The 57,671-nt window shown below is 63.4% G+C and carries 43 protein-coding genes and 9 pseudogenes; 10 read left to right on the forward strand and 42 right to left on the reverse strand.

Going from position 1 to position 57,671, the window contains the following annotated elements; all coding sequences use genetic code 11:
* Positions 1-141 precede the first annotated feature (141 nt).
* The 10 genes and pseudogenes from QNJ43_RS08455 to QNJ43_RS08500 all read right to left on the reverse strand — a co-directional run bounded on the left by QNJ43_RS08455 (position 142) and on the right by QNJ43_RS08500 (position 11,575).
* A pseudogene (locus QNJ43_RS08455) lies at positions 142-1,618 on the reverse strand (mannitol dehydrogenase family protein).
* Positions 1,619-1,651: 33 nt separating this feature from the next.
* Positions 1,652-2,653 carry an ABC transporter ATP-binding protein gene (locus QNJ43_RS08460; protein WP_300469063.1) on the reverse strand — a complete coding sequence of 334 codons (1,002 nt, stop codon included), beginning with the start codon at positions 2,651-2,653 and terminating at the stop codon, positions 1,652-1,654.
* A gap of 36 nt (positions 2,654-2,689) precedes the next feature.
* A pseudogene (locus QNJ43_RS08465) lies at positions 2,690-3,520 on the reverse strand (carbohydrate ABC transporter permease).
* 2 nt (positions 3,521-3,522) lie between these two features.
* Positions 3,523-4,392 (reverse strand): annotated as a pseudogene (locus QNJ43_RS08470) (sugar ABC transporter permease).
* 203 nt (positions 4,393-4,595) lie between these two features.
* Positions 4,596-5,823, reverse strand: a pseudogene (locus QNJ43_RS08475) (sugar ABC transporter substrate-binding protein).
* 755 nt (positions 5,824-6,578) lie between these two features.
* Positions 6,579-8,385: pseudogene (edd, locus tag QNJ43_RS08480) on the reverse strand (phosphogluconate dehydratase).
* A 143-nt stretch (positions 8,386-8,528) separates the two neighbouring features.
* On the reverse strand, positions 8,529-8,819 hold the full coding sequence (locus QNJ43_RS08485; protein WP_300469064.1) for a 6-phosphogluconolactonase: 291 nt from the start codon (positions 8,817-8,819) through the stop codon (positions 8,529-8,531).
* A 252-nt stretch (positions 8,820-9,071) separates the two neighbouring features.
* A pseudogene (gene zwf / locus QNJ43_RS08490) lies at positions 9,072-10,522 on the reverse strand (glucose-6-phosphate dehydrogenase).
* A gap of 58 nt (positions 10,523-10,580) precedes the next feature.
* Positions 10,581-10,838: a PfkB family carbohydrate kinase gene (locus QNJ43_RS08495; protein WP_300469067.1), complete on the reverse strand. Its 258-nt coding sequence runs from the start codon at positions 10,836-10,838 to the stop codon at positions 10,581-10,583.
* Positions 10,739-11,575, reverse strand: coding sequence for a PfkB family carbohydrate kinase (locus QNJ43_RS08500; RefSeq protein ID WP_300469068.1), 837 nt, complete (start codon positions 11,573-11,575; stop codon positions 10,739-10,741). Before QNJ43_RS08500 ends, QNJ43_RS08495 begins: the two co-directional genes overlap by 100 nt.
* Positions 11,576-11,882: 307 nt before the next feature.
* On the opposite strand from QNJ43_RS08500, the gene QNJ43_RS08505 reads away from it, so the two are divergent.
* The gene (locus tag QNJ43_RS08505; RefSeq protein WP_300469070.1) at positions 11,883-13,124 is read left to right on the forward strand and encodes an ROK family transcriptional regulator; all 1,242 of its coding nucleotides are present in this window, start codon (positions 11,883-11,885) and stop codon (positions 13,122-13,124) included.
* A gap of 258 nt (positions 13,125-13,382) precedes the next feature.
* Here QNJ43_RS08505 and truB read toward each other — a convergent pair whose 3' ends face one another.
* The 10 genes and pseudogenes from truB to lnt form a co-directional block, all read right to left on the reverse strand.
* Positions 13,383-14,327 (reverse strand): tRNA pseudouridine(55) synthase TruB, encoded by a 945-nt coding sequence (truB, locus tag QNJ43_RS08510; protein WP_300469071.1) that lies wholly within the window; start codon positions 14,325-14,327, stop codon positions 13,383-13,385.
* A gap of 317 nt (positions 14,328-14,644) precedes the next feature.
* Positions 14,645-15,058 (reverse strand): 30S ribosome-binding factor RbfA, encoded by a 414-nt coding sequence (gene rbfA / locus QNJ43_RS08515; protein WP_300469072.1) that lies wholly within the window; start codon positions 15,056-15,058, stop codon positions 14,645-14,647.
* 151 nt (positions 15,059-15,209) lie between these two features.
* On the reverse strand, positions 15,210-17,810 hold the full coding sequence (gene infB, locus QNJ43_RS08520) for a translation initiation factor IF-2 (RefSeq protein ID WP_300469074.1): 2,601 nt from the start codon (positions 17,808-17,810) through the stop codon (positions 15,210-15,212).
* A gap of 36 nt (positions 17,811-17,846) precedes the next feature.
* Positions 17,847-18,479 (reverse strand): RNA-binding protein, encoded by a 633-nt coding sequence (locus tag QNJ43_RS08525; protein WP_300469077.1) that lies wholly within the window; start codon positions 18,477-18,479, stop codon positions 17,847-17,849.
* Positions 18,458-20,293 (reverse strand): transcription termination factor NusA, encoded by a 1,836-nt coding sequence (gene nusA / locus QNJ43_RS08530; protein WP_300469078.1) that lies wholly within the window; start codon positions 20,291-20,293, stop codon positions 18,458-18,460. The genes QNJ43_RS08525 and nusA overlap by 22 nt, the downstream gene beginning before the upstream one ends.
* Before the next feature lie 172 nt (positions 20,294-20,465).
* Entirely contained in the window at positions 20,466-20,990 is a 525-nt protein-coding gene (gene rimP / locus QNJ43_RS08535) for a ribosome maturation factor RimP (RefSeq protein ID WP_300469080.1), read from the reverse strand.
* A gap of 262 nt (positions 20,991-21,252) precedes the next feature.
* Positions 21,253-21,939: a tRNA (guanine(46)-N(7))-methyltransferase TrmB gene (locus QNJ43_RS08540; protein WP_300469081.1), complete on the reverse strand. Its 687-nt coding sequence runs from the start codon at positions 21,937-21,939 to the stop codon at positions 21,253-21,255.
* A 98-nt stretch (positions 21,940-22,037) separates the two neighbouring features.
* Entirely contained in the window at positions 22,038-23,210 is a 1,173-nt protein-coding gene (gene metK, locus QNJ43_RS08545) for a methionine adenosyltransferase (protein ID WP_300469083.1), read from the reverse strand.
* Positions 23,211-23,493: 283 nt separating this feature from the next.
* Positions 23,494-23,902 (reverse strand): annotated as a pseudogene (locus tag QNJ43_RS08550) (helix-turn-helix transcriptional regulator).
* A gap of 637 nt (positions 23,903-24,539) precedes the next feature.
* Positions 24,540-26,174: an apolipoprotein N-acyltransferase gene (gene lnt / locus QNJ43_RS08555; RefSeq protein WP_300469085.1), complete on the reverse strand. Its 1,635-nt coding sequence runs from the start codon at positions 26,172-26,174 to the stop codon at positions 24,540-24,542.
* A 356-nt stretch (positions 26,175-26,530) separates the two neighbouring features.
* On the opposite strand from lnt, the gene QNJ43_RS08560 reads away from it, so the two are divergent.
* Positions 26,531-27,883 (forward strand): FIST N-terminal domain-containing protein, encoded by a 1,353-nt coding sequence (locus QNJ43_RS08560; protein WP_300469087.1) that lies wholly within the window; start codon positions 26,531-26,533, stop codon positions 27,881-27,883.
* A gap of 239 nt (positions 27,884-28,122) precedes the next feature.
* On the forward strand, positions 28,123-28,431 hold the full coding sequence (locus tag QNJ43_RS08565; RefSeq protein WP_300469089.1) for a hypothetical protein: 309 nt from the start codon (positions 28,123-28,125) through the stop codon (positions 28,429-28,431).
* Positions 28,432-28,490: 59 nt separating this feature from the next.
* Here QNJ43_RS08565 and QNJ43_RS08570 read toward each other — a convergent pair whose 3' ends face one another.
* The gene (locus tag QNJ43_RS08570) at positions 28,491-28,748 is read right to left on the reverse strand and encodes a hypothetical protein (RefSeq protein ID WP_300469091.1); all 258 of its coding nucleotides are present in this window, start codon (positions 28,746-28,748) and stop codon (positions 28,491-28,493) included.
* Positions 28,749-28,918: 170 nt separating this feature from the next.
* Between QNJ43_RS08570 and QNJ43_RS08575 the strand changes: the two genes are divergently transcribed.
* Positions 28,919-29,617 (forward strand): EAL domain-containing protein, encoded by a 699-nt coding sequence (locus QNJ43_RS08575; RefSeq protein WP_300469157.1) that lies wholly within the window; start codon positions 28,919-28,921, stop codon positions 29,615-29,617.
* A gap of 58 nt (positions 29,618-29,675) precedes the next feature.
* Here QNJ43_RS08575 and QNJ43_RS08580 read toward each other — a convergent pair whose 3' ends face one another.
* Both QNJ43_RS08580 and QNJ43_RS08585 read right to left on the reverse strand, forming a co-directional pair.
* The gene (locus QNJ43_RS08580) at positions 29,676-29,999 is read right to left on the reverse strand and encodes a helix-turn-helix domain-containing protein (protein ID WP_300469093.1); all 324 of its coding nucleotides are present in this window, start codon (positions 29,997-29,999) and stop codon (positions 29,676-29,678) included.
* A 263-nt stretch (positions 30,000-30,262) separates the two neighbouring features.
* Positions 30,263-30,880 (reverse strand): hypothetical protein, encoded by a 618-nt coding sequence (locus QNJ43_RS08585; RefSeq protein ID WP_300469095.1) that lies wholly within the window; start codon positions 30,878-30,880, stop codon positions 30,263-30,265.
* A gap of 32 nt (positions 30,881-30,912) precedes the next feature.
* Here QNJ43_RS08585 and QNJ43_RS08590 point away from each other — a divergent pair, with 32 nt between their 5' ends.
* Positions 30,913-31,356, forward strand: coding sequence for a hypothetical protein (locus QNJ43_RS08590; RefSeq protein WP_300469098.1), 444 nt, complete (start codon positions 30,913-30,915; stop codon positions 31,354-31,356).
* A 56-nt stretch (positions 31,357-31,412) separates the two neighbouring features.
* Here the strand turns inward: QNJ43_RS08590 and QNJ43_RS08595 are convergent, their stop codons facing one another.
* The 10 genes and pseudogenes from QNJ43_RS08595 to QNJ43_RS08640 form a co-directional block, all read right to left on the reverse strand.
* Positions 31,413-32,390 (reverse strand): hemolysin family protein, encoded by a 978-nt coding sequence (locus QNJ43_RS08595; protein ID WP_300469102.1) that lies wholly within the window; start codon positions 32,388-32,390, stop codon positions 31,413-31,415.
* A gap of 184 nt (positions 32,391-32,574) precedes the next feature.
* Entirely contained in the window at positions 32,575-33,099 is a 525-nt protein-coding gene (gene ybeY, locus QNJ43_RS08600) for an rRNA maturation RNase YbeY (RefSeq protein ID WP_300469104.1), read from the reverse strand.
* A gap of 43 nt (positions 33,100-33,142) precedes the next feature.
* Positions 33,143-34,174 carry a PhoH family protein gene (locus QNJ43_RS08605; protein ID WP_300469159.1) on the reverse strand — a complete coding sequence of 344 codons (1,032 nt, stop codon included), beginning with the start codon at positions 34,172-34,174 and terminating at the stop codon, positions 33,143-33,145.
* A gap of 50 nt (positions 34,175-34,224) precedes the next feature.
* Complete coding sequence (gene miaB, locus QNJ43_RS08610; RefSeq protein ID WP_300469107.1) at positions 34,225-35,646, reverse strand: tRNA (N6-isopentenyl adenosine(37)-C2)-methylthiotransferase MiaB; 1,422 nt, start codon at positions 35,644-35,646, stop codon at positions 34,225-34,227.
* 208 nt (positions 35,647-35,854) lie between these two features.
* Entirely contained in the window at positions 35,855-36,697 is an 843-nt protein-coding gene (locus QNJ43_RS08615; RefSeq protein WP_300469109.1) for a lysophospholipid acyltransferase family protein, read from the reverse strand.
* A gap of 160 nt (positions 36,698-36,857) precedes the next feature.
* On the reverse strand, positions 36,858-37,424 hold the full coding sequence (locus QNJ43_RS08620; RefSeq protein WP_300469111.1) for a GNAT family N-acetyltransferase: 567 nt from the start codon (positions 37,422-37,424) through the stop codon (positions 36,858-36,860).
* Positions 37,421-38,077: a tRNA (adenosine(37)-N6)-threonylcarbamoyltransferase complex dimerization subunit type 1 TsaB gene (tsaB, locus tag QNJ43_RS08625; protein WP_300469113.1), complete on the reverse strand. Its 657-nt coding sequence runs from the start codon at positions 38,075-38,077 to the stop codon at positions 37,421-37,423. Before tsaB ends, QNJ43_RS08620 begins: the two co-directional genes overlap by 4 nt.
* 358 nt (positions 38,078-38,435) lie before the next feature.
* On the reverse strand, positions 38,436-38,990 hold the full coding sequence (locus QNJ43_RS08630; RefSeq protein WP_300469115.1) for a NifU family protein: 555 nt from the start codon (positions 38,988-38,990) through the stop codon (positions 38,436-38,438).
* Positions 38,991-39,391: 401 nt separating this feature from the next.
* The gene (locus QNJ43_RS08635; protein ID WP_300469161.1) at positions 39,392-39,886 is read right to left on the reverse strand and encodes a universal stress protein; all 495 of its coding nucleotides are present in this window, start codon (positions 39,884-39,886) and stop codon (positions 39,392-39,394) included.
* Between the two features lie 115 nt (positions 39,887-40,001).
* Positions 40,002-41,885, reverse strand: a pseudogene (locus QNJ43_RS08640) (FAD-binding monooxygenase).
* Between the two features lie 51 nt (positions 41,886-41,936).
* Between QNJ43_RS08640 and QNJ43_RS08645 the strand changes: the two are divergent.
* A complete protein-coding gene (locus QNJ43_RS08645) occupies positions 41,937-42,188 on the forward strand; it encodes a hypothetical protein (RefSeq protein ID WP_300469117.1) in 252 nt (83 codons plus the stop codon).
* Between the two features lie 182 nt (positions 42,189-42,370).
* Here the strand turns inward: QNJ43_RS08645 and hslU are convergent, their stop codons facing one another.
* The 7 genes from hslU to dnaK form a co-directional block, all read right to left on the reverse strand.
* Positions 42,371-43,675 carry an ATP-dependent protease ATPase subunit HslU gene (gene hslU / locus QNJ43_RS08650; protein ID WP_300469119.1) on the reverse strand — a complete coding sequence of 435 codons (1,305 nt, stop codon included), beginning with the start codon at positions 43,673-43,675 and terminating at the stop codon, positions 42,371-42,373.
* Positions 43,672-44,778: a hypothetical protein gene (locus tag QNJ43_RS08655; RefSeq protein WP_300469121.1), complete on the reverse strand. Its 1,107-nt coding sequence runs from the start codon at positions 44,776-44,778 to the stop codon at positions 43,672-43,674. Before QNJ43_RS08655 ends, hslU begins: the two co-directional genes overlap by 4 nt.
* Positions 44,765-45,316 (reverse strand): ATP-dependent protease subunit HslV, encoded by a 552-nt coding sequence (gene hslV / locus QNJ43_RS08660; protein ID WP_300469123.1) that lies wholly within the window; start codon positions 45,314-45,316, stop codon positions 44,765-44,767. The genes QNJ43_RS08655 and hslV overlap by 14 nt, the downstream gene beginning before the upstream one ends.
* Positions 45,317-45,453: 137 nt before the next feature.
* Positions 45,454-46,038, reverse strand: coding sequence for an NAD(P)H-dependent oxidoreductase (locus QNJ43_RS08665; RefSeq protein ID WP_300469125.1), 585 nt, complete (start codon positions 46,036-46,038; stop codon positions 45,454-45,456).
* A gap of 57 nt (positions 46,039-46,095) precedes the next feature.
* A complete protein-coding gene (locus QNJ43_RS08670; RefSeq protein ID WP_300469127.1) occupies positions 46,096-46,698 on the reverse strand; it encodes a methyltransferase domain-containing protein in 603 nt (200 codons plus the stop codon).
* A gap of 131 nt (positions 46,699-46,829) precedes the next feature.
* Positions 46,830-47,972: a molecular chaperone DnaJ gene (dnaJ, locus tag QNJ43_RS08675; RefSeq protein ID WP_300469129.1), complete on the reverse strand. Its 1,143-nt coding sequence runs from the start codon at positions 47,970-47,972 to the stop codon at positions 46,830-46,832.
* 406 nt (positions 47,973-48,378) lie between these two features.
* The gene (dnaK, locus tag QNJ43_RS08680) at positions 48,379-50,295 is read right to left on the reverse strand and encodes a molecular chaperone DnaK (RefSeq protein ID WP_300469131.1); all 1,917 of its coding nucleotides are present in this window, start codon (positions 50,293-50,295) and stop codon (positions 48,379-48,381) included.
* Positions 50,296-50,681: 386 nt separating this feature from the next.
* On the opposite strand from dnaK, the pseudogene QNJ43_RS08685 reads away from it, so the two are divergent.
* Positions 50,682-51,335 (forward strand): annotated as a pseudogene (locus tag QNJ43_RS08685) (alpha-ketoglutarate-dependent dioxygenase AlkB); the annotation flags it as partial.
* Between the two features lie 260 nt (positions 51,336-51,595).
* Here QNJ43_RS08685 and ubiB read toward each other — a convergent pair.
* Both ubiB and ubiE read right to left on the reverse strand, forming a co-directional pair.
* Positions 51,596-53,173 carry a 2-polyprenylphenol 6-hydroxylase gene (gene ubiB, locus QNJ43_RS08690; protein WP_300469134.1) on the reverse strand — a complete coding sequence of 526 codons (1,578 nt, stop codon included), beginning with the start codon at positions 53,171-53,173 and terminating at the stop codon, positions 51,596-51,598.
* Positions 53,174-53,968: a bifunctional demethylmenaquinone methyltransferase/2-methoxy-6-polyprenyl-1,4-benzoquinol methylase UbiE gene (gene ubiE / locus QNJ43_RS08695; protein WP_300469136.1), complete on the reverse strand. Its 795-nt coding sequence runs from the start codon at positions 53,966-53,968 to the stop codon at positions 53,174-53,176.
* A gap of 253 nt (positions 53,969-54,221) precedes the next feature.
* On the opposite strand from ubiE, the gene mutM reads away from it, so the two are divergent.
* The 3 genes from mutM to rpsT all read left to right on the forward strand — a co-directional run bounded on the left by mutM (position 54,222) and on the right by rpsT (position 56,657).
* Complete coding sequence (gene mutM, locus QNJ43_RS08700) at positions 54,222-55,115, forward strand: bifunctional DNA-formamidopyrimidine glycosylase/DNA-(apurinic or apyrimidinic site) lyase (RefSeq protein WP_300469138.1); 894 nt, start codon at positions 54,222-54,224, stop codon at positions 55,113-55,115.
* Between the two features lie 277 nt (positions 55,116-55,392).
* Positions 55,393-56,166, forward strand: coding sequence for an enoyl-CoA hydratase (locus QNJ43_RS08705; protein ID WP_300469140.1), 774 nt, complete (start codon positions 55,393-55,395; stop codon positions 56,164-56,166).
* A 224-nt stretch (positions 56,167-56,390) separates the two neighbouring features.
* Positions 56,391-56,657: a 30S ribosomal protein S20 gene (rpsT, locus tag QNJ43_RS08710; protein ID WP_300469142.1), complete on the forward strand. Its 267-nt coding sequence runs from the start codon at positions 56,391-56,393 to the stop codon at positions 56,655-56,657.
* Positions 56,658-57,671: the final 1,014 nt, after the last annotated feature.

Consider the following 57,671-nt stretch of genomic DNA (forward strand, 5'->3'; position numbering starts at 1 on the left):
GGATGACGTTATCGTGTTGAGAGAGCAGATGAAGCGCGCAACATATACAACGTCATCCTGAGGAGGCGCTACGCGCCGTCTTCAAGGATGGGCCCCTTGTTTCGCATGCGCTTTCACCCCTCTCCCCCCTTCAAACCCGCCCTACAATTCCCCCGCCAGATAGCGCTTCAACATCGCCTCGGTCCCTGCCGCCCACAGCGCATTGAGCGCGCGGGCGAATGCCTGCCGGAAGCCCTCATCGCGCGCCACGTCGCCGTAAACCGCCTCCTGCTCCAGCCACATGACCGGATCGGCCTTGGCGGCTCGGGCGAGCGGCACCAGCGTTTGCCAGTTCGGATCGTTCGGCTCGATCACGGCACCGGACTCCGTCTCTCCGAAGCAGTAGCGGCACCATAGCGCGGATTCCAGTGCCAGACCCGTCACGCAGGCGCCTGCGGCCAGCCGGTCGGCAATCGTCGTGACGATGAATTTCGGCTGCCGGTTAGAGCCGTCGAGACAAAGCCTTCTCACCGTGTCGCCGATCTTCGGGTTGGCGAAGCGGCGTTTGGTCTCGCCGAAATACCAGTCGAGATCCGTATCGAGCACGGGCGGGACGACAGGGATGATCTCGTCGCGCTCGATCTTTTCGAGAAACGCCGCGATCAGCGGATGTTCCATCGCCTCGTGGACGAAATGGATGTCAAGCATCCCGGCCGGATAGGCGATCACCGCATGGCCGCCGTTGAGGATCCGGATCTTCATGATCTCGAACGGCGTCACATCCTCCACGAACTGCACGCCGACGGTCTCGAGCGCCGGGCGGCCCGCGGGGAACTTGTCATCCAGCACCCATTGCTTGAAATCCTCGCAGAAGACCGGCCAGGCATCCTCGATGCCGAAGTCGCTTTTCAGCAGATCCCGCTCGCGCGCTCCAGTCGCGGGGGTAATGCGGTCGACCATGCCATTGGGAAAGGCGACGTCCTTGGCGATCCGGTCGCCGAAATCCCGATCCCATTGGCGGGCGACGCCCGAAACCGCATCGCGCGCCACCACGCCGTTATGGGGAATGTTGTCGCAAGACATCACAGTGAAGGCGGGCGTGCCCTTGCGTTCGCATCACCTCAGCCCCGCGGCGATGAGGCCGAAGACGGTGGAGGGGGCCTCCGGGGTCCCGCCGTCGGCGACGATGGCCGGGTGGGAGGGATTGAAGTGCCCCGCCGCATCGACGAAATAACCGCCCTCGGTCACGGTCAGCGAGACGATGCGGATGGCCGGATCGGCCAGCTTGTCGATGATCGCCTTGGCATCGGCGATCGGCAGGATATCAATCATGGCGCCGGTCACATGGGGCCTGGCTGACCTCGGCCGACTGATCGACCACGGTGGTCAGCCAATCCTGGGAGGCGAGCGCCTCGCGCATGCGTTCGTCCCCCGCCATCACGCCCGCCCCGACGATCGCCCAATCGTGATCGCGGCCCGTGGAGAAGAGCGCATCCAGATAGACGGCCTGATGGGAGCGGTGGAAGTTGCCGACACCGAAATGCAGGATACCGGCGGAAAGGTCGGTCCGTGCATAGCGCGGGATTTCGGCAAGCCCCGCGATGGCGGAAAGCGTATCGGCGGAAAGCCTGATGGTCATGGTCGTTCTTCCCGGTTGGGGCCGGCCTTGCTCTCAGCGAATGGCAAGGCCGCGGGCATCGAAGCGGTGGATCTTGTCGGCCTGCGGCGTCAGGTAGACGCGGGCGCCGTAGCGAACGGGGAACTCGCTGTCGACCCGCGCGGTCAGGGTGCCCAGATTGTCCGTCTGCACGTGCAGGAACGTGTCGGAGCCCAGATGCTCGGCAATCGAGACCTTGCCCGCCCACGCGCCGGTATCGGTCGACACGTCCATATGTTCCGGCCGGATGCCGATGGTGGTGGCGTTGTGCGTCTCCGCCAGATCGCCCTCGATGAAATTCATCTTCGGCGAGCCAATGAAGCCTGCCACGAACAGATTTCGAGACGCGGTGTAAAGATCGAGCGGCGAGCTCACCTGTTTCACGCGCCCCGCGTTCAGCACCACGATCTTGTCGGCCATGGTCATCGCCTCGACCTGATCGTGGGTCACGTAGATCATCGTCGTGCCGAGAGTGTTGTGTAGCTTGGAAATTTCCAGGCGCATGTTGACCCGGAGCGCGGCATCAAGGTTCGACAGCGGCTCGTCGAACAGAAAAGCGGCCGGTTCGCGCAAGATGGCGCGGCCGATGGCGACGCGCTGGCGCTGGCCGCCGGAAAGCTGGCCCAGACGATGGTCGAGATAGTCCGTCAGGTTCAGGACGCTTGCGGCATTCTCCAACTTCTCGTCGATGACGGCCTTTGGAAGGCCCGCCACCTTCAGCGGAAAGGCGATGTTCCTTCGAACCGACATGTGCGGGTAGAGCGCGTAGAACTGGAAGACCATGGCAAGCCCGCGTCGGGCGAACGGGGTATGGGTCGCGGGCTCCCCGTCGATGCGGATTTCCCCGGTGGTCACGTCCTCAAGCCCCGCGATGAGCCGCAGCAAGGTCGACTTTCCGCAGCCCGAGGAACCGACGAAGACGACGAACTCGCCGTCCTCGATATGCAGGTCGAGCGGCGGAATGACCTCGGCATGGCCTAAGGTCTTGGTGATCTTGTCGAGAACGATCTCTCCCACGTCCCCTCCCCCTATTTGTGACCTGTTTCCTTGACCCTATTTCACCGCGCCGAAGGTCAATCCGCGCACGAGCTGTTTCTGACTGAACCATCCCAGGATCAGGATGGGCGCGATCGCCATGGTCGAAGCGGTCGACAGCTTGGCGTAGAACAATCCTTCCGGGCTCGAATAGCTGGCGATGAAGGCCGTCAACGGCGCCGATTTCGCCGCCGTCAGATTGAGCGTCCAGAACGCCTCGTTTCACGCCAGGATGATGTTGAGCAGCAGCGTGGAAGCGATGCCGGGCACCGCCATCGGCGTCAGCACGTAAAGGATCTCCGCCTTCAGACCCGCCCCGTCCATGCGCGAGGCCTCCAGGATCTCGCCCGGGATCTCGCGAAAGTAGGTGAACAGCATCCAGATGATGATCGGCAGGTTGATCAGCATGAGGACGATCACCAGACCGGTGAACGTATCGAGAAGCCCCATGTCACGGAAGATCAGGTAGATCGGGATCAGCACGCCGACCGGCGGCAGCATCTTGGTCGACAGCATCCACATCAGGATGTCCTTGGTGCGCTTGGCGGGCACGAAGGCCTTCGACCAGGCGGCCGGAATGGTGACGGCCAGTCCCAGCACGGTGGAGCCAAGCGAGATCACCACGGAATTCAGGAAATGGCGGAAATAGTTGGAACGCGACTGCACCTCCGCATAGTTTGCCAGCGTCCAGTGAAAGCCGATGAAGGAGAGCGGCGAAGCGACCGCCTCGGCCTCCGTCTTGAAGCTGGTCAGCACCGTCCACAGGATCGGGAAGAAGATTGTCAGCCCGATCGCCCAGACCAGAACGGTCATGACGGTCTTGCGGCGTTTGGAGGTCGCGCGGGCCATGATCAGATGTCCAGGTTCTTGCCGATCATCCGCATCAGGAAGATCGCGACGATGTTGGCGAGGATGACGGCCACGATACCGCCGGCGGAGCCGCCGCCCACGTCGAACTGCAACAGCGACTAGGCATAGACAAGATAGGTAATGTTGGTGGTCGCATAGCCCGGCCCGCCATTGGTGGTAACCAGGATTTCCGCAAAGACCGAGAGGAGGAAGATCGTCTGGATCACCACCATCACGGTGATGGCGCGCGCCAGATGCGGCAGGGTGATGAAGAAGAAGGTGGAGACCGGTCCCACCCCGTCCATTTCCGCCGCTTCCAGTTGTTCGCGGTCGAGCGACTGCAGAGCGGTCAGAAGGATCAGGGTGGCGAAGGGCAGCCATTGCCAGGCGACCATGCCGATGACGGAGGCGAGCGGCGCCTGGGCGAAAAAGTCGAAGGGCTGAAGCCCGAGTGCCTTGGCGGCGGCGAAGAGCCCGTTGACCGGGTTCATGAACATGTTCTTCCACACCAGCGCGCCGACCGTCGGCATGACGAAGAACGAGGCGATCGCCAGAATGCGCACGATGCCTTGTCCCCACATGGGCTGATCTAGCAGGATCGCCAGCAACACCCCGCCGGCAATGGTGATCACCAGCACCCCGCCGACGAGCAGCAACGTGTTCAGCAGCGCGGCGAAGAAGGCGGGATCGGTGAGGAAGTAGCTTTAATTGGCGAAGCCGATGAAATCGTGCGTGCCGGGGATCAGCAGATTGTAGTGCAGGAACGAGAAATAGACGGCCATCGACAGGGGGATGATCATCCACCCCAGGAGCATCAACACGGCCGGGGATAGCATCAGCCGTGCCGCAGCCCGCGAATGGATCGTGGCCATGGTCGCACACTCCGTCGACTGGTCGGCAACCGATGGAACGAACCGTTCCGGCCTCGATGCCTGACGATCCGGCCCAGGGGCCGCAAAGGGGGAAAATCCGCGCACGCCGCCATGTCGCCGGGAAGCGACCGGCCGGCATGGGGATTTTCAACACCCCCCATGCTACCATGCTTTTGTCGGCGATGCCCGTACGTGAAGCGCGGCTACTTGATGTAGCCGGCCTTGGTCATTTCGCGGGTGACGAGGCTCTGTGCCATCTGCAACGCCTGATCCGCGAACATGTTGCCTGCAAAAGGGCTGCGGAGAAGAGCTGGCCGACCGCAGTGCCAATGCCCTGAAACTCGGGGATCGAGACGAACTGCGCGCCCGTATAGGGGATCTCCTGCACCGACGGCTTCTCGGTGTCGACGGCGTTGATGGAGTCCAGCGTCATCTTCGCGAACGGCGCGGCCTTCTGATAGTCGGGGTTCTCGTAAAGCGAGGTGCGCGTGCCCGGAGGCGAGGCGGCCCAGCCTTGCTTGCGACGAGTTCCGTGTAGCGCTTCGACGTCGCCCAGGCGACGAAGGCCTTGGCCGCGTCCGCCTTCTTGGTGGAGGCGGGGATCGCCAGGTTCCACGACCACAGCCAGTTGCCGTGATTGTCGACGCCATCATTGTTGGGGAACTGGGCGAAACCGACGCTGTCGGCGACCGTGGAATCATTCTTGTCGGTGACGAAGGAGGCGGCGACCGTGGCATCGATCCACATGCCGCACTTGCCCTGCTGGAAGAGCGCCAGGTTCTCGTTGAAGCCGTTCGACGAGGAGCCCGGAGAACCGTAATTTTTCATCATGTCGAGGTAGTCGGTCAGCGTGGCCTTCCATTCTGGGCTGTCGAACTGCGGCTTCCAGTCCATGTCGAACCAGCGCGCGCCGTAGGAATTCGACATGGCGGTGATGAAGGTCATGTTCTCGCCCCAGGTCGGTTGATCGGACATGTCGATCCCGACCTTCTCCGCCAGATCGGTGCGATACGTCACCATGGCGGATTCGCCGTAGAAGGGCGCCCCATAGAGCTTGTCGTCCATCGACAGGCCTCCGGCGATGGCGGGCAGAAGGTCGGCCTTGTCGTAGTCGCCGGACATGTCGTCCAGCGCCATGAGCCAGCCCTGCTTGCCCCAGATCGGCACTTCGTAGTTGCCGATGGTCATCACGTCGTATTGACCGCCTTTGGTGGCGATGTTCGTGGTCACGCGCTGACGCAGCACGTTCTCTTCCAGGGTCACCCATTCCAGATCGATGTCGGGGAGGTCCTTGGTGAAATCGTCGGTGAGCTTCTGAATGCGGATCATGTTGCCGTTGTTCACGGTGGCGATGGTGATCGTTTCCGCATGTGCGGCGAACCCGAGTGCACATGCACTGACGGCGCCGAAAAGCCAGGCCCTGTAAATCATGGTTCCTCCCAATCTGCGGTCTCAAGCCGCACGGCCGAACGGTGAAGTTTCAGCAGCCTGCGAACCTCCTTGGCAGACGGATCGGTAATTCTCGAAACTATGCCGGAGCGTTTCCGGCTTGTCTATAAATAAATCACATTGATTTATTTATAGACAACGAGCTTTCAGCGACGCAAAACACCGCAGTGAAAATCATCTTCCGCGGGTGTTTTCACCGTCTCGACCTTAGGATATGCCCCTAAACAAGGCCACGACCGAGCGTCCCCATCCGCGCCACAGACGCGGCCTCGTCACAATTGTCATTCCCGACGGGTAAGAGAGGTACGGAGAAGGGAGACGCACACCGGAGCGTTTCATGGTTTGACGGAAGCTGGCCGCGGAAAACACCTCTTCCAAGGGGAGAGGTCGGGCCGCAGGCCCGGGTGAGGGGAGGTCGGGTTCTCCGTATCCTTGAGAGCGCGACACCCCTCACCCCAGCTCTCTCCCCATGGGAGAGGGGGCGAAGACGGCCGCCACTTGTTCCCTCATTCTGGACCGAGCACACACATCAGCGCGTGTCGACAGATCCGGAATCCAGCGCAAGACGTGCCGAAGGCTACTGATGCGCGACTAGCGCCTTTTCCCCGTGCAGAGCGGTCAGAAAGAACTTTGGACGGCGCTCACGCGCCGACTGAACCCTGGATTCCGGATCTCTCGACACGCCTCACGGCGTGCTCGGTCCGGAATGAGGGGCGGGTGGCGAAATTCATCGTCCCTCAAACCACCACAGCAGCGCCCGTATCGGCCGTGCCGACGGCCTCGCGGAAAGCGGCGAAGAGTTCGCGACCGATACCGTGCTGATTGGCGGAGAGATCCGATCTGGCCGGTTCGCGCGCCGCGAATTCCGCCGCATCGACCAGCACTTTCAGCCTGCCCGCCGTGGCATCGAGGCGGACGATGTCGCCATCCTTCAGCCGCACGATCGGACCGCCGTCGGCGACTTCCGGGCTGACATGGATCGCCGCCGGCACCTTGCCGGAGGCCCCGGACATGCGCCCGTCGGTGATCAACGCGATCTTGTGGCCGCGATCCTGGGTGACGCCCAGCGCCGGGGTCAGCGAATGGAGTTCCGGCATGCCGTTGGCCTTGGCCCCCTGAAAACGCACCACTACGATCAGGTTATGATCGAATTCGCCCGCCTTGAAGGCGGCCTTGACCTTCTCCTGATCGTGGAAGACGCGCACCGGTGCCTCCACCACGTGCCGCTCCGGCTTGACGGCCGAGGTTTTGATGACCGCACGCCCGAAATTGCCGAAAAGAAGGCGCAAGCCGCTATTTTCCTAGAAGGGCTCGGAAACGGGACGCAGAATCACGTCGTTGCTGCTCGCCTTCGGCCCATCGCCCCACACGATCTCCTAGCCAGAGAGCTTCGGCTCCTGCGTGTAATGCGACACCCTTCGCCCGCGACAGTGCGTACGTCCTCGTGCAGAAGGCCTGCCTCCAGCAATGCGCCGATCATATAGGCGAGCCCGCCGGCTGCGTGGAAATGGTTCACGTCCGCCAGTCCGTTCTGGTAGACGCGGGCCATCAGCGGGGTGACGGCGGAAATCTCGGCCATGTCCTGCCAGTCGAGCACTATGCCCACCGCCCGCGCCATAGCGACCAGATGCAGCACCAGGTTGGTGTAGCCGCCCGTGGCGTTCAGCCCGACCAGGCCGTTGACGAAGGCGCGCTCGTCGAGCACGTCGCAAACGGGGGGTGAATTCGTTGTCCTTCGCGGTGATCGCCAGCGCACGCTTGGCAGCGGCCGCCGTCAACGCATCGCGCAACGGGGTGTCGGGATTGACGAAGTTTGTCCCCGGCAGGTGCAATCCCATGAATTCCATCAGCATCTGATTGAAATTGGCCGTGCCGTAGAAGGTGCAGGTGCCCGGCCCGTGGTAGCTCGCCATCTCCGCCTTCAAAAGCTCGTCGCGGCCGATCTCGCCCGACGCATAGCGCTGACGCATCTTCGCCTTCTCGTCTTTGGGAAGGCCCGAGATCATCGGACCGGCGGGTGCGAAAACGGCCGGGATATGCCCGAAGGTCGCCGCAGCCATGACGAGGCCCGGCACGATTTTGTCGGAGACGCCCAGATAGATCGCGGCATCGAAGCAGTTATGGGAGAGCGCCACACCGGCGGCGAGCGCGATCACGTCGAGCGAAAACAGCGACAGCTCCATGCCGGGCTGTCCTTGCGTGACGCCGTCGCACATGGTGGGCACGCCGCCTGCGACTTGTGCGGTGTCGCCCTCCGCGCGCACCGCCGCCTTAATCAAGATCGGGGAAGCGGCCAAAGGGCTGATGGGCCGACAGCATGTCGTTATAGGCGGTGATGATACCGATATTGCCCGAGCTGCCGTCGGCGATCGCCTCCTTGTCGGGACCGACGGCGGCGGTCACATGGGCGAGATTTCCGCAGGTCAGATGCACGCGCGCTGGACCGGCGTCGGCCGCCCGTCGACAGCGCTCCAGATAGGCGGAGCGGCTTTCGCGCGAGCGTTCGCGGATACGGTCGGTGAGCTTGGAAAGCGTCTGGTGCATGGGACCTCTCCCGGAATTTTGAATTTGCGCCTATTCGGCGAAATGGACGGTCGCCCCGTCCAGAATAGCCCGAACAGACGCCTCGTGCGGATCGCTCAGCGTCAGCGCCTGTTGCAGGGTCTCGCGCTTTGGCGGTCCGGCGATCAGTATATGGCGCTCGCCTGCGCCTTTGAGAACGCGCGCCGACAGGGGGTGACGCGCGGCTCCGGCTGATCGGCCGTGCGCACGGCAACCAGCGCAGGGGCGTTTTCATCGAGTGCATCGCTCAGGCCCACGGCGCCGGGAAAAAGCGATGCCGTGTGCATGTCCGCTCCCATGCCGAGGACAGCGATATCGAGCGGCAGGGCGGTCTGCTCCAGACCGGCGGCAACGGCGGGCAGCGAGCCGTCGGGCTCTGCCGTGCCTCCATAGAGCAGGGCGAAGGTCGCGTTCACCCAGAAGCTTCTGATTGGAGCGCTGGGATGTCGGCGGCACCCAGCGTTCGTCGGTCAGCGTGACGACGACCTTCTCCCAGTCGAGCTTTGACCGGTTGAGCCGCTCCAGCATCGGCCCCGGCGTGGTGCCTCCGGCAATTGTGATGCGGGCGACGCCGCGTTCGTCCAGCAGGGCGCGCAGCCGGGCGGCGAGAAGATTCGCCAATCCGTCCGCCAGCGCTTCGCGCGAGGGATATTCGATGATCTTCGGGCTCATTGGGAAAGCTCCCGCAAGCGATGGCCGTCGCGGTGCATCAGCATGAGCGCATCGTCTGGTCCGGCGGATCCGGGTTCATAGAGTTCCGGCCGCTCATCATCGACGCGCGCGGTGATCGCATCCACCCAGGCCCAGGCGGCCTCCACCTCATCACCCCGCATGAACAGTATCTGGTCGCCGCGAATAACGTCTATCACCAGCCGTTCATAGGCATCCGGCATTCGCATGTTCGATGCGCCCAGCGTATCGGCGAAGGTCATGTCCAAATCGGCAAGGGCGAGCCGCATGCCACCCGGTCCCGGTTCCTTGATGATCATGCCCAGCATAATGGCCTCGCAAGGCCAGCACATTCTGCGCCGCACGACCGCTGGCGGCGGGAAAGATCGAATGCGGCGCCGACTTGAACACCACCGCAACCTCTGAAACCCGCGATTTCAGGCGCTTTCCGGTGCGAAGATTAGAAGGGCACGCCCGACCAGCGCCAGTTCGCGACCTCTGCCTTCAGGGCGATGAAGGTCTCGGTGCGGCTCGTCGGCGCATCCGCATCCTCAACGTAGGAAGGCGTGCCGGGACCGGCTGCGTATTGACCGCGCACCACCCGGTCGAGATCGGTAAGCGGGGTCAGCGCGTGCAGCACTTTCAGCTTTTCGTCGTGCACCGCATCGGGCTCAAAATGGGAGGGCGGCTCCATCGCGACGAAACACAGCAACTGAAGCAGATGGTTCTGCACCATGTCGCACATAGCGCCGATGCCGTCGTAATAGGGCCCGCGCCCCTCCACACCGACCTTTTCGACCACCGTGATCTGAACGTAATCGATATGGCGGGCATTCCACAGCGGCTCGAAAAAGGCGTTGGCGAACCTGAGCGCCATCAGGTTCTGCACCGTCTCCTTGCCGAGATAGTGGTCGATACGGAAAATCTGATGCTCGCCGAAATGCCCGGCGAAGACGCCGTTGAGCGCCTTGGCGGAGGCGAGATCGTGGCCGAGCGGCTTTTCGATGACGAGACGCGAATACTCGTCCGTCAATCCCGCCCGGTGCACGCCTTCGGCAATCGGGCCGAAGAAGCGGGGGGCCACGGAAAGGTAGAAGGCGCGCGAGCGCGCCGTGCCGTTCTCGGGCAGGGCCTGTTTCAGGTTCTGCCAGCCGTGTTCCTGCATCACGTCGAGAGACACGTAGTCGAGCGCGGTGAAAAACTTGCGGCGCATCTCCGCGTCTTGCGCATCGGTGCCGCCGAATTCGTCGAGCACGGCCTCGGCCATGCGCCGGTAGCCATCCGCATCCAGATCCGCACGCGCAACGCCGACCAGACGCGCTTCCTCGGGCATCTGCCCGTCATGCATGCGGTGATAGAGCGCCGGGATCAGCTTGCGCCGGGCGAAATCTCCCCTGGCCCCGAAGATGACGAGATCGAACGGATCGACGGGGACAACACGAGCAACCATCAACTACCCTCCTTGCCGGTACCGGCCAGTTCATTCATCAGTTCATTGCATCAATTCGTTACGCAAATTCGTTGCATCTGGGCATGTTCGCCCCGCGCCGCGTGCAGGTGATCGCCGAGGCCTCCACCACGAATGAGACGAGATCAGCGAGACGATCGCCGTCGAGGTCCTCAAGCGCGGCGCGCGTCGTCATGCTGCGTTCGGCAAGATCGGCGATCAATGCTGCCTGAAAACTGTCGCCCGCGCCGACAGTGTCAACAACCGGGACCGGCCGCGTCTCCACCTCGACCGTGACACCGCAGCCATAGGCACACACACCCCCGCCCGGCCACCCGTCACGACCACGATCCCCGCACCGGTCGCCCGCCAGCGCGCGGCAACGGCCACGAAACATTCGCCGGGATACAGAAACTCAAGATCTTCCTCCCTCACCTTGACGACATCGCTGTGACTCACGAACGCCTCGATGCACCGACACCAGACGTCGCGGTCGCTCTCCACCGTGAAGCGCACGTTGGGATCGAGCGTGATGAGGCGCCGTCCGGCCTCGCGTTCGGCCAGCTCCAGCAGGGCGGAGCCCACCGGCTCCACCACCAGCGAGTAGGACCCAAAATGGATGCCCCATACGTCTTCAGCGAGATCCGGCAAATCGCCGCTATTCAACGCGCGGTCTGCCGCGCCGGTTCCGTAAAACGTGTAGGCGGGGCCGCCGTCCGGCCCCACATCGACGAGGCTCAACGTGGTCGGATTGGGAAAGGAGATCACATGCGCCGTGTCGACGTTCTCGCGCTCCAGCGCATGAATGAGCCGTCGCCCGAGCGGATCGCTGGAAATTCCGGAGAAAAAGCCCGACCGATGGCCGAGACGTGAGATCCCGATCGCCACGTTGAACGGGGAGCCACCGATCCGGCCGTCGAAACCGATGCGGGCCATGCCACCTACATCGGCGTCAGCACCGTAGTCGCTGACGAAGAGATCCCACAACGCTTCACCGCAAACCAGAAACATCCGTTCTTCCCCGCGTCCCTGCCGATTGGTGAACAGTCCCCGCATCTCAGGTCGTTTTCCGACTCTTTTCGGATGCGCGTCTCTCGGGCGAAGCCGGATCCGTCGCGATATCGCATGCCGACTGGTCGCCACCGCAAGGGGACGATAAGTTACCGTACATGCTATTCGAGATTCGGTCCTACGCCCTACCGCTTTGCCCCGCTTTTCGCCGGCCTTTAGCTAGACGTCTCCTCCGTAGGCGTAAATCCGCCATAGCGGAAACGTTTTGTCAATAAATAAATCACTTTGATTTTAATATTAGAACATGCATAGCATTGCCACCAACTGCGACGACCAGTGAGGAAACCACGTCATGCGAGGCGGTGATACTGCGGGGCTGCGTGCTTACAACGAACGCCTGATCATGAGCGCACTGCGTCGTGCAGGGACCTTGTCGCGCGCTGAAATCGCACGGGAAACGGGCCTTTCCGGGCAGGCGGCCTCGGTCATCGTCGGCCGTCTGATGGAAGGCGGACTGGTCATAAAGCTGGAAAAGGTGCGCGGCCATGTGGGCCAGCCCTCCACGCCGATCGCTCCCAATCCCGTCGGCGCCTTCTCGCTCGGCGTGAAGATCAGCCGCCATTCCGTGGAAGCCTTGCTGATCGACATGGTCGGCGAAGTTATCGGCTCGTGCCGCGAGCGCTATCAGGCGCCGATGCCCGAGCGCACGATTTCCATTGCGGCCGATCAGGTCACCGAACTGCTTGCCCGTCTGGACGAGACAGCGCGCGGGCGCGTCGTCGGTATCGGCGTCGCCATGCCGGGCGAACTGGAAACCTGGGCGACCGAGCTCGATCTGGCGCCCGGCTCGCTCGACGGCTGGCGAACGGCCGATGTTGCGAGCGCACTTGCACGCGCCACCGGGCTGAAGGTCACGCTGCACAACGATGCAACGGCGGCATGTGCGGCAGAGATAATTGCCGGCGAGGCAATCGCCACCCGCTCCGCGCTCTACATCTACATGGGCACGTTCATCGGTGGCGGCATCGTGCTGGACGGCAAGCTCTATCCCGGAGAGCAGGCCAATGCGGGCGCGATCGGCTCCATGCCGGTCGGGGTCGGAAACGGATCCCTTCGGGCGAAAAGCGGCACGAAGGGCCCGGACCAGCTCATTCATTCGGTCTCCGTCCTGGAATTCGAGCACACGCTGGCGGCCGCCGGGATCGACGGCCAGGACGTTCTTTATGCGGACAAGACATCGCCGGAGATCGAGGAGATCTTCGAGCGCTGGATGGAAGCCGCCTTGCCCGAGCTTGCCCGCGCGGTTGTGGCGGCCCTGTCGATCATCGATTTTCAGGCCGTCATCGTCGACGGCTTGCTGCCGCCGCCCTGGCGCGCCCGGCTGACCGAACGACTGGCGGAAACGCTGGAGAATTTCAACAGGTCGGGACTGTCGCCGACGCAGGTACTGGCGGGCAGCATCGGCCCGATGGCGCGCGTGCTGGGGGCAGCGCTGCTACCGCTGGAGGCGCGGTTTTCCCCGAACACGGATCTGCTGGTGCGCTCAGGTGCGAAATCGGCGGACGCGGGCGAGACAACGCGCAAGGCGGGGTAGAGCCGTCCTAGTGCTGTCGACCTTCGGGATGAGGTCCGGCACCGAAACTCGGAGCCAAGTCTAAACCGGGTACGTTTTGTCCATGGCTGTCATCCCCACGAAGGCGGGGATCCAGTAACCACAGGACTTCGCTCACAGGCTAGAACCGCCAGTCGCACGGAGTGCTGGATCCCCGCCTTCGCGGGGATAACAATTGTGCTGGAGGCATTCGGCCCGGACAAACACGGACGATCTTAGCCCTTTCCTGCCTCGCTCGGTTTACTGCTGCCCCGCGATGGAAAACACGCGGCGCGGCTTCACTTCGCCCTTTTCCGCCGTGCAGATGGCGATCAGGCGCCCCTGGCAGGTGATGTAGACCTCGCCGCCCAGAACCGGGGCATCGCGGCCGCGCATGATGACGCCCTGACCGCGGCGCAGGCGCGCCTCATCATTGCGGCTGACCGCCACTTCCGGCAGGTCTTGAAGCGCCGTTTCCACCGCGAGAAGCTCGCTTTCGGCAGCAACCACCGGCGTTTCCGCTTTTTCCACCGCTTCCGCCAGTTCCTCCAGCGTGACCATGTCCTCCTCGCCGAAGGGACCGACGAGCAGGCGGCGCAGTTCCACCACGTGCGCGCACGTTCCGAGCCTGCGGCCAATGTCGCGCGCGAGCGCCCGGACATAGGTGCCCTTGCCGCATTCGCTTTCGAACACGGCCGTATCCGCATCGGGCATGTCGACCAGATCGAGGCGATGCACCTCGATCTCGCGCGGCTTCAGCTCCACTTCCGCGCCCTCGCGGGCCAGATCGTAGGCGCGTTCGCCGCCGATCTTGATGGCGGAGAATTTCGGCGGCACCTGTTCGATCGTGCCGGTGAATTCGGGCAGGACATCGTGGATGTCGTCGGCTTCGGGGCACACGTCGGAGGTCGCGATGACCTGACCCTCGGGGTCGTCCGTGTCCGTCTCCTCACCCCAGCGCACGGCAAAACGGTACACCTTGCGCCCGTCCATCACGTAAGGGACGGTCTTCGTCGCCTCGCCGAAGGCGATCGGCAGGCAGCCCGAGGCGACCGGGTCGAGCGTGCCCGCATGGCCTACCTTCTTGGGGTGGAACAGGCGCTTCAGCCGAGACAACGCGTCGTTGGAGGTAAGACCGATGGGCTTGTCGAGAACGAGCCAGCCGTCGATGTCGAACTTGGGGTGCTTCTTCTGCTGCCGCTTCATGGAGTGTCGTTCGTTCAAGGTCGAGTTGGCCGGGGATATCCGATGGGGTGACGGGCATTCCCCACGTTGTCATCCCCGCGAAGGCGGGGATCCAGTAACCACAGGAGGTAGACGACCGCCGCGGGCGGTCCGCTTCAACCGCATGTCATCCCGCCGAAGCGAAATCGAAGTGTCGAGCCCCAGTAACCGCGACATGACGCCGGGGCGCTTCGCGAGTCGGCGATAGTGATTACTGGGTCCCCGCCTTAGCGGGGATGACAACGTGGGGGATGCCACGCAGAGCACACGGCCGCCGACCCGGCAGCCGGGAGATACACCTACTCCTCGTCGTCGCCTTCGTCGTCCAGATCGCGCGCCACTTCCGGCTTGCGCAGAAGCTGGGTGATCCGGTCGTCGTCGTCGAAACGGGTGTCGAGGCGGAAATGCAGGTCGGGCATGAATTTCATGGTCATACGCCGCGCGACCTGGCCGCGCAGATACTTGCGGTGACGCCCCAGCGCCTCCACGACGGCCTCCGCATCCATGCCGCCGAGCGGCATGATCAGCACGGTGGCGTGCTTGAAGTCGGGGGAAACACGCACTTCCGGCACGATGACGATATGCGTCTCCAGCACCGGATCGCGCACGTCGCCGCGCGACAGGATTTCGGACAGCTCCTTGCGCAGCAATTCGCCGACGCGAAGCTGGCGCTGCGAGGGCATGCCCTGCGCCTCGTCCTTAAACCGGCTCATGGTCATATATCCGTTGATAGACGAGCGCCGACGGAGATCGAACCGAGTCGGCGCCGGAATTGTTTTGTCGCTCCGGCGCCCCGGAGCCTGTCGTGAAGCGATGTCCTGACGGTCGGGGCGCGCCGCGCGTCCCGACCGGAAAACGTCGTCCTTACAGCGTGCGGGAGACCTGCTCGACGCGGAAGCACTCGATCACGTCCCCGACACGCATGTCGTGGTAGTTCTCGAAGTTCATGCCGCATTCCTGGCCGGACTCGACCTGCTTGACGTCGTCCTTGTAGCGCTTGAGCGTGCCGAGCTTGCTCTCGTGGACCACCACGTCGTCGCGGATGAGGCGCACTTCCGCGCCGCGTTCCACGATGCCCTCGGTGACCAGGCAACCGGCAACCTTGCCAACCTTGGAGATGTTGAACACCTGCAGGACCTCGGCATTGCCGAGGAAGGTCTCGCGCCGTTCGGGGCTGAGCAGGCCCGACATGGCCGCCTTCACGTCGTCCACCAGATCGTAGATGACGTTGTAGTAGCGGATCTCGATGCCTTCGCGCTCGGCCGCCTTGCGCGCCTGCTTGTTGGCGCGCACGTTGAAGCCGATGATCGGAGCGTTGGAAGCGGCTGCCAGCGTGACGTCCGCCTCGGTGGTGCCGCCTACGCCCGCATGCAGCACGCGGGCCGCGACCTCGTCGGTGCCGAGCTGTTCCAGAGCACCGACGATGGCTTCCGAGGAACCCTGCACGTCGGCCTTGATGACCAGCGCGAACTCCTTCTTCCCCGTCTCCTGGAGACGGTTCATCATCTGCTCCAGCGAACCGCGTGTACCGACCGCGGTGATCGATGCCTTCTCGCGCTTCTGGCGCTGACGGTAGTCGACGATCTCGCGAGCACGCGATTCGTTTTCCACCACCGCGACCAGATCGCCGGCCTCAGGCGTACCCTGGAAGCCGAGGACCTCGACGGGCTTGGACGGCAGAGCCGCCTGCACCTGGTTGCCGTTCTCGTCCAGCATAGCGCGCACGCGGGCCCATTCGGACCCGGCGACGAGGATGTCGCCGACATGCAGCGTGCCCTTCTGAACCAGAACGGTCGCGACCGGGCCGCGGCCCTTGTCGAGCTGCGCTTCGATGATCGTGCCTTCCACGGTGCGATCCGGGTTAGCCTTCAGCTCCAGGATTTCCGCCTGCATCAGGATCATTTCCAACAGCTTGTCGAGGTTTTGCTTCTTCAGCGCGGAAACCTCGACCTCGATCGTGTCGCCGCCCATCGATTCCACCACGATCTCCTCGGAGAGGAGTTCGGTGCGCACCCGGTTGGGGTCGGCGCCCGGCTTGTCGATCTTGTTGATGGCGACAATGATCGGAACGTCGGCCGCCCGCGCATGGGCGATAGCTTCCTTCGTCTGAGGCATGACGCCGTCATCGGCGGCCACGACGAGGATGACGATATCCGTCGACTTGGCACCGCGGGCACGCATCGCGGAGAAGGCGGCGTGGCCCGGCGTATCGATGAAGGTGATCTCCTGGCCGTTCTGCTCGACCTGATAGGCGCCGATATGCTGCGTGATGCCGCCGGCCTCGCCGGAGACCACGTTGGCGTGGCGGAGCGCATCGAGCAGCGAGGTCTTGCCGTGGTCGACGTGGCCCATGATGGTAACCACCGGGGGACGCGCCTTCAGATCGGCCTCGTTGTCGGCTTCGGAGAACAGGCCCTCTTCGACGTCGGATTCCGACACGCGCTTGGGCGTGTGACCCATTTCCTCGACGATGAGCTGCGCGGTATCGGCGTCCGGCACGTCGTTGATCTTCATCATCTGGCCCTGCTTCATCAGCAGCTTGATGACGTCGACCGAACGCTCGGACATGCGGTTGGCGAGTTCCTGGATGGTGATCGCATCCGGGATGGTCACCTCACGCATTACCTTCTCGCGCGGCACCTGCTGACCGGCACGCTTCTCCTTCTCGCGACGGCGGCGCAGCGAGGCGAGTGAACGGCCGCGCTGGTTGTCGTCACTGAAGTTGGAGTTGATGGTCAGCTTCGACTTGCGGCGATCATCGGAACGCGGCGTCGGCTTGTTCGCGGGCACGGCGGGCTTTGCAGCCCCGCGCTTGGGCGCACGGGCCGGACGATTGGCTTCTGCCGTTTCGCGCTTGGCGGCCGGACGCGCATGCTGGGTGTGAGCGGCAGGCTGCTGCTTGGCAGCAGCGGGCTCGGCCTTGGCAGAGGGCGCAGCCGGTTCTGGAGCCGGGGTAGCGGCGGGCTTTGCAGCCTCTTCGGCCGCGCGCCGGGCTTCCTCTTCGGCCTTGCGCTTGGCAGCGGCCTCTTCTTCCTTGTGGCGCTGCTCTTCCTCGGTCTTGCGCTTTGCCTCTTCTTCGGCGCGGCGCTTGGCTTCGGCTTCCGACTGCTTGCGTTCTTCAACGGCGCGCACCTGCGCATCGCGGAGCGCTGCGGCGCGGGCCGCGGCCTCTTCGGCCGTCAGCGTGCGCAGAACGTTGCCGCCACGCTGCTTGTTCTGCTGCAGCGGCCGCTTGGGTTGCTCGGTGCGCGCCTGCGAGGGCTGCTGGGGAGCGGCTTCGGTCTTGGCCGGCTGCTCGCCCGGCGGCATCATGCGGCGCTTCTTTTTCTCGACGACAACCTGCTTCGTGCGCCCATGGGAGAAGGACTGCCGCACGGTCCCGGACTCCACGCCACGGGAAAGGGACAGCGTCTTCTTGCGCTCCACGGGAATCGTTTTGTCGCCGGTGTCTTTGGTATCGCTCATTCTTGCCTTCAGTCCTGCGCCGCCGCTTCTGGCGCCCTAGCTACCGTCCGTCGCCGGTTCGTTCGCGGCGGAATCTGCCCGGAACCTGTCCAGCGCGCAAGCACACGCCATGAAACTTCTGCTCGCCCGGCCCGCGAGAATTGCAGCATGTATCACATTTGCCCGCCCCAATGCCAAATCCAATTGGCCGGAGGTAAACGAGCGCAGGACCGGGGGCCCGCCAGCCGGTCCGAAACGCGCCACCCGAATGGCGGCGAGCTTGCGTATTCCGTCTTCCGCCGCATCCGATGCATGCACCAGCGCGGCGATGTCGTCCTTTTCCAGTGCGGCTTCCACCTTAGAGAAGCCGGTCACCACGGCTCCCGCCTTGCGGGCGAGACCCAGCGCGCCAAGCGCCAGCGCCGTCAACCGGTCCTCGACACGATCCGCCACGCCCGGCTCGATACGGATATCGGCCTTGAAGCCACGGGAAAAGACCCGCTTTTTCTCCCCCGCCGCCACCGCGGCCCGCGTTGCCGTGATCCAGACACCGCGACCGGGAAGCTCCCGCTTCAGATCCGCTACCACCGTCCCGTCCGGCGCAAGGACGAAGCGGATCATCTCATTGACGGGACGATGCTCGCGGGTAAGCGCGCATTGTCGCTCCGTCAGCTCACTCTGCCGTGACATGGACGGCCTCCCGGCCCGGCGCTATCACAGCGCGCCTCGTCCTCGTCGACGGCTTCCTCGGCTCTGTCGTCAGCGCTTTCCTCGGCATTGCCGGCCGCCGGAGAGCCGAACACGGCCTCCGCCGCTTCGAGCCCATCGGCGGCCTCCGGATCGCGACCTTCATCCTCGGACGCCGTGATCCCCTCACCGAAGACGGAGGCCTCTTCATCACCCTCGCCGTAGTCCTCGACAGCTTCTTCCTCTTCGGCCTGCTCGGCAAGCAGGTCTTCTTCCGAAATCCAGCCGGCCGCAACACGCGCCTGCATGATGAATTGCTCGGCCTCGGCCCTGGAGAGGTCGAAGTCGCTCAGCGCACCGGTGAAGCGGGTCACCTCGCCGTCTTTGCGCTCCGACCAGCCGACGAGGTCGTCGGTGGCGCATCCGGCAAGGTCCTCGATGGTCTTCACGTCGTCCTTGCCCAACGCCACCATCATGGCGGTGGTCATGCCGTCGATCTGACGCAGCTCGTCGGCCACGCCCAGTTCGATCCGCTCCGCATCGAGCTTGGCTTCAAGCTCTTCCAGATGCTCGTGGCCGCGCGCCTGCAGCTCTTCCGCCGTCTCGACGTCGAAGCCCTCGATGGACGCGATCTCGTCCGGGTCGACATAGGCCACTTCCTCCACGGAGGAGAAGCCTTCGGAGGCCAGAAGCTGCGCCACCATCTCGTCGACGTTTAGCGCCTCGGAGAACAGCTGGCTGCGCTCGGTGAATTCCTTGTGGCGGCGTTCGCTCTCGTCCGCCTCGGTCATGATGTCGATGTCCCAGCCGGTCAGCTGGGAGGCAAGACGCACGTTCTGGCCACGACGGCCGATGGCCAGCGACAGCTGATCGTCGGGCACCACCACCTCGATGCGCTCGGCATCCTCGTCGAGCACCACCTTGGCGACTTCCGCCGGCTGCAGCGCGTTGACGATAAACGTTGCGGCATCCGGATTCCAAGGAATGATGTCGATCTTTTCACCCTGAAGCTCGCCGACCACCGCCTGAACGCGGGAGCCGCGCATGCCGACGCAGGCGCCGACAGGGTCGATCGAGCTGTCGCGCGAGATCACCGCGATCTTGGCGCGCGAGCCCGGATCACGGACAACCGAACGGATCTCGATGATGCCGTCGTAGATTTCCGGCACTTCCTGCGCAAACAGCTTCGCCATGAACTGCGGATGGGTACGCGACAGGAAGATCTGCGGGCCACGCTGCTCGCGGCGCACATCGTGGATATAGGCACGGATGCGATCGCCGGTGCGGAACGCCTCGCGCGGGATCAGCTCGTCGCGGCGCACGATCGCTTCCGCGCGGCCCAGATCGACGATGACGTTGCCGTATTCCACTCGCTTGACGACGCCGTTGACGATGTCGCCGATGCGGTCCTTGAACTCTTCGAACTGACGATCGCGCTCGGCTTCGCGCACCTTCTGCACGATCACCTGCTTGGCGGACTGGGCGGCGATACGGCCGAAATCGAGCGGCGGCAGCGGCTCGGAAATGAAATCGCCGAGTTCGGCCTCCGGGTTGCGGGCATGCGCGTCTTCCAGGGAGATTTCCGTGGAGATGTTCTCCACCGTCTCAACCACCTGCAGAAGCCGCTGCAGCTTGATCTCGCCCGTCTTGGAGTTGATCTCCGCCTTGACCTCGGTCTCCGACCCGTAGCGCGAACGCGCGGCCTTCTGGATCGCGTCTTCCATCGCTTCGATGACGATCTGGCGATCGATCACCTTCTCGCGCGCAACAGCGTCCGCAATCTGCAGCAATTCCAGGCGGTTCGCACTGACAGCCATCGTCTTCTCCTTGCATCGCGAAGAGCCTTGCCCCGTTTTCTCGCGACTGCTTGCCTTTCCCGTTTATGTGCGAGCCTCGCAAGGCCCCGCCCCTCCCCGACACGCCGGTCCCTCGGCGCGCCGATTGAATTCCAATTCAGTTGCCGCCGCTCTCCGGCGCAACGCCCGCACTCTACGCGGCCGTGATCAGCGCATCGGTCAGCACCAGCTTGGCCTCCGAGATATCTCCCAGAGGCAGCCAGAACGTATCCGGCTTGTCCGCCGGGACATCCGAAATCCGGACACCGGCGGCCTCTTCCTTCACACCCAGCAGGATGCCGCGAAAGCGCTTGCGTCCATCATGATGGGGCATGTCGAGTTCGATTTTCGCCTCGTGGCCGGACCAGCGGTCGAAATCCTCCGCCCGCACCAGCGGTCGGTCGATGCCGGGCGAGGAAATTTCCAGATTGTAGGCCCCGGAGATCGGATCCTCCACGTCGAGCACGGGAGACAGCGCCCGGCTGATCGCCTCGCATCCTCCCACGTCCATGGAGCCGTCGGCCCGTTCGACCATGATCTGCAGGGTGCCGTCGTTGAGACCCGAATAGCGCACCCGCACTAGACGAAAGCCCAGATCCTCGATCACCGGCTCGGCGATCGCGGCGATGCGGGCATCCAGTCCCTTTTCCAGGACCATTCGCGGGGCGTGCTCGGACATGGCACCTCTTTCGCAACCGTTCCATCGGCGGATAGGCGCCCTCGCCGGGAGAGGCCTGAAGCTCGGCGCGTGCCGAATGGCTGTCGCGGTTAATAAAAAAGAGCGGGACCCGCCGGGACCCACTCTCTAACTGCCGGTATTGGCCGATGGAAAATTTGGACTTGAGCCGGAATATAGTCAAATGCGTGCGCGACGCAAGTGCGCAGATGATTTCCACGCCCTCCATTGGTCGAGCCGCAAGAGAACCGGCGCGCGTTCTGGCTCAAATCCGCCGGAACGTCAGATAATATCCCCGCCGCCCTTCGCGGATCGCCTTGACCTCGTAGCGGGTTCCCGGCCAGCCCGCCCACGCCTCGCGCCAGTCGGCGGCACATTCGGCGGTCCACTCGAACGCCTCATGCGCGCGCAGATGCCGCAGCGTCCAGTCGACATAGGTGTCGATGTCGCTGGCAAAGCGGAATTCCGCCCCCGGCTTCAGCACGCGGGCCAGACAATCCAGATTGGCGGGACCGACGAAGCGGCGCTTCCAGTGGCGTTTCTTGGGCCAGGGATCGGGATAGAGCAGATAGGCGCGGTCGATGGAGGCGGCGGGAAGCCAGTCGAGAAGATCGATGGCGTCGTCGTCGTAGAGACGGATATTCTCCAGCCCCTTTTCCTCGATCGCGGCCAGAGCCTTGACCATGCCGTTGACGAAAGGCTCCACGCCGATGATGCCGCTGGACGGAGCTTCGCCTGCACGGTGGACCATATGCTCGCCGCCGCCGAAGCCTATCTCCAGCGTGATGTCGATAACAGGCTTGGGAAACAACGCGCTCAAGGGATCCGGCGCCGGCCTTTCCAGGTCGACGGCGAAACGCGGCAGCAGGGTGTTTAGACGTTCGGCTTGCGCGGCGCGCAGTGCCTTGCCCTTGCGCCGTCCGAAGAAGGCGCCTTCGTAAATGTCGCTCATGGGGCCAGCTTATACAAAGCCACTTCAAACAAAGAAAGTCGGCCGAAAGGGCCGACTTTCCGTATTCCGTTCACAAATCGTCCGTCGTGCCGAAAGGCTCAGGCGACGGCCGACTTGATGGCGTCCACCAGATCGGTCTTCTCCCAGGAGAAGCCGCCGTCGGCTTCCGGCTTGCGGCCGAAGTGGCCGTAGGCCGCCGTGCGGGCGTAGATCGGGCGGTTGAGCTGCAGGTGCTCGCGGATGCCGCGCGGTGTCAGGTTCATGACCTCGCGCAGGACCTTCTCGAGCTTGGCCTCATCCACCTGGCCCGTGCCGTGCAGGTCGACATAGACCGACAGCGGCTCGGAAACGCCGATGGCGTAGGAGAGCTGGATGGTGCAACGCTCGGCCAGATCCGCGGCGACGACGTTCTTCGCGAGATAGCGGGAGGCATAAGCCGCGGAACGGTCGACCTTGGTGGGATCCTTGCCGGAGAACGCGCCGCCACCGTGCGGGGCTGCGCCGCCGTAGGTGTCGACGATGATCTTGCGCCCGGTGAGGCCGCAGTCGCCGTCCGGACCGCCGATGACGAACTTGCCCGTCGGGTTGACGTGCCATTCCGTCTCGCTGGACAGCCAGCCGTCCGGCAGGGTCTGGGTGATGTAGGGCTCGACGAGCTTGCGTACGTCCGCCGAAGTCATGCTCGGGTCGGTGTGCTGCGTCGACAGGACGACGGAAGTAATGCCGACCGGCTTGCCGTCGACGTACTTCACCGTGACCTGGCTCTTGGCGTCGGGGCCGAGCAGGGGCTCGCGACCGGACTTGCGGGTATTCGCCAGAACCTTGAGGATCTTGTGCGAGAAATGGATCGGAGCCGGCATCAGGTCTTCGGTTTCCTTGCAGGCGTAGCCGAACATGATGCCCTGGTCGCCCGCGCCTTCGTCCTTGTTGCCGGCGCTGTCGACGCCCTGGGCAATGTCGGCGGACTGGCTGTGCAGATGCACGTCGACGTCTGCGGCCGCCCAGTTGAAGCCTTCCTGCTCGTAACCGATATCCTTCACCGCGAGGCGCGCCAGATGCGCGATATATTCGTGGGTGATCTCTTTCGGGCCGCGGGTCTCGCCCGCAATCAAGATCTTGTTGGTGGTGGCCAGGGTCTCACATGCGACGCGCGCTTCCGACATGGCTGCGAGGAATGCGTCCACGACGGTATCGGAGATACGGTCACAGACCTTGTCCGGGTGCCCCTCGGACACCGATTCGCTGGTGAAGAGATAGTCTTTGCGGGCCAATTTCACGGTCCTTCTGGGAAATAGTTTGTAGGATTGCCAAAGGACGAGAGTCCGTCCGGAGGCCCAAACGAAGTTGCAGGGATTGACAGGAAGGTCAAGTCCCGTGAGGGCCGTTCCGTTCCGCGAACAGGTTGCAAAATCGTTTGTCATGGTAAGTAAAGCCGAAGAATTCTGCGGCACAGGGGAGACCGGCGGGGTAGAGATCGCCGTGCTCACCTTCGCATGCAAATGCGAAGGGAGCCGTCTCGATCGGCGATTTCACGCAATGTGATGAAAACGCGGCTCATCTTTCCTCGCCCGCCATGGCGGGCACCAGATCGACGATGCGACGGCGGACCCGGCTGTCCTCGATACGCACGAAGGCGCGATTGAGGGCCAGATCTTCGGAGCTTGGACAGGAAATCGACGACATAGGAGGTGGGCTGAGCCTCGGCGAAACCGGCCGGCTCGTCGGGCGAACCCGGAGCGTCCTCGAAGAAGAAAGAAATCGGCACCCTCAGGATGGTGGAGATGTGCTGCAACCGGCTGGCGCCCACCCGATTCGTGCCCTTTTCGTATTTCTGGATCTGCTGAAAGGTGATCCCCAGACTCTCGCCCAGCTTCTCCTGGGACATACAGAGCATCATGCGCCTAAGTCGGATGTGACTCCTAACATGGACGTCGATGGGGTTGGGTGCTTTTTTACTGGGCATTTTTCGCCTTCATTGTTTTGGCCAAAGTCTTCGGCAGTCCCCGGTTCGCCCGGAGCATCCTCGACGATGAAAGTCGCTGGTGCACGGACAGCGGACCGAACGTGACGGCAACGGCATGTTGCGACGACCCTTGGCCGTTGCGGGTATTCCCCTCTTCACCTTTGCGGATCCGTCTCCACGTTCTCCTCTTCAGCCTCCACACTTCCTGTTTCGCCAACCCCGCCCGATCTCACGCCTTAACGACTCGCGGTTCGGCGCGCGCAGCATCCGAACCCGACCCGTCAGAAACCACGATCTCTTCCGCTACAACATCGACGACACACCGGCCTATGCCTCAAGGACATTGCCCAGACCGCTTCGGGTCCGCTCCCGGCCTTGGGCGGCCGCTGCCAAAGGCGTCGGAACGGTTTCAAGGTAAAAACGGCGCTTTTGTGCTGGCATTACGAACCTCCATTGTTTTACCAACCGCGCCTCTACCTGCGACGGATTGGACATAACACGAAAATTCGCACAACCCGACGCTCGGTCAGGATGCGTAGACGTGTTTGGATCCGTCACAGAGTCACGTGCGACGAGCAAATAATGCCCGCTGCAACACCCCCTCGTCAATTCCTGCAATTTGCTGCGTTTTGTCCACTCACATCAGATAATTAAATTGCGGCGTCGATGCCCGCAGCCGGGCATAGCCGGCGGCCGAGAAAACAAGCAGCAATGCAATGGCGAGCGGCCAATCACCGACCTCTACGTAAACCGTCGGCAGATCGGCGCCGGGCAGGTTCGCGTCGAAAGCGCCGGACCGGCCGAGCGGCAATTGCGCACGGATACGTCCGCGCGCGTCGATCACGGCCGAGATCCCGGTATTGGCGTCACGCACCATCGGCAGGCCTTCCTCCACGGCCCGCAGTCGAGCCTGACGAAGGTGCTGATGGGGTCCGGGCGCATCGCCAAACCAGGCGTCGTTGGTGAGGTTCAGGAGTGAGCCGGGACGATCGCCGCGATCGGCCACGGCTCCGGGGAAAATGGCTTCGTAGCAGATCAGCGGCGAGAGTTCCGGTGCGCCGGGGGGCGTCAGTTCGCGATGGCGGAAACCGGGCGTGAAGCCGCCAGGCACGCGCACCATGTTCTCAAGCCCCAGCCGGGTGAGCAGACCGCGCAGGGGCAGGTACTCGCCGAACGGCACCAGATGCACCTTGTCATAGGCATCGACGATCGTGCCGTCGCCGTTGATCACGTAAATCGAATTATAGAAATCGGCCTCGCGGCCGGGCGTACCGCCATTTGCCGCCGGTTCGGCGCGCACCGCGCCGGTGATCAGCACCGTGTTTTCCGGCAGCAGCGCCTCGATGGAGGCGAGTGCGCCGGGTTCCTGGGTCAGGATGAAGGGAAAGGCCGATTCCGGCCAGATCACGTGGGTGATCTTGTCGAGACGATCCTCGTTCGGCCCGAGCGGCTGGGAGGACAGATCGAGATAGCGTTCGAAAATCCACTGGACGTTGCCCGGAGCCCATTTTTCCACCTGCGGAATATCGGGCTGAACGATGCGCAGACGCACGTTGGCCACGTCGGCAGGCGCCGGCTCGTTCAGCCTGTAGGCGCCGTAGCCGAGGCTTGCGGCAAAGAGCAGGGCAACGGCGCCGAGGAACGCGAAACGATGGAGCAGACGTTCGGCATCCGCCAGCACTGCGGGCGCGGCAAAGACCAGGACGGAGAGAAACCCGAGACCGTAGATGCCGACGAGCGCGGCGGGCTGCATCATCAGCGTGTTGGCGGCGAAACCGTAGCCGATGGCATTCCATGGAAAGCCCGTCAGCACATGGCCGCGCAGCCATTCCGCTCCCGACAGGGTGGCGGCCAGCACGAGGATGCGCAGCGGACCTTCGATCCAGAGGAGGCGGGCCACCACCGCAGCCCCTGCCCAGAAGAGCGCCAGTCCCGCCGGCATGGCCAGGACCGCGAAGGGCATCATCCAGGCGAAATCATCCGCCTCCACCAGAAAGGCGGAGCCGATCCACCACAGTCCGGCCAGGAAATAGCCGAAGCCGAACCACCAGCCGACGGCGGCCGCAGCCCTTAGCGCGCGCGACTTTCCGCCCTCGTTTTTCGCCACGGTGGAATCTATCAGCCAGACCAAACCGGGAAAGGACAGCCACAGAACGAAGAACAAGTCGAAGGGCGCCTGACACAGAGCCGCGAGGCAGCCCAGCACGAAGGCCGCGCCCCAGCGCCGCCAACCCCAGCTCAAGATCAGCCCATCGACCAGGCTCTGGATCATCAAAACGTCCCGAATCAATCTTTGCGCAGGCGAGCGCATGATGTGCGCGGGCGGATACATGCGGTCAAGAGTGCGCCCCTTTGGGGGCGGGCCCGCAGACCGGTTCCCTCGCAGGGACATGCCCGTTCGTTCAAAAGGACGAGCCCATTCCTTTGCAAGGACACGAATATCGCAGGGAGGGAAAGGAATATATTAGAGTTTCAATGCTACGCAGGCTTGGATTGAGCCTCACCGAGGCTATCGTCGTGATTTAGCCGAGGGCATGCGCGGGGCTCCCGACCGGTTCGTTCCATCGGAACCGGCGGAGTGCGACTTGCGCGACCCTTTCCTCGTTTTCAGCGCGCCGGGACTGTCAAATGCGGGCCGCCTCCATAATCGTCGATGCGAAATCTCCAGACTCTCTTTACTCGCAATTCAGAAGCGAACTCGACAAGACCGACATTGACGCGGATCTCGTCTTCGCCTTCTACGGCCCGGATCACGACGGCAGCCTGATCGCCCGACTCGCCGTGGACCGTTTTCCGGATGCGGCACTGATCGGGGGAAGTTCTTCGGGCGGCGTGATGGACCAGCACGGCCCGCACACCCGGCAATCGGCAGGAATGCTGCTGATCGAGGACCCGGACGGCGATTTCAGAGCCGCCTCCCAACCGCTTGGCAATGATCCGGCCGGAGCCGCCGAAGCGGCCCTGCGCACGGCGCTTGAAAATGCCGAATGCACCGGGGAACTGCCGGAACTGATCTGGACCTATCAGGCGCCGGGTCAGGAGGAAGACGTGATCGCCGGGCTCAAGCGCGTGGTCGGTAACCGTTGTCCGCTCGTCGGCGGAAGCTCGGCGGACGAGTGCATGGAAGGCCGGTGGAGCCAGATCTCCAGGGACGGGGTGACGCAGGACTCGGTGGTCGTATGCGTGCTGTTTCCCTCAAAGCCGCTCGGCCACGGGTTCCAGGGTGGCTATGAACCCAAGGGCCATGCGGGCCCCGTTACGCGGATCGACGGCGGGCGCGTCACCAAGGTGGAAGGCCCGCGCCGCAGCCGAACCATTCTTGAAATCAACGGGAAGCCCGCGGCTTCTGTCTATAACGGCTGGATCGACGGACAGTTGAGCGAGATGCTCGCAGAGGGCGGCAATGTGCTGGCCCGGACGAACATGGCGCCACTGTCGATCTTCGCCGGTAACGAAAAGGGCGTCGACCAGTTTCTGCTGGTCCATCCGCAGAGCATCCGCCCCGACGGGGCGTTGACGACCTTTGCGGAAGTGGAGGAAGGCAGCGAAATCTACTGCATGCGGGGGGAACGCGGAACATCTGATCCAGCGCACAGGCCGCGTTTCACGCCAGATCGTGAAACAGATCCCGGATCATCCGCCGGCCGCAGCCCTGGTCGTCTGTTGCGGCGGGTGCCGCATGGCGGTCAACGAGCACATCGCGGATCTGTCGGACTGCCTGAAAACGGAACTTCACGACACCCCGACCATGGTCTGTTTCACCTTCGGCGAACAGGGGCCCGTCCTCGGCGTCAACAAGCATGGCAATCTGATGATTTCAGCCATCGTGTTCGGAGCCTGAGCCATGCACAGGATCCAGTCCATCAAAACGCCGCGCGACATCCTGCTGGATCTTCAGCACGAGAACACGTCGCTGTACATCCAGGCATCCCAGGCGAAACTGCTGTTTTCCGCCCTGCAATCGCTCTTGGCGCTGGATGACGGCAACGATCCCTTTCAGATCGTCTTCGCCGCCTTGCGCGACGTCTTCGATTTCGAGATCGCCTCCGCGCTGGTGTCGAGGAGGATGACACCCTCGACTACATCGCCTCCACCGCGCACGAACTCATGGATACGCGCTGGGAAAAGACGAGACTCATGCGCAAGGTCATGGGGGGACGGGTAGCAGCGCTGATCGAGGGCAGCACCCTTTCCCCCCCATTCCCGGGCGCCCGGCGCTGGTGACGACGAACCAGCCGGCCCTTTTCCTGCCGATCCGCCTTGAGGAAAAGCGCGGCGTGATCGCGCTCTTGCGCGCACACGGACGGGACGGATTTTCGCGCGACGACATCGCGCTCGGCGAGCGGTTCGCGCTGCTGGCCTCCCATGCGCTCAGCATCCGCCGTCGCCACCTGAGCGAGACGGAAAACCAGCGGCTGCAGGAACTGACGCGCATTCTGGAACATCGCGCCTATCACGACGATCTGACCGGCGTCGACAACCGAACCAAGATGGAGAAGTTCGGCAGCAAGGCGCTGGCGGAGCGGTGATCGAACGAGCTGATCGCGCTGGTCTTCATCGATGTCGATCGCTTCAAGCGGATCAACGACTATTTCGGCCACGAGACCAGCGATGCGCTGTTGAAGCGGCTGGCTGCCTGCATGTCGGCGGCGAGCGAACAGGACTGCGTGGCGCGGATCAGCGGCGACGAGTTCGTCATGCTGATCACCCGGCTTGAGGATGAGGAAAGTGCGGCGGAGCGGGTGCGCCGTTCACGTGCTGGGCGATACGCCCATCGAGGTGAACGACCTCCATCGGCGTCAACCTGTGCCCATATAACGGCCGGGATTTCCAGGAACTGCGCCACAACGCGGATTTCGCCATGTACCGCTCCAAAGCGGAGCGGCGCGGGGCGGCCTTCTTCTTCTCGCAGGAGATGCGATCTCTACAGCTCCATGCAGCTGGAACGGCTGCTGCGCGAGGCGGTGGAACAGAAGGCCTTCGAGGCGGCGTTGCAGCCCAAGGTGCGCATCGCCGATCGCAAGGTCGTCGGCTTCGAGGCCCTGGCGCGAGGCGGACGGAACGCTGCGCTCACCCGCCGAATTCATCCGCGCGGCGACCGAACTGGGGCTGCTCAACGCCGTCACCTTCGCGGTAACGGAGGATGCGCTTGCCGCATTCGACGTGCTCGACCCGCGTTTCGGCCCCGACACCTCGATTTCTCTCAACATTGCCGGGGTTCAGGCAAACGATCCGACCTTCATGTCGGAACTGGTGGCCCGCGTTGCGGGCACCGGGCGGGCAAGCCGTCTGATCCTGGAGCTGACCGAAGACGCGATGGTGCAGGCCCCGCAGTTCCACGCCCTCATCCAGCCAATGTTGAGCGCGGCGGGCATCCGGGTTGTAATCGACGATTTCGGGACGGGGTATTCCTCGCTCTCGGTTCTGGCGGAGCTTGCGGCGGACGAATTGAAGATCGACTGCTCCTTCATCACCAACGTGCAGAACAACCCGGTCAACCAGCGCATCCTGCGCGCCATCGAGAAGCTGGCCCACGCCATCGGCCTGCAGACGGTGGCGGAAGGCGTGGAGACGACCGAGGAACTCGCCTATCTGCAGGCGGAAAGCTCCGTCGACATCGTCCAGGGCTACTATTTCTCCGCCCCAATGGTGGCGGAAGAAATCCTGGAATGGACGGGACCGGATTCCAAACGCCGGGTCTACCGGATCGGGTAGGGACGGGGCATCAACGCATGTCCGGCGGTCGATCCATGATCGGGCGTGCCGAACGAGCTCAATCCTGCTGCTGCAGAACAGCTTTCAAGAAACCGGGAAAGCGCCGCTCCATCTCGCGCTCGCGCAAGGTGCTTAGCCGTGCCGTGCCCTCGTTGCGGGTCGAAATCACGCCTGCATTCCTGAGCACCTGAAAGTGATGGGTTGCCGTCGACTTGCTCACCGGCAGGTCCAGTCGGGTGCAGTTCGCCTCTCCCAGCCGCGCAAGGCCCTTCACGATCTTGAAGCGCACCGGATCGCCGAGAACGAGCAGCATTTCCTGCAACTCGATGGCATCCAGTGGGTCCGCCGCGTCGTCCCGGGCCTCGGCATTGTCGTTCAGCATGTCCATTGTGCCCCCTGGTTGAAGCCCCTTGCAATTGTTCGATCATCAGAATAATTCGATTAAAATCGAAGTTTGATATTAATCGAATTATAGATCGTCCCGCACGTGCTTTCAAGCGGGCCGAAACGACACCCCATTGTCGAGAAACATCCCGTGATACCCGGAACAACGTCCGCTGCCGTGCGCCTGCCGCCGTTCTACAGTCTCGTCGCGGCCACGATCCTGACCATCTGGCCGCAAACGCGCCGATCCCGCTCTACCCGCTATGGCAGGAAACGCTGGGCTTCCAGCCCAGTACGATCAGCACGATCTTCGTTTGCTACAATGTCGGCGTCCTGATCTCGCTTTTCACATGCGGAGCGCTGACTGATACGTACGGGCCGCGCGCCATTCTGCTGCCGGCGCTGGCGATATCGCTGCTGGCCAATGCGATGTTTGCCTTCGCCGCGAGCCCCTTCATGCTTGAAATTGCAAGGTTTCTGATCGGCCTGACCGCGGGCGCCTTCTTCAGCGCGGGAACGGCGGCCATCATCCGCGCCGGACATGCGCGCAACGATGCCTACCCGGCGCTTTACGCAAGTCTCGGCACGATCCTCGGCTTCGGCCTCGGCCCCCTCATGTCGGGCGCTCTCGTGCAATACGCCCCTTGGCCGACGCATCTGGTCTTTGTCGTGTTCGCGGTGGCAATCGTTGTGCTCGGCACGCTGTTTGTCGATCTGGCTGCCTCGGCAGGCTCCCAAACCCGGATCCGGCGACCGCCTGCAACTGCCCGGACTGCCGAAGAAAGGGCGCGCGATCATAGTCACCGCGCTCCTGACGTTTGCCAGACCTCTTACCAGCTCAGCCCTGTTCATCTCCCTCGCCCCGAGCATGATCGCCAACACACTGCACTATCACAGCGCGCTTCTGGCCGGTGCGATCAGTTTTCTGGTCTTCGGGGCCGGGGGCCCTGTGTCAGACGACGCTCAAGCGCATCCGCCCCGCCATCGCGGGCAAGATCGGCATCACGCTGACATTCCTTGCGCTGATCGCCGTCATTCTCGCCCAGGCGCAGGTGTCCGTGACGCTTTTCATCGTGTCGGCGGTGATGATGGGGTTCGGTCAAAGCCTGAGCCAATATGCCGGTCTCGTGCTGCTGAACGGAACGGCCCCGAACGACAAGCGCGCGGAGGTCAACGCGGCCTTCTTCCTCGGCGGCTACGTGGCGGGCGGCAGTCTGGTGCTTCTTCTGGGGTTTGCGTCCGGTCCCCTCGGCCTGCTCGGCGGCAGCATGGTTTTCACCGCAGGCCGCACCGTCATTCTGTTGGCCGGTCTCATCGGATTGATGACATCAACCGGCAAACGCAGCAGGATCTGAACCGAAACGAAGATGCCGGTCGCATGGAACACGCCCGGCTGATTTTATCCGCCGCCCTACTCCGCCGCCTGATCCTCACGGCTCAGATGGACGATGCGGCGGAGTGTTTCGGGGATCGGCTGCTCGGAGCCCACGCGGGTGATACGGATGCGTTTCACGCGGCGTGGGTCGGCGTCGGTCACTTCGAATTCGAGGCCCGACAGCAATTCCGTGGAGATCAGCTCGCCGCGTACCGGCACGCGGCCGACGATCGTGAACAGCAAACCGCCCAGCGTGTCGATTTCCTCCGACAAGGCGCTCACGTCGAAGCCCTCGCCGAGTTCGACCGCCAGATCCTCGACGGTGACGCGGGCATCGGCGATCCAAGCGTCATTGCCCTGGTGCACCAGCATCGGCTCGTCGTCCTCGTCGTGCTCATCCTCGATGTCGCCGACGACCGTCTCGACCAGATCTTCCAGCGAGACCAGCCCGTCCGTGCCGCCATATTCGTCGATGACCAGCGCCATCTGAACGCGGGAGGCCTGCATCTGGGCCATCAGATCGGCCGCGCGCATCGACGGCGGCACGAAGAGAACCGGGCGGATGATGCCAAGCTCGCAGAGCGGACGGGAGAGATCGAGGTAGCAGGGATTGAAACTGCTCGTCGTTTCGGCGCCGTCTGCCTCATTGGCCGGAGTGTCGCCGGATGCCTCGCCCTCGCCGCTGCGCGGCAGGCTGACCATCGCATCGGTGAAGAAGGACAGCAGATCCTTGATGTGGACCATGCCGCGCGGATCATCGAGCGTGTCGTGATAGACGGGCATGCGCGAATGACCGGAGGTGCGGAATTCCTCCATCAACACACCGAGCGTGATGTTCTCTTCCACCGAGTCGATATCGGCGTGCGGCACCATCACGTCGTCCACGCGCACTTCGCGCAGACGCAGGATGTTGCCCAGAAGCACGCGCTCTTCCGGTGAAAAGGTGGCATCACCGTAATCGGCGGCCAGAACATGTTCAAGGTTTTCCCGCAAGGAACCGCTGCGCCGCAGCACGAGCTGGCTGACCAGCCGCGATAACCAAGGGCGGGAGTCGCGCTCGGCATCCGCCTCATTCGGGGAGGCCGGCGCGGTGGAACTTTGGCCCGGTTCTTCGGGCGAAGAAGGCTCGGGAGAAGGACACTCAGGCAATGTCATCGTCTCGTTCAGTCCCGCCAGGGGGATCGGGATTGTCCTACGTTTACGGATCTATCCGGTAGGGGTCGGCTATGCCGAGGCTTGCCAGAATCCGCGTTTCAAGGCCTTCCATTATTACGGCCTCTTCGTCAATTTGGTGATCATACCCGAAAAGGTGAAGGATTCCGTGTATAATTAAGTGAACGAGTTGTTCATCGAACCCTCGCCCAGAGGCCTTCGCCTCGCGCATCACCGTTTCGCGCGCCAGAACGATATCTCCCAAAAGAGGCCCGAAAACAGGGCCTTCCTCGTCCCCACCAGGGAAGGAGAGCACGTTCGTCGGCTTGTCCTTGTTCCGATAATCACGGTTCAGAATTTGAACCGCTGCGTCATCGGAAAAGACCAGGCTCAATTCGGATCCAGGAAAATAGCGCAAATCCGCCTCGCACCTCGCTGCGGCAAAGGCGCGCGCAGCCAGCGGCGCAAGGATCGCCTCGTCCGGCCAGCCATCCACATTGCTCGTCAGATCGATCTCGATGTCGTCGGATAGACCGGCATCGACGCCGCTCACCTCAATCACGTCGTTCAAGCCTCGGTTTTCGGCCCCGTCGGGCGCAATATCGGAAAAGTTGTCATGCTCTGGGCACACGCGGCGCATTCTCCGCCGCGGCCTCGTGGGCAGCCGCGCCCGCCTTGTCATAGGCCGCGACAATGCGCGCGACCAGTTCGTGGCGCACCACGTCGCGCTCGGTAAAGCGCACGCGGGCGATGCCTTCCACGCCGTCGAGCACGTCGAGCGCCTCGCGCAGGCCCGAGATCACGCCGCGCAGCAAGTCGACCTGGCTGAGATCGCCAGTGACGATCATCTTGGCGTTGTCGCCAAGCCGGGTCAGGAACATCTTCATCTGCATGGCGGTGGTGTTCTGCGCCTCGTCGAGGATCACCACGGCATTCGACAACGTGCGGCCACGCATGAAGGCCAGCGGCGCCACCTCGATGACGCCCGAGATCATGCCGCGCTCCACCTTTTCGCCCGGCATCATCTCGTAAAGCGCGTCATAGAGCGGACGAAAGTACGGATCGACCTTTTCCTTGATGTCGCCGGGCAGAAAGCCGAGCCGCTCGCCCGCCTCCACCGCCGGCCGCGAAAGAATCACCCGGTCGATCTCGCCGCGCTCCAGAAGAGCGGCGGCATAGGCCACGGCGAGAAAGGTCTTGCCGGTGCCGGCCGGACCGATGCCGAAGATCAGATCGGCGCGGTCCATCGCCCGGATATAGGCGTCCTGCGCCGGGGTGCGCGCGACGATGGTCTTGAGCTTGGTGGAAATCTGGGCAAACGCCAGACGCGAACGCGGCTCGAGCGTGGGCAGCGCGAGCTGACCGGCTTCGGCGGACGCCATGCGGATCGCGCCCTCCACGTCGCCGGGATGCAGTTCGTGGCCCTGCTGCAGGCGCTGATAGAGAGCTTCCAGCGCAAGACAGGCCTGATCGCAACCATCGTGAGAGCCCTTGATGGTCACCTGATTGCCTCGTCCGATCGCCTCGATGCCGAGACGGCGCTCGATCAGCGCCAGGTTCTGATCGAACTGACCGAACAGATCGCCGATCAACCGGTTGTCATCGAAGGCGATGACCATATGGGTCATGTCGGAAGCGGGAACCATCTCGTCGGTACCCTGCCTGTTTTGCACGTCCTTATCGCGGATTTCCGCCGTCAAGCTACGCCTCCCACATCGGCCACCGCGCGACCTCGTTCCTGTGTAGGCTCTCCCGATGAGGCCATCATTGCACTTTTGTCAAGCAGACGGCTGACCAGGCTGTTGGGGCCGACATCATCGATCACCACGCGCCGGATCTCGCCCAGAAGCTCGGCCGGGGCATCCACATGCACCGCCTGCAGCCAGGGCGAGCGGCCGCCGAGCTGACCTTCGAAACGGCCGGGCTTTTCGAACAGGACGTCCATCTGCGTGCCGCGCTTGGAGGCGTTGAAGGCGCGCTGCTGGTCGGCGAGCACCGCCTGAAGACGGGCAAGCCGCTCCGACTTCACCTCTTCGGCCACCTGCTCGTCGAGATTTGCGCCGGGCGTGCCGGGGCGCGGGCTGTACTTGAAGGAGAAGGCGGAGGCGTAGCCAACCTCTTCGACCAGATCGAGGGTCGACTGGAAATCGGCCTCCGTCTCGCCGGGAAAGCCGACGATAAAATCGCCCGACAGCGCGATATCGCGGCGCGCGGCGCGGATGCGCTCCACCAGGCGGACATATTCCTCGCCGGTGTGCTTGCGGTTCATCAACCCCAGAATGCGGTCGGAGCCAGCCTGCACCGGAAGGTGCAGATAGGGCATCAATTCGCTGAGATCGCGATGGGCAGCGAGCAGTTCGTCATCCATGTCGCGGGGATGGCTGGTCGTGTAGCGCAGCCGGTCGAGACCGGGGATTTCGGCAAGCTCGAACAGGAGGCGTCCGAGCCCCCAGTCGCCGCCGTCCGGCCCCGTGCCGTGATAGGCGTTAACGTTCTGGCCGAGTAACATCACCTCGCGCACACCCGCATCCGCCAGCCGACGCGCCTCGTCGAGTACCTGGGAAACGGGGCGCGAGATCTCCGCGCCGCGCGTATAGGGCACTACGCAGAAGGTGCAGAACTTGTCGCAACCTTCCTGCACGGTGAGGAACGACGTCACGCCGCGCTTGCGCGTTGCGGCCTCGGCGGGCAGGGCCTCGAACTTGTCCTCGGCGGGAAAGTCCGTCTCCACCACGCACGCACCGTTATTGGCGCGTTTCAGAAGTTCCGGCAGGCGGTGATAGCTCTGCGGGCCGAAGACCAGATCCACGGCGGGCGCGCGATGAATGATCTCCTCACCCTCGGCCTGCGCGACGCACCCGGCAACCGCCAGCGTCATCGGCCGGTCTGAACCGGCGCGCACATCCTTCACCTTGCAGATGCGGCCGATCTCCGAATAGACTTTTTCCGCCGCCTTTTCACGGATGTGGCAGGTATTAAGGATGACGAGATCCGCCTCGTCGAGATTTTCCGTGGTGCGGTAACCGACAGGCGCCAGCGCATCCGTCATGCGATCGGAATCGTAGACGTTCATCTGGCAGCCATAGGTCCGCACGAAGACTTTCTTTGCTTCGCTCATAGAAGTCGGAACCGGGGCTGTTGGGACTGTATGTTCAAAACGGCGGATCGCCATGCGCCCGCCCCTCAATCGCTGTCACTCACTCACTATCGGCGAGATTTCAGGCTCTTTTGTGGAGAGCGCAGACTGCCGGCGGCTTTCTTTCACCCCAGCACTATCGGTTTTTGTCGCAGTTGAGAATAGGCGCTTATTGCGACGCGGCAACGATTCACCCGCGATCCTCGTTTTCCCCGGCCGTCGAGGATTCCGCGCTGCGGTCGCGATGGCCGAACAGGGTGTCGGTGACCGCCGTGCGCACCGCCTCTTCCAGTTGCCGGGCAAGCGCCTTGCGATCGGAGCCCGGAGCAACGGCGACCGGCTCTCCCCAGATCACCTCCACATCGACGGCTCCTTTCTTCAGGAGACGCCACAGATGGGGGGCGAGGTCCATGTCGCCATACCAGGCGATGAGCGGGCGGGTGCGCTGGTCGAGAAGCAGTCCCTGAAGCCGGGTGTAGACGATGGCAAGCGGCTGCACCCACACAGTCGCCCCGCTGTTTCCGTCTCCGGCCAACGCGGCCTGCGCGGCGCCGATCAGCGCGGTGCGAAAGGGCAGGACGGTAGCAGCATCGGATGAGGTGCCTTCGGCAAACAGCACCATGGCGTCGCCGTCGGTCATGCGGCGGGCGATTTCGGACATGGTGCGGCCAGTCGCGGAGCGGCGCTGACGGTCGACGAAGACGGAGCGCTGCAGGCGCGCGAAGATGCCGAAGATCGGCCAGGTCGCCACTTCCGACTTGGCGACGAAGGACAGCGGCACGCGCGAGCCCAGCACAGGAATGTCGAGCCAGGACATGTGATTGGAGGTCAGCAACAACGACCGCTCGCGCGCCATGCGGCCGCGCTCGATCACCCGCACGCCCAGAAGCCGACAGACGATGCGGTGGAAGAGCACCGGCACGGTGCGCCGGATCCCCCATTCGAAACGAACCGCAAGCCATTGAACGGGAAGCAGAATCAGGGTAACGACCGTCAAAACGGCAATCGCCAGGCTGGCGCGCAGGACGGGCATGGCGTCATCTTCTCCTGGAATTCTCGGGCATGGTCTGGAATGAGAGTCGGCACGACGGCAGTCCTGATCTGCCATAGCCGCGCACGTTCAGCGCGTCAAACCGCAAATCTGCGCGCGCCGATAGATCCGGCGCGGCCGACCGGACCCGATTGCGCCGCGGTCACGCGGCCTTGTCGGGCTCCGGCCCGCCATTACGCGTCCCTTTCCGGGGACGGGGCGGCGGCGTCATCTCGCGGCGCATGATCAGGGCGGTGGCCGGAGTTGCATCCGGTACTGCGCTCTCCGGAGCGGCGTAGTAGCCCTTGCGCTCGCCCACGACCTTGAACCCCAGCCTTTCATAGAGGGCGCGCGCAACCTCGTTGCCGGATTCTACTTCCAGGAAGATCTTGAGGATGCGGTCGGCATAGAGCTTTCGCATGGCCGCTTCCATCAGCTTCTGACCCAGGCCGCGCCCGCGCCAGCGCGGGTGAACGGCGATGGTCAGGATTTCGGCCTCATCGGCAACCGCACGCACCAGTACGAACCCGATGGAACGGCGCGAGGCGGTGGGCGCACCGCGCCGGATCACCAGGGCGAAAACGCCAGTACCCGCCATCAGCAAGGCGATTTCCCCCTCGCTCCATTCACGCAAGAACGACAGACCCTGCAGATCCGCCAGATCGGAAACGTCTTCGCGCTCGGCGTCCTCGATGCGCGGGGGAAGGAAGGTGAACCAGCCGCCTATCATTTGTGCGCGATCCGGAAACGGGTTTGCGGTTTGGCGTCCGGCGGCTTCAGGTAGAGCGGCATGGGTGCGCCTTCCAGCGCGCTCAGACCGAGCCGGGCCACGGAGGCGATATCAGGCGCAGGTGTTCGATCGACAATCTCGAGTTCAGGGCGAATTTCCGCGATCCGGTCTGCCGCCGCTCCCACAAGACGGGCGGAAGCTGGCAGGCGTTCGGCAAAGGTCTTCGCCTCGATCGCCTCGGGCTCGCCGACGGGCGCCCCGTCGGGGTCGAAAAGCTGGGCATAGACCTCGCCGGCACGCGCAGGCAGGGCGACGGCCAGCGGGTTTTCTCCCGCCGTCTTTCGCGCTCCCTCAGCGATCGCGGCAAGCGTCGTCACGCCGACCAGTTCCGCCGGCCAGACAACGGCAAAGCCGCGCGCCAGCGACAGCGCCACGCGCAACCCGGTGAAACTTCCCGGGCCGACGGTGACCGCGATGCGCTTGAGATCCGCGAAGCCGACACCGGCTTCGGCCATCACTTCGGAAACCATGTCCGCCAGCCGCTCCGCGTGGCCGCGGCCCAGTTCTTCGCTCAGAGCCGTGAGCGTGCCGTCGTCCTTCAGGACGGCGGTCGAGCAGCGCGACAGCGCAGTATCGAGGGCAAGCAGTGTCATGGCGCATGCCCTAGCGCCGGGGAGGCGATCTGTCGAGTGGGGAAATGGGCGAAGTGGTGAAGAACGGGGAAGGACAAAGAAAAGACAGGGGCGCTTTCGCGTCGCTTGTAGCACTGGATTCCGGATCAGCGCTCGGCTTCCGCCTCACTTGTCCGGGATGAGGAAAGGGGGGCTCTGCGTTGTAAGCACACGCCAACACACCGTGCTGCTCGCACATCAGTCGCGTCTGCTTACAACTCTCTCCTTGCGCGTCATTCTGGACGGTCTGCGGCAAAGCCGCATGGCCAGATCCGGAACCCATCGCAACAAGCGGCGCGCAAAGCGCCTCCGTTTCCCCTTCCCGCTCCCCTTGCGAAAATCAGACGGCGCGCACTTCGTCCACTTCGGGAATGAAATGCTTCATCAGGTTCTGGATGCCGTGGCGCAGGGTCGCCGTGGATGACGGGCAGCCCGCACAGGCACCGCGCATGGAGAGATAGACGATCCCGTCCTTGAAGCCGCGGAAGGTGATGTCGCCGCCGTCCTGGGCAACGGCCGGGCGCACACGCGTCTCCAGCAGTTCCTTGATGGTGGCGACCGTCTCTCCGTCGGTCTCGGAGAAGAACTCCTCCGGGTTTTCGCCTTGCGAGTCCGCCTTCAGCACGGGCTGGCCCGACATGAAGTGCTCCATGATCGCGCCCAGCACGGCGGGTTTGAGGTGCTGCCACTCGCCGTCGGTCTTGGTCACGGTGATGAAGTCGTATCCGAAATAGACGCCGGCCACCCCCTCAACCGCAAAGAGCTTTTCCGCCAGAGGGGAATCGTGCGCGCCCTCCGCGTCGCGGTAGTCGCGGGTTTCCCCGTCAAGCACCACGCGGCCGGGAATGAATTTCAGCGTCGCCGGGTTCGGCGTTGCTTCGGTCTGAATGAACATCGTATCTGTCCCTGGTGTTCGCTGTCGCTGTTCGGCCTGAAGCATGCCTCTGTACGCGAGGATTGGGTCGGGCGGCGAGGCGATGCTGGAAAATGTCGGTTCGATATCGGCCGGCAATTGCGTGCAGAATCGCGCCGGACCCGTGCAGATTGCAAGGGCTCTGTCCCGGACAAGGCGCCACAGGTCGGCCCCATGCCCTCAAAGCTTGCGTCCGGAGCCGTTCGCTCCTTCAGCGTGCGCCGTTCAACCTGATTTTGCTTCTGTCTCTTGGTCCGAGTTTCCGGATCGAAGTTCGCAGTGCCGGTCGGTCCAGTTTTGAATGTTTCTGTTGTAGACGAAATAGGATTCTTGGCAACGCAAACAAGAGGACATTTGACCGCTGTCCCCACCTCGCTGCGCCCTCAGGCGAGCGTGGTGATATCCTCGTCAGACAGGGGTGTACCGGGTACGATGGTCACGGGAATGGGGAAGAATCCGGCGCTCTTGGAAGCGAAGGAGGAGACCAGCGGGCCCGGTCCTTCGGAGCTAGTGCCGGCGGCGAGCACCAGGATGGCAATATCCTGATCCTCTTCGATCAGCTTGATGATCTCGCTCGAGAGCGTGCCTTCCACGATGACGCTTTCGGGATCGATGCGAGCAACAGCGCGGATCTTTTCCGCCGCGCGCGCCAATGTCGTTTCGGCTTCCTCCATCGCCTCGGCGCGCATGATGTTCTCAACGCCGAGCCAATGCTGAAAGTCCGCGAGCGCGATGCAATAGAGCATCACGACTGCGCCGCTGGTGCGCTCAGCGCACACCGCGGCATAGCTCAAAGCACGGTCGCATTCCGGCGTCTCATCCACGACGACCAGAAACTTGCGGCGGTGGCCTTCCTCGAAACTTCGTCTTTTCACCATGTCCGCATGCTGCCACCCGGCCGGGAAAGCGGCAAGCCTTCGTTTCGCAGCCCGGTCGATTGCCAACCGTACGATTGCAAACAATCGACCGGGCCACGCACGACATCAGTCACTGTCAGGCGGAGGCAGGCAACAGAACGCCCTTGAAGAAGGCGGCCAGCTCCGCATGCACATCAAGCGGCAACACATGGGCGACGTACTGGTCCGGCCGAACCACCACGAGGCATCCCCGCTCGCGATCGATGCCGCGCTCGTCGAAAATGTCGCCAGCCTGGAAATCCGGGTAGAACATCTTCTCTTAGTCGGTCAGCGCGTAGCGTCCCTTCTTCGGCAGCAGGAAGGCGGACATTTCCTCAAGAGCGAGCTCGCGATGTCCCGGCTGGAAGACGGCGCGCACGTCGATGACCGAATCCCTGTCGGCCCCCTCGGGCGTCACCCTTTTGACCGGAGAGGCGGAAGCGCCTTCCAAGAAGACGCACAGTTCGGCCAGTTTCGGGCCCACCGCCCCGTTGTCGCCGTCGGCGAAGGTATAGATCCGCCAGCAGCCGTCGACCTCAGCGACATGGCCCAGATGAAGCGGCTTGGCATCCGCCAGCCGGATGACGGGAGCGGAATGGAACCGCATGCCGATGGGAAATCCTGTCGCCAGATCCTGATGGTTCGCCTCACCGGTCAGGACGGAGGGGCGATAGCGCGTTGCCGTTCCCGCGGTGAAGCCGCCGAATTTCAGGAAGTAGTCCTGGAAGACCTGCGGATCGACGCCTTCACCGTCCACATCTCCCTCCTTGCGCGGAGCGGCGGAGAACATCTTCGACCATTCGCGGTCGAAGTCGATCAGCTCCTGGGCAACCGACTGACGCTCGGCGGAATAGGTTGAAAGCAGTTCCGGGGCGGCGCGACCGGTCAAAACGTGGGCGAACTTCCAGCCGAGATTGAACGTGTCCTGCATGGAGACGTTCATGCCCTGGCCCGCCTTGGGCGAATGGGTGTGGCAGACATCGCCCGCGATGAACACGCGGTGGGTGCGATGGGCGGCCTCCGCCTCCGGCACGTCGTCGAAGCTGTCGGTGAGCCGCCGGCCGATCTCGTAGACCGACCACCACGCGACCTCCTTCACCTCCAGCGTATGGGGCGCGAGGATGCGTTGTGCCGCTGCGATCAGATGATCGACGGTGATGTTGCGACTCACCACGCGCTCGTCTTCGGCAAGCTTGTCCATCTCCACGTAGAGGCGCACCAGATAGCCGCCCTCGCGCGGGATGATCAGAACGTTGCCCTCATTGGCCGAATGGATCGCGGATTTCAGCCGGATATCGGGGAAATCGGTGACGTCGAGAACATCCATCACGCCCCAGGCCTGATTGGCCGAATCGCCGACCAATGTGCGCCCAAGCACCTGGCGGACGCCGGAACGCGCGCCGTCGCAGCCCACGACGTATTTCGCGCGCACCGTCTCTACCTCGCCCGCATGGGTCCCATCAGCGCGTTCCAGCCGCACGGTCACGGGGTATTCCGTCCCCGTATGCTCGTCGATCTCCAGATCGAGGAAACGGCGCTCGTAGTCGGGCTCAAGCCGGCGCGGCGACTTCCGCATGAAATCCAGATAGCAATCGTGCACCCGGGCCTGATTGAGGATCACATGGGGAAATTCGGAAAGCCCGTCCTCCACGTCCTGCACCCGGCCATGGCGCACGATGATCTCGCACGTCGTCTCGTCCGGCTTCCAGAAGGTCGTTTCGTTGACCCAGTAGACCTCGCGCGCAATGCGATCGGCAAAGCCGAAGGCCTCGAACATCTCTATCGTGCGGCAGGCGATGCCGTCGGCCTGGCCGAGCTTCAACAGCCCGTCCTTGCGCTCCACGACCCGGGTCTCGATGCCGGGAAAGGCGGAAAGCTGTGCGGCCAGTGTAAGTCCGGTCGGGCCGCAGCCGATGATCAAGACATTGACGGTTTCCGGCAGAGCATCGCCCTGCGCGCCCGCATCCGGGGCCACGTCCATGATTTCTGGGTCGCCGGTCTCATCGCCTATGACCGCACGACGATCACCGGCGTGATCGACCGTCTGGTAGCGAAGGGACTTCTGACGAGAAAGGTTAGCGAAAAGGACCGCCGGGCGCGCACGCTGCATGTCACGGAGGCCGGGCTGGAAACCTTGCAGGCCTCAGCCCCGACCGTGGAGGTCGCGCAACGGCGGATGCTGCAGGGGCTGGACGAGGATGAGCGCGCGGAGTTCCTGCGGCTGATGAAAAAGGCGCTGCAGGCCGTCAACGATTTCAGCCGAGCGCCGCTGAAGGAGGAGTGAGCGGGCTAGTGCCCGCCGCGCTCCCCCCGCCTCGCACAGATCTCACCTCCGTCATTGCCCGACTTTGTCCGGGCAATCCATCGGGTTACGGCATAGGCGGAGAGTGCTGGATCCCCCGGACTTCGCCGGGGGATGACGATGGAGGGGTGGATGCTTGCGGAAAACAGAGGCCCATCGCAGCGTTACAGAATGAACCGCGACAGGTCCGCGTTCTTGGCGAGATCGCCAATATTGTCGCGCACGTAAGCGCCGTCGACGGTGAACGTCTCGCCCTGACGATCCGGGGCGGTGTAGGAGATCTCGTCGAGAATGCGCTCCATCACCGTCTGCAGGCGGCGTGCACCGATATTCTCGATCGACGAATTGATCTCCACCGCGATCGACGCGATTTCGTCGATGGCGTCCTCGGTGATTTCCAGCGTCACCTCTTCCGTCGCCATCAGCGCCACGTACTGCTTGATCAGGCTCGCTTCCGTGTCCGTGAGGATGGAGCGGAAATCATCGCGAGTGAGCGCACGCAACTCCACGCGGATCGGCAGGCGGCCCTGAAGCTCGGGCAGAAGATCCGAGGGCTTGGCCACGTGGAAGGCGCCGGAGGCGACGAACAGGATGTGGTCCGTCTTGACCGAACCGTGCTTGGTGGAAACGGTCGTACCCTCGATCAGCGGCAGCAGATCGCGCTGCACGCCCTCGCGGCTGACATCGGCGCCGCCGCGCGATTCGCGGGCACAGATCTTGTCGATCTCGTCGAGGAAGACGATGCCGTTTTCCTCCACCAGCCGCACGGCCTCCTGCACGAGCTGGTCCTCGTCGAGCAGCTTGTCGCTTTCCTCGTTGACCAGGAATTCGTAGCTGTCGGCGACCGTGACGCGCTTGGTCTTCTTGGCGCCGCCAAAGGCCTTGCCGAGCACGTCGGAGAGGTTCATCACGCCGACGGAGCCGCCGCCCATGCCGGGCAGATCCAGCGTCGGCATGCTCGGCTGGGCGGTCACCTCGATCTCGATTTCCTTGTCGTCCAGCTCGCCCTCGTGCAGGCGCTTTCTGAAGCTGGTGCGGGTCGCGGGCGAGGCGGCGGGGCCGACGAGAGCATCAAGCACGCGCTCCTCCGCCTGCTCATGCGCCTTGGCCTGCACGGCCTTGCGCTTTTCCGCCCTGACCAGCGCGATGCCGGATTCCACCAGATCGCGGATGATCTGTTCCACGTCGCGTCCGACATAGCCCACTTCCGTGAACTTGGTCGCCTCCACCTTGATGAAGGGGGCATTGGCGAGCTTGGCCAGGCGCCGGGCGATCTCGGTTTTGCCGACGCCGGTCGGCCCGATCATCAGAATGTTCTTGGGCAGCACCTCGTCGCGCATGTCGCCCTTGAGCTGCTGGCGGCGCCAGCGGTTCCTGAGCGCGATGGCCACGGCGCGTTTGGCGTCCTTCTGGCCGACGATGAAGCGATCGAGTTCCGAGACGATCTCCCGGGGAGAAAAGTTGGTCATTGAATGCGCGTCCTGATGGGAGGAACATAATCGAAGAGCCCGGACCCGGCGAACGGCGCCAGCAAGAGGCGGCGCAACGAGGTCCAGCCGGATCCGAGGGTGAGAACGAAAAGACCAAGAACGAGGAGGGCGATGGCGAGGCTCGTGTCGGCCCCCACGTTCGAGGTCTGAAGCAGGCTCAGGATGGCGACGCCGAGATAGACGAGGCCGGAGACGAGCAGCGCACGCCGGTCGACGACGAGCGCGATGAAGCCGAGCACCAGCACCACGAGGATGACGGCGACCGCATCGCTCGTCGTTCCCGTATCTCCGCGCACCAGCGCCAGCACCGAATGCATGATCAAGGGCGCGGCCATCAGATGCAGCCAGAAAGCCTTGTCGGTGTTGAGCGTCGTGCGCGCCAGATCTCGGGCATCGAAATGCATGGCGAGCGCGAAACTGATGAGCCCGGCGGCAAGCGTGAAGGCCGGAACGTTATCGAAAACCAGCCCCGGCACGGCAACCTCGATGAGCGAGGCGAGCGCGGCAAGCGCACCGGCGACAAGCCCGGTCAGCGCGATCGGCACCTTGAAGCGGGCATAGAAGAGCGCGCCGCCGACAAAAGCGGACAGGCCGTAGACGAGCAGGGGCCTGTCGAAGCTGCCATCGCTCGCCGAGGTGAGCAGGGAAAAGGGCGAAAACCGGGAGGCGTCCGCACTGGAAGACATCCCCGGAACGAAGAGCTCACCATAGAGCGCGCCCATCGCCACGGCGAAGAACCAGGTGGAGAACAGGGAGAGGACGATCGCGGGCAGGGCGAGCTTGCGCCGCCGCGCGAACCATTCCGCCAGGCCCCAGGCCAGGATCGTGGCGACCGCGTGCGTAACGAGCATCCCTGGCACCGCCTCGAGCAGCATGACGTCAAAACTCAGAAAGAGGCCGACGAAAAAGATCAGCAGTCCGATCGTAATGAACACGTCGTGGAAGCCGCGTACGAAGCGCACTTCCTCGCGGTTGGTCGGGGTTTCGTCGGCGCGTGCATAGTGGGCGACCAGCGCATCCGCCTGGATCGGCGTCAGCAGCCCGGTATCGACCGCACTCTGCAATTCTTCACGATCGAGCATCCAGGCTCTCCACCACCACGTTCTCGTTGGTGTAGATGCAGATATCGGCGGCGATCGCCATGGCGCGCCGTGCGATCGTCTCCGCATCCAGATCCGTATCCATCAGAACACGGGCGGCCGCCAGCGCATAATTGCCACCCGACCCGATGCCCGCAACGCCGCCTTCCGGCTCCAGCACGTCGCCCGTGCCGGTCAGCACCAGCGAGTGGGAGGGATCGGCCACCAGCATCATCGCTTCCAGCTTGCGCAGGTAGCAGTCGGTACGCCAGTCCTTGGCCAGTTCCACGCAGGCGCGCATGAGCTGGTCGGGATATTGCTCCAGCTTCGATTCAAGCCGTTCCAGAAGGGTGAAGGCATCAGCTGTGGCGCCGGCAAAGCCCGCGATCACGTTACCCTTGGCGAGCGGCCGCACCTTGCGGGCGGTCGACTTGATCACCGTCTGGCCGAGGGACACCTGCCCGTCACCGGCAATGACGACCTTGTCGCCCTTGCGCACCGTGACGATGGTCGTGCCGTGCCAGACCTCGAAATCGCTCATAGCTGTCTTCGCTCCGCTCGTTCTTTTAGTTGCGCGTGGGACCGCAGACCGGCCGCGCGCCCGCGCGCTGGAAATGGTGATCTTCAATGTATGTGCGCCACCGGCCGGTTCCAACCACCCACGTCGCCACGTCGCACTCAAAGCGTATAACGCACGGCTTCCTCGACCAGCCGGGAGGTGACACGACGCAGGGTTCCGGCTGCCGGTTCCTCAGAAACCGAGCTGGTCCGGTTGAAGGCGTCCCCCGCGCGCGCAAGCGCGAGTTGGTCGGGAATGACGGTGGCGCCCAGCCCCAGTTCCAGGATCGGACGCAGCGTCATGAGCGCGCGAATGCCGCCGAACTGTCCGTTCGTGGCCGCCGATATGGCGAAGACCCGGTTGTGAAAGGGGCTCTCGTAGGGCTCGCCCACCGCGCCGCGACGGCTCATCCAGTCGAGCGTGTTCTTCAACAGCGCGGGGATGGAGGCGTTGTATTCCGGCGTGACGATGAGAACGCCGTGGTGCTCGAGAAACAGCCGGGCAAGCGTCTTGGCCGCCTCCGGCACGCCGTGCTCGTCCTCCAGATCGCCGTTGTAGATCGGCAGAGGATAGTCGGCCAGCGTGATGCGGGTCACCTCCGCATCGGCCAGAGCCAGTTCCTTGGTCATGGCAGCGGCCAACCGCGTGTTGATCGAGCCGCCGCGGATGGACCCGGCCAGAACGAGGATCTTCGGATGGCGCATGAAAGCCTCCTTCGCCGCTCGTAAGCGGCACGGCGAACGCAGGCCGCCTTACAATGTTTACGCCTTGCGATAGACCCAGACGCGGGCAGGCGGTAGATTCATCAGGACCCAGGGAGAGCGCTCCACGGTGAAGAGGCCCTTTTCGGCGGGAACGGGGGGAACGAGCGCGTAGGAGAACTGGATGAAGGGCGCGCCCGGCTCCAGAAGATCCAGCGCCTCAAGCAGCAATTCGCGGCGCTGCAGCAGCGGGCGCGTGAACAGCGGCAGCGAGGAGATGATGCTCGCCAGCGAACCGGACTTCGCATCTCCAAGGGTTTCCCTCAGTGCGTAGGCATCGCCCTGAACGACCGAGATCGCGGGGAAGCGGCGGCGCAGCAACTGGCAGAAATCGGCGTTGTACTCCAGCGCGATTAATCGATTGGTATCGATGCCGCGATCGACCAGAGCCTTGGTGACGACGCCGGTACCCGGCCCAAGTTCCAGGATCGCGCCTGCGCGCTGCGGTTCCGCTTCGCCGGCCATGAGCCGTGAGAGCGCCGGGCCGGAGGGGCTGACTGCTCCGATCTTCAACGGGCTTTCGACCCATGTTCTGAAAAAACGCGCCTCGTCCAGGATCTTGGAGGAAAAACGTTTGGCCCGAACCGCAACGCGGTGATTCATCGGGGAACTCCCGGATAGTTGTTATTTTTTCCCGCACATGACGGGAGCGGGACAACGTCGGCGGCGGCCATGGCGAATGTAAGGCAAAACACGCAAGGCCCAAACTTTTGCGCAACGACCCTACACGGCACTCAGCCGCCGAGATTGTCGATGAAATCCTTCACGCGGGCGAAGAACCCCGTCGATTCCGGATTGTTCTCGTGGGAGGAGTTCTCTTCGAATTCCTGCAACAGCTCGCGCTGGCGCTTTGTCAGGTTCTGCGGCGTCTCCACGGTCACCTGAATGTACATGTCGCCGTGCTGGGTGGAGCGCATGACGGGCATGCCCTTGCCCTTAAGACGGAACTGCTTGCCGGTCTGGGTGCCTTCGGGAACCTTCACCCGCGTCTTGCCGCCATCGACGGTGGGCACCTCAAACTGGCCGCCAAGTGCGGCCGCCGTCATGGAAATCGGCGCACGGCAAAAGAGATCTGCGCCGTCGCGCTGGAAGAAGGCGTGCGGCCGGATCGACAGGAAGATGTAGAGATCGCCCGCAGGACCGCCGCGAAGCCCGGCCTCGCCCTCGCCGGCCAGACGAATGCGCGTGCCGTCCTCGATCCCGGCGGGAATGTTGACCGAAAGCGTGCGCTCTTCCACGCGGCGACCGGTGCCGGAGCAATCGGGGCAGGGATCGGAAATGATTTCGCCACGCCCCTGACAGTGCGGGCAGGCGCGTTCCAGCGTGAAGAAGCCCTGACTGGCGCGAACCCGGCTGGTACCGCCGCAGGTGCGGCAGGTGGTGGGGCTCGATCCCGGCTTGGCGCCGGAGCCGGAGCACGTCTCGCACACAATCGAGGTCGGCACTTCGATCTTCACCGTCTTGCCGGTGAAGGCCTCCTCCAGATCGATGTCCATGTTGTAGCGCAGGTCCGCCCCGCGCTCGCGTCCGCCGGTGCCCTGACGACGTCCGCCCGCGCCGCCCATGCCGCCGAAGAACTCGTCGAAGATGTCCGACATGGTGGAAGCGAAATCGCCGGAGAACCCGCGCGCACCCGCTCCCATGCCGCCGTTGTCGAACGCTGCGTGACCAAACCGGTCATAAGCCGCGCGTCGGTCGGCGTCCTTCAGCACATCGTAGGCTTCGGAGATTTTCTTGAATTTCGCTTCCGCTTCCGCGTCGCCGGGATTGCGGTCGGGGTGATACTTCATCGCGAGCTTGCGGAACGCGCTCTTCAGCGTCTTGTCGTCCGCGTCGCGGGTCACCCCGAGAACTTCGTAATAGTCCAGCTTGGCCATTGGCTGTTCATACCTCAATGACAGGCCCGGTGAACAGAGCACGCTCCCGTCGGCGCGGCGCAACCCGCCCGCCGGGCACCCATCAACACTGGGTCGAGGCCTCTCACGAACCGAACACCGATCGCCCGGAGAAGGACAAGGCGCACATCCGTGATCTGACGTCCAGACAGTCGGTTCGCCGAATGCGCGCGATCACGCGACAACGCCCCGGACACAAACAAGACGACTGACGTCGGCCCCCTGAAGCGGACGCGATCACCTTGCGGCGATCACAACATCCGCCCCACCCTTTGCGGAGCCGGACACGCGGCTGACGGGTCCCTGTCGACCCGCGAGATATGGCATGTCCAATACGCGAAAGCCGGCGCGGGCGGCACTGGCTTTCACAGTTTTCATCGTCGACGCCTTAGACCGAATTCTTGTCGTCGTCGACTTCCTCGAAGTCGGCGTCGACCACGTCGTCACCGGCGTCCTCGGCGCTCTCGCCGGCCCCGGCAGCGTCTTCGCCGCCTTCAGCCTGCTGCGCCTGATACATTGCCTCGCCAAGCTTCATGGAAACCTCGGCCACCTTCTGCGACGCGGCGGTGATCGCTTCCGCGTCCTCGCCCTCGTTGGCGGTCTTCAGCTCGGCAAGAGCGGCCTCGATGGTCGACTTGTCGACTTCCGACACCTTGTCGCCGTGCTCGGCGAGCATCTTCTCCGTGGAATGGATCAGCGCTTCGGCCTGGTTCTTGGCTTCCACCAGTTCCTTGCGCTTCTTGTCTTCCTCGGCGTGCGCCTCGGCTTCCTTCACCATCTGCTCGATGTCGGCATCGGACAGACCGCCGGAGGCCTGGATACGGATCTGCTGTTCCTTGCCCGTGCCCTTGTCCTTGGCGGACACGTTGACGATGCCGTTGGCGTCAATGTCGAAGGTAACCTCGATCTGCGGCACGCCGCGCGGTGCGGGCGGGATACCGACCAGGTCGAACTGGCCGAGCATCTTGTTGTCAGCCGCCATCTCGCGCTCGCCCTGGAACACGCGGATCGTGACCGCGTTCTGGTTGTCCTCGGCGGTGGAGAAGGTGTTCGACTTCTTCGACGGGATGGTCGTGTTGCGGTCGATCAGACGGGTGAACACGCCACCCAGCGTCTCGATACCCAGCGACAGCGGAGTCACGTCGAGCAGCAGCACATCCTTGACGTCGCCCTGCAGGACGCCCGCCTGAATGGCCGCGCCCATAGCAACGACTTCATCCGGGCTCACGCCCTTGTGCGGCTCCTTGCCGAAGAAGTTCTTCACCGCTTCCTGGATCTTGGGCATGCGGGTCATGCCACCGACGAGAACGACCTCATCGACCTGACCGACAGACAGACCGGCATCCTTCAGTGCGGTCTTGCACGGCGCCATCGTCTTCTGAACCAGATCCTCGACCAGCGCCTCGAACTTGGCGCGGGTGAGCTTCATGGTCAGGTGCTTCGGGCCCGACGCATCGGCCGTGATGAACGGCAGGTTGACTTCCGTGTGCGTGGAGGACGACAGCTCGACCTTGGCCTTCTCGGCCGCTTCCTTCAGGCGCTGCAGGGCCAGCTTGTCGCCCTTCAGGTCGATGCCATTGTCCTTCTTGAACTCTTCGGCGAGGTAATCGACCAGACGCATGTCGAAGTCTTCACCGCCGAGGAACGTGTCGCCGTTGGTGGACTTCACCTCGAAGACGCCGTCGCCGATCTCCAGGATGGAGACGTCGAACGTGCCGCCGCCAAGGTCATAGACCGCGATGGTCTTGCCGTCGTTCTTGTCGAGACCGTAGGCAAGGGCTGCCGCCGTCGGCTCGTTGATGATGCGCAGGACTTCCAGACCGGCGATCTTGCCGGCGTCCTTGGTGGCCTGGCGCTGGGCGTCGTTGAAGTAAGCGGGGACGGTGATGACCGCCTGCTCGACCTTCTCGCCCAGATAGCTTTCGGCTGTTTCCTTCATCTTCTGCAGAGTGAAGGCGGAAATCTGCGAGGGAGAATACTTCTCGCCGCCAGCCTCGACCCAGGCGTCGCCGTTACCACCCTTCACGATCGTGTAAGGAACAAGATTCTTGTCCTTGGAAACCGTGGGGTCGTCATAGCGCCGGCCAATGAGCCGCTTGACCGCGAAAAGCGTGTTGGAAGGATTCGTCACCGCCTGGCGCTTGGCCGGCTGGCCGACGAGCCGCTCGCCGTCCTCGGTAAAGGCGACGATGGACGGCGTGGTGCGCGCGCCTTCCGCGTTCTCAATAACTTTCGGATTCTTGCCGTCCATGACGGCGATGCACGAGTTGGTCGTGCCGAGGTCAATGCCAATAACCTTACCCATAGTCTGTCTCCTTTGTCTGTCTCCTTTCGGCAAACCGCCCGGACCCATACGGCATCCGGTAAAGCCGGGGTCAAAACCCGGCCGGTTCCCATTTGACCTGACCAGCAAACATATCTACCGGCAAATGCCCGTGTCGGCTGACCATAGACCTTCGTTGATGACCTTTCGGAGTGGCCGGTTCTCGTGGCCCGTTCACCATATAAGAGGCGTTCCCGAAGGCTGCAAGGCACGTCATCCCCTCCGGTGCGCGGGTTTTATCTCCAAAGACGGTAAACGCCCGACCCAAGGCCCCGGCAACGCGGCGTTCCCGACTGGAAGTCCCGCGCCCGGCGAATTAGCTGTGTATGAGTTCACAGCCTCAAGATGCACGGAAAAGGAGCCTCCTCATGTCCACGCGCTCCAACGCCCCCGCCTCGCGGCCTTCCGACAAGAAGCCCGCCGCTCCGCCGCCGGGCTTCCGTCATATCCCCGGATATCTCGACCGGCCCGCCCAGGAAGCGCTTCTGGCGGAAATCCGCGAGGTCGTTCGCGCAGCCCCGCTGTTTCAGCCGAGAATGCCGCGCACGGACAAGCCGCTCAGCGTGAGGATGTCGAATTGCGGGCCGCTCGGCTGGGTCGCGGACAAGGCCGGTTATCGCTACCAGCCCCTCCACCCGGTGACAGGCGAGCCCTGGCCCGCCATTCCCCAGACACTCCTCGACCTGTGGGATGAGTTTTCCGACTACCCCGCGCCGCCGGAGGCCTGTCTCGTCAACTTCTATGAGGAGACGACCCGCATGGGTCTTCACCGCGACGAGGACGAGGAGAATTTCTCCGCCCCCGTGCTCTCGATTTCGCTGGGAGACAGCTGCCGTTTCCGCATCGGCGGTCAAGCACGAAAGGACCCGTCCGTCTCCTTCAAGCTGGCATCCGGCGACATCGTGCTGCTGGCAGGCGAGGCCCGCACCGCGTTCCACGGCGTCGACAGGATCTATCCGGGAACCTCGACGCTCCTGAAGGACGGCGGGCGGATCAATCTGACATTGAGGCGGGTGACGAAGGCGGAGGGGCGGGGCGCAACAAGGCTGCCACCCCACGTCCAGGGACCTCCGACAGGAGGCACGTTTTGCCAAGGACTGTCATCCCCGCGCAGGCGGGTACCCAGTAACCACAGGCTTCAGTTATTGCGAAAGAAGGCGGGCGGCAGGGGGGTACTGGATCCCCGCCTGCGTGAGGATGACAATTGTGCGGATGCCTGAACGCGGGCCTTATTCGGCACCGCCGTCATGCGCCATCGCCCCGGATCGAGGCTAGCCGCCCCTCACCACCATCCTTCAAAAACGATCGCCACCAGCGCCACGGCGATGACCCAGAGCGCCGCCGTACCGAGCCGGTTGCGCCGCGAACGGGACAATGCGTCGATCATCTCGGACTCGACCTTCACGCCGCGCGTCGACAGCGTATCGATCCCTTCAACGATGCGTTCCGCCCGCTTGGCGAACGTGGGGAGTTCCCCGGCAAGGCGCACCAGCATCGAAATGCTCTCGCCCGCATCCTGGATGCGGCCGGAGGGGCCCAGATTGTGTTCGATCCAGGTGCGCACGACCGGTTCGGCCGTCTTCCACATGTCGAGGCCGGGATCGAGCGAGCGGGCCACGCCCTCCACCACCACCATGGTCTTTTGCAGCATGATGAGCTGGGGCTGGGTGGTCATGGCGAAAAGCTCGGTCACCTCGAAAAGCTGGGTGAGTAGCCGCGCCATGGAGATTTCGGAGGCATTGTGACCGTGGATCGGCTCGCCGATGGCGCGGATCGCCTGCGAGAAGACCGCCACGTCCTGGGTCTTGGGCACATAACCCGCCTCGAAATGCACTTCGGCCACGCGCATGTAGTCGCGGGTGATGAAGCCAAACAGGATTTCCGCCAGGAAGCACTTCTCCGCCTTGTCGAGACGGCCGGTAATGCCGAAATCGACGGCGACCAGATCACCGTTCTCGGCGACGAAGAGATTGCCCTGGTGCATGTCGGCATGGAAGAAGCCGTCGCGCAGCGCGTGGCGCAGGAAGCTCTGGATGACCGCGGCGCCGAGCGCCACCATGTCGTGCCCGTCCTCCGCAATGCTTTCCACATCCGACAGCTTGCGGCCCGAAATCCATTCGAGCGTCAAGACACCCTTGGTGGTGCGCGTCCAGTCGACCTCCGGCACCCGGAAGCCCGGATCGTCGGCGGTGTTCTCCGCCATCTCCGACAACGCGGCGGCCTCCAGCCGCAGGTCCATCTCCAGTTCCACCGAGCGTGCCAACGTGTCGACCACGGCGAGCGGACGGAGCCTGCGTAAAGGCGCATGGAAGCGCTCGATGATACGGGCGGCCAGATAGAAGGACTTGAGATCGCGGGCAAAGCGGCGGGCAACGCCCGGCCGCAGCACCTTGACCGCCATCTTGTGCGTCTCGCCGGTCTCGTCCGTGATGAAAGCCGGATGGACCTGGGCGATGGAGGCGGCGGCGACCGGCTCGCCGAATTCGGTGAAGAGATCGTCGATGGAGGCGCCCATCGCCTCCTCGATCATGCGGATCGCTTCCGCGCGCGGGAAAGCCTCAAGCCGGTCCTGCAGGAGCGACAGCTCCTTGGCCACCTCGCGGCCGACCACATCGGGGCGGGTCGCCAGGAACTGCCCCATCTTCACATAGGACGGCCCCAGCCGGTTGAAGGCGACCGAGATGCGCGCGCCCGCATCGGCGCGCCGGGTGGACTTGCGCTCGATCAGGCGGATGAGGCGCAGCGCCAGGCGGGGGCCCGGCGGCAGGTCGGGCACCTCCACCAGACTGAACACGCCCTCGCGCGCCATGACATAGCCCGTATGGAGAAAACGCAAGAGATTGACGAGCTTCGACAGCATCTAGAGTTTCCAGCCGGAATGGAGCGCGGCGATGCTGCCGGACAGGTTGCGGTAGTCGACGCGCGAAAAGCCCGCCTTTTCGATCATCTGCGCAAACCGGGCCTGATTGGGGAACTTGCGAATCGATTCCACCAGGTACTGGTAGCTGTCGCCGTCGCCTGTCACGGCCTGCCCGATGCACGGGATCACGTTGAAGGAATAAAGGTCGTAGATCTTGTCGAAGACCGGCACGTCGACATGGGTGAATTCCAGGCACATGAAGCGGCCGCCGCGCTTGAGCACGCGGAAGGCGTCGTTCAGCGCCACCTGGATGCGCGGCACGTTGCGGATGCCGAAGGCGATCGTGTAGGCGTCGAAATGATTGTCGGGGAAAGGCAGGCTTTCCGCGTTGCCCTGCGCAAAGCGGATGTCATCACCGTGCCCGGCCGCCTTGGCACGGTCGCGCCCGACGGTCAGCATGGAATTGTTGATGTCGCAGACGATCGCCTCGACACGGTCGCCACGCTCCACGATGCGCGTGGCGATATCGCCAGTGCCGCCGGCCACATCGAGCAGACGCCAGGGGCGGCGCGACTTCCTCGGCGGGGCGATCCAGGAGACCATGGCGTCCTTCCACAGCCGTTGCATGCCGCCGGACATTAGGTCGTTCATCAGATCGTAGCGACTGGCCACCTGGTGAAAGACGTGGTCGACCATGCCCTGCTTTTCGCCGAGCGCCACGGTGCGGAAGCCGAAACTCGCCTGCTCCGACGTCCCTGCGCCTGAGCTTCTTCCGCTCGTGCCTTCGCCTGCCATGTGAAGAACTCCTTATTCGGTGTCAGGCTCTTAATAGAGACTTCCTGGCTCTTAGGTTGCCCTTTTTTGGCCCTTCGCATTCGCCGCCTTTGGATAGAGCCCTTGGATAGGGGGCCGAACACGTCTTAATCTATGGCGCGGCCCGGTCCCCGTCACACCCCCGCAATCAGCGCCCGCGGTTCGCCGTCAGGTGTCCGGTCCCGTCGCCTTTCGTCTTGTCGCCTATTAAGGCAAAGCGGTTCAAGGAGAAACCATGCCCGAGTTGCCCGAGGTGGAAACCGTACGTCGCGGGCTGGCCCCGGTCATGGAAGGGGCGCGAATCGTTTCGCTCGAACAACGGCGCCCGAACCTGCGCTTTCCCTTTCCCGACCGGTTCTCCGAGCGCCTTCAAGGGCAACGCATCGAGGTGCTTTCGCGGCGCGCGAAATATCTCCTGGCCGATATCCGGTCGGGCGACATTCTGGTGATGCATCTCGGCATGTCCGGCTCTTTCCGCATTCTGGAGGAGTGCGACGGCAAGATCGCGGGTGACTTCTATTACGCGCGCAACAAGGACACGCACCACGATCACGTCTTCTTCCATCTGGAGACGGCGGGCGGTGCCCTGGCGCAGGTGATCTACAACGACCCGCGTCGCTTCGGCTTCATGACGCTGATCGAACGCGCCGGTCTCAGCGATCACCCGTTCTTCGCCCGGCTGGGGCTAGAGCCATTGGGCAACGAACTCGACGGGGCCTGGCTCGCGCACGCCTTTGCCGGACGCAAGACGCCCCTCAAGGCGGCGCTTCTCGACCAAAAGCTGATTGCGGGGCTCGGCAATATATATGTGTGCGAGGCGCTATGGCGGGCGAAGCTGTCGCCCTTGAGGCTTGCAGGAACGCTGGTGACGAAGGCGGGCAGACCGACGGCGGCCGCCGGACGGCTTACAGAGGCGATCCGCGAGGTTCTGGCGCAAGCGGTGGAGGCGGGCGGCTCCACCTTGCGCGATTACATGAAGACTGACGGCACGCTCGGCTATTTCCAGCATTCGTTCATCGCCTACGACCGGGAGGGGGAACCCTGCCGTCACCCGGACTGCAACGGCACCATCGAGCGGATCACGCAGTCAGGGCGCTCGACATTCTATTGCCGCTCGTGCCAGCGGTAATGTCGGGAAGAGGAGAGCAAGGGAATAAGGAGGGGCTTTCGCGCCGCTCGTCGCACAGGAGCCGCAATCCGGTGCAACACGCTGCGGCAAAGCCGCGCCGTTTCCCTGAGCCCGTCTCGCTCTCCCGCACCTTCGACACAAAGTCCTGTTGCGCCCGGCCCTTCCAACCGATAGGCATTCCCAACGAAGTCGGCGACGAAACACCGACCTCGTTCAGCCTCGGGGAACCGACGGCCATACCGTCGCGCGGAACCTCGTCTGCTCTTTCGGAGGAAGCATGGCCTACCAAAATATTCGGGTGGAGACGCGCGGCCGGGTCGGTCTGATCACGCTCGATCGACCGTCCGCCCTCAATGCGCTTTCCAACCCTCTGTTCGAAGAACTCAACCGCGCACTCGATGCCTTCGAGGCCGACGAAAAGGTCGGCTGCATCGTTCTGACAGGATCGGAGAAGGTGTTTGCCGCCGGTGCCGATATCAAGGAAATGTCGGAACTCGATTTCGCCGAAGCCTACAAGCGCGACCACATCACGCCGTGGGAGCGGGTCACGCGCACCCGCAAGCCGGTGATCGCGGCGGTGGCCGGCTACGCACTGGGCGGCGGCTGCGAACTCGCCATGATGTGCGATTTCATCATCGCCGGCGACAACGCCAAGTTCGGTCAGCCCGAGGTTACCCTCGGCGTAGTGCCGGGCGCGGGCGGCACCCAGCGCCTGACCCGCTTCGTCGGCAAGTCCAAGGCGATGGAAATGTGCCTGACCGGCCGGTTCATGGATGCCGAAGAGGCCGAGCGCTCCGGACTGGTGAGCCGTATCGTGCCGACGGCCGATCTGGTGGAGGAGGCGGTCAACGTCGCCCACAAGATCGCGGAAATGTCGCTGCCAATCGTCATGATGATTAAGGAAAGCGTCAATCGCGCCTACGAGTCGACGCTTGCCGAAGGCACCCGGTTCGAGCGCCGGATGTTCCACGCCTCCTTCGCCACCAAGGATCAGAGCGAGGGCATGCGCGCCTTCATCGAGAAGCGTTCGCCCCAGTTCAAGAACAAGTAGCGCCAAGAAATGCGGCCGCGAGGCCAGAAATCCGGCCCTGAGTCGTTGACCTAAAGGCCGGGGGGCACTATAAGCGCGATCCGATCGGTGGCGGTCTTCCGCCGCCGGTTTCGTTTGTGCCGGATGCGGCGCGCGGGGAGCTCATCCGCCCCTGGTGCAAGGTCGGTTCCGGCATCGCGAAACCACTTTTCGACAGTTACACTCATTGGACCAGGATTGAGCCTATGGCCAACACTCCTTCGGCCAAGAAGGCGGCCCGCAAGATCGCCCGCCGCACGGCCGTCAACCAAGCACGCCGCACCCGCATGCGGACTTTCATTCGTCGCGTCGAGGAAGCCATTTCCTCCGGCGACAAAGCCACCGCTGCCGATGCCCTGAAGGCCGCACAGTCGGTCATCATGGCCAATATTTCCAAGGGCGTGCTGCATGCCAACACGGCTGCGCGCAAAGTTTCTCGCCTGAACAAGCGGGTGAAGGCGATCTCCGCCTGATCCGGTTCCCGTTTCGCCGCACCGCACGAGGCCCGTTCTCCTACGAGGATCGGGGGGGTTGCGGTCGGCTGGGATTCAAGCCCCGCTCTTTCCGACAAATCCGGATGTCATGCCTTGCGAAGGCCTCGCGAGGACGTCGTGCGGATGCCATTCGGCAGCTCGGCGGGCGAGACTCGGTCGACTTCGGCTGTACCGGGAAGTCGTTCATACAAATGACTGGCAAATAACTACGCGCAAGCTGGGCGCAGGCTGGGCAGTCCAGACGGAAGCCTCGTTACAAATGACGAATCTTTTTAAGGCTGCTCTTCAAATATCCGCCCTCGCAGAACGCTCTCGGAGACCCGGCTATTGGTATTGGCCGGGTTTTCTTTTTAGTCGGCAAATTGGATAGGGGACTCGCCGGCTCATAAAGGCGGACTTGTCCGGCTCTTTCAGCAGTTATCAGGATGACAGAAAAAATTACATAATTTCAGTTACTTACTTATATGTTGCGAGTCCACTCCCGGTCGCCTGGGCGATTCCGTACGAGTCAAGACAATCGATTCAAAAAAAACGCGCGTCATGTTCGCGCGATTTCAAGACGCAGGAACTTACAAAATCCGTTGAGTCCACAAGCCTTATCGAATTGTTTCCGTCCGTTGTCGTCGAAGATGACCCAACGTCGATGCGCCTGGGGCACGCAATAGTGGAATCCACGTGGTTGCTCGCATGGGGTAAGCTGGTTATGTTCAATTTAACCGGGGCTCGGCACCCCGCGTTAATCTAAAAAACAAGGTTTCGTGTCCTCTGGTGAGAGCAATGGGATTGTATTGTCAAAATAATATTCTTAACCTTTCCCAGTTCTCCAATAGCGATCCGCCTTCTTCAGAATATGGGTCGACAGGACGACCTCAGAGGCTTATGTCTCCGCCCGTCCATGATGGATCTCGCGGCGGAATTGGATCCGAATAAATTTGACTAACAAGAAATGATGCAGCCGGCCTGTGGCCCGCTGCAAGGAGGCTCTATGTCAAA

This window comes from Breoghania sp. (assembly GCF_030066895.1).
Lineage (GTDB): Bacteria > Pseudomonadota > Alphaproteobacteria > Rhizobiales > Stappiaceae > Breoghania.

What these genes read in the sequence shown, in the direction of transcription:
- QNJ43_RS08500 (WP_300469068.1), bottom strand. Translation starts at nt 11,575, where the DNA reads ATGCGGGGACTGTTCACCAATCGGCAGGGACGCGGGGAAGAACGGATG.
- QNJ43_RS08505 (WP_300469070.1), top strand. Translation starts at nt 11,883, where the DNA reads ATGCGAGGCGGTGATACTGCGGGGCTGCGTGCTTACAACGAACGCCTG.
- truB (WP_300469071.1), bottom strand. Translation starts at nt 14,327, where the DNA reads ATGAAGCGGCAGCAGAAGAAGCACCCCAAGTTCGACATCGACGGCTGG.
- rbfA (WP_300469072.1), bottom strand. Translation starts at nt 15,058, where the DNA reads ATGAGCCGGTTTAAGGACGAGGCGCAGGGCATGCCCTCGCAGCGCCAG.
- infB (WP_300469074.1), bottom strand. Translation starts at nt 17,810, where the DNA reads ATGAGCGATACCAAAGACACCGGCGACAAAACGATTCCCGTGGAGCGC.
- QNJ43_RS08525 (WP_300469077.1), bottom strand. Translation starts at nt 18,479, where the DNA reads ATGTCACGGCAGAGTGAGCTGACGGAGCGACAATGCGCGCTTACCCGC.
- nusA (WP_300469078.1), bottom strand. Translation starts at nt 20,293, where the DNA reads ATGGCTGTCAGTGCGAACCGCCTGGAATTGCTGCAGATTGCGGACGCT.
- rimP (WP_300469080.1), bottom strand. Translation starts at nt 20,990, where the DNA reads ATGTCCGAGCACGCCCCGCGAATGGTCCTGGAAAAGGGACTGGATGCC.
- QNJ43_RS08540 (WP_300469081.1), bottom strand. Translation starts at nt 21,939, where the DNA reads ATGAGCGACATTTACGAAGGCGCCTTCTTCGGACGGCGCAAGGGCAAG.
- lnt (WP_300469085.1), bottom strand. Translation starts at nt 26,174, where the DNA reads ATGATCCAGAGCCTGGTCGATGGGCTGATCTTGAGCTGGGGTTGGCGG.
- QNJ43_RS08560 (WP_300469087.1), top strand. Translation starts at nt 26,531, where the DNA reads ATGCGGGCCGCCTCCATAATCGTCGATGCGAAATCTCCAGACTCTCTT.
- QNJ43_RS08580 (WP_300469093.1), bottom strand. Translation starts at nt 29,999, where the DNA reads ATGCTGAACGACAATGCCGAGGCCCGGGACGACGCGGCGGACCCACTG.
- QNJ43_RS08605 (WP_300469159.1), bottom strand. Translation starts at nt 34,174, where the DNA reads ATGGTTCCCGCTTCCGACATGACCCATATGGTCATCGCCTTCGATGAC.
- miaB (WP_300469107.1), bottom strand. Translation starts at nt 35,646, where the DNA reads ATGAGCGAAGCAAAGAAAGTCTTCGTGCGGACCTATGGCTGCCAGATG.
- QNJ43_RS08615 (WP_300469109.1), bottom strand. Translation starts at nt 36,697, where the DNA reads ATGCCCGTCCTGCGCGCCAGCCTGGCGATTGCCGTTTTGACGGTCGTT.
- QNJ43_RS08620 (WP_300469111.1), bottom strand. Translation starts at nt 37,424, where the DNA reads ATGATAGGCGGCTGGTTCACCTTCCTTCCCCCGCGCATCGAGGACGCC.
- tsaB (WP_300469113.1), bottom strand. Translation starts at nt 38,077, where the DNA reads ATGACACTGCTTGCCCTCGATACTGCGCTGTCGCGCTGCTCGACCGCC.
- QNJ43_RS08630 (WP_300469115.1), bottom strand. Translation starts at nt 38,990, where the DNA reads ATGTTCATTCAGACCGAAGCAACGCCGAACCCGGCGACGCTGAAATTC.
- QNJ43_RS08635 (WP_300469161.1), bottom strand. Translation starts at nt 39,886, where the DNA reads ATGGTGAAAAGACGAAGTTTCGAGGAAGGCCACCGCCGCAAGTTTCTG.
- hslU (WP_300469119.1), bottom strand. Translation starts at nt 43,675, where the DNA reads ATGACCAACTTTTCTCCCCGGGAGATCGTCTCGGAACTCGATCGCTTC.
- QNJ43_RS08655 (WP_300469121.1), bottom strand. Translation starts at nt 44,778, where the DNA reads ATGCTCGATCGTGAAGAATTGCAGAGTGCGGTCGATACCGGGCTGCTG.
- hslV (WP_300469123.1), bottom strand. Translation starts at nt 45,316, where the DNA reads ATGAGCGATTTCGAGGTCTGGCACGGCACGACCATCGTCACGGTGCGC.
- QNJ43_RS08665 (WP_300469125.1), bottom strand. Translation starts at nt 46,038, where the DNA reads ATGCGCCATCCGAAGATCCTCGTTCTGGCCGGGTCCATCCGCGGCGGC.
- QNJ43_RS08670 (WP_300469127.1), bottom strand. Translation starts at nt 46,698, where the DNA reads ATGAATCACCGCGTTGCGGTTCGGGCCAAACGTTTTTCCTCCAAGATC.
- dnaJ (WP_300469129.1), bottom strand. Translation starts at nt 47,972, where the DNA reads ATGGCCAAGCTGGACTATTACGAAGTTCTCGGGGTGACCCGCGACGCG.
- dnaK (WP_300469131.1), bottom strand. Translation starts at nt 50,295, where the DNA reads ATGGGTAAGGTTATTGGCATTGACCTCGGCACGACCAACTCGTGCATC.
- ubiB (WP_300469134.1), bottom strand. Translation starts at nt 53,173, where the DNA reads ATGCTGTCGAAGCTCGTCAATCTCTTGCGTTTTCTCCATACGGGCTAT.
- ubiE (WP_300469136.1), bottom strand. Translation starts at nt 53,968, where the DNA reads ATGGCAGGCGAAGGCACGAGCGGAAGAAGCTCAGGCGCAGGGACGTCG.
- mutM (WP_300469138.1), top strand. Translation starts at nt 54,222, where the DNA reads ATGCCCGAGTTGCCCGAGGTGGAAACCGTACGTCGCGGGCTGGCCCCG.
- QNJ43_RS08705 (WP_300469140.1), top strand. Translation starts at nt 55,393, where the DNA reads ATGGCCTACCAAAATATTCGGGTGGAGACGCGCGGCCGGGTCGGTCTG.
- rpsT (WP_300469142.1), top strand. Translation starts at nt 56,391, where the DNA reads ATGGCCAACACTCCTTCGGCCAAGAAGGCGGCCCGCAAGATCGCCCGC.